Origin of the sequence: Actinophytocola xinjiangensis (assembly GCF_001921215.1) — a bacterium.
Taxonomy (GTDB): Bacteria; Actinomycetota; Actinomycetes; order Mycobacteriales; family Pseudonocardiaceae; genus Actinophytocola; species Actinophytocola xinjiangensis.
Genome location: NZ_MSIF01000005.1, coordinates 398,821 through 442,288, shown reverse-complemented (window position 1 = coordinate 442,288; position 43,468 = coordinate 398,821). Strand labels below are relative to the sequence as shown.

Annotated in this window: 33 protein-coding genes and 2 pseudogenes (1 of these 35 cut by a window edge); 16 read left to right on the top strand and 19 right to left on the bottom strand. The window is 72.8% G+C overall.

The annotated features are described in order from the left end of the window. The 3 genes and pseudogenes from BLA60_RS14595 to eccCa form a co-directional block, all read right to left on the bottom strand. Positions 1–1,084: pseudogene (locus BLA60_RS14595) on the bottom strand (hypothetical protein); the annotation flags it as partial. Beyond that, a complete protein-coding gene (locus BLA60_RS14590) occupies positions 1,084–1,467 on the bottom strand; it encodes a hypothetical protein (protein ID WP_075133359.1) in 384 nt (127 codons plus the stop codon). The gene BLA60_RS14590 and the pseudogene BLA60_RS14595, both read right to left, overlap by 1 nt. A gap of 64 nt (positions 1,468–1,531) precedes the next feature. Then, entirely contained in the window at positions 1,532–5,503 is a 3,972-nt protein-coding gene (eccCa, locus tag BLA60_RS14585; protein WP_075133422.1) for a type VII secretion protein EccCa, read from the bottom strand. Positions 5,504–5,633: 130 nt separating this feature from the next. Here eccCa and BLA60_RS14580 point away from each other — a divergent pair, with 130 nt between their 5' ends. Together BLA60_RS14580 and BLA60_RS14575 are read left to right on the top strand one after the other, a co-directional pair. Beyond that, complete coding sequence (locus tag BLA60_RS14580) at positions 5,634–5,963, top strand: hypothetical protein (protein ID WP_075133358.1); 330 nt, start codon at positions 5,634–5,636, stop codon at positions 5,961–5,963. Between the two features lie 12 nt (positions 5,964–5,975). After that, complete coding sequence (locus tag BLA60_RS14575; RefSeq protein WP_075133357.1) at positions 5,976–6,287, top strand: hypothetical protein; 312 nt, start codon at positions 5,976–5,978, stop codon at positions 6,285–6,287. A 124-nt stretch (positions 6,288–6,411) separates the two neighbouring features. On the opposite strand, the gene BLA60_RS14570 is transcribed toward BLA60_RS14575, so the two are convergent. The 7 genes from BLA60_RS14570 to mycP form a co-directional block, all read right to left on the bottom strand. After that, positions 6,412–6,744, bottom strand: a complete 333-nt coding sequence (locus tag BLA60_RS14570; protein ID WP_075133356.1) for a hypothetical protein — start codon at positions 6,742–6,744, stop codon at positions 6,412–6,414. Further along, entirely contained in the window at positions 6,731–7,300 is a 570-nt protein-coding gene (locus BLA60_RS14565) for a hypothetical protein (protein WP_075133355.1), read from the bottom strand. Before BLA60_RS14565 ends, BLA60_RS14570 begins: the two co-directional genes overlap by 14 nt. A gap of 94 nt (positions 7,301–7,394) precedes the next feature. Further along, positions 7,395–8,297, bottom strand: a complete 903-nt coding sequence (locus BLA60_RS14560; RefSeq protein ID WP_075133354.1) for a phosphotransferase family protein — start codon at positions 8,295–8,297, stop codon at positions 7,395–7,397. Between the two features lie 64 nt (positions 8,298–8,361). Next, positions 8,362–8,979, bottom strand: coding sequence for a hypothetical protein (locus BLA60_RS14555; RefSeq protein WP_075133421.1), 618 nt, complete (start codon positions 8,977–8,979; stop codon positions 8,362–8,364). 71 nt (positions 8,980–9,050) lie between these two features. Continuing rightward, positions 9,051–10,031: a helix-turn-helix domain-containing protein gene (locus BLA60_RS14550; protein ID WP_075133353.1), complete on the bottom strand. Its 981-nt coding sequence runs from the start codon at positions 10,029–10,031 to the stop codon at positions 9,051–9,053. A 61-nt stretch (positions 10,032–10,092) separates the two neighbouring features. Continuing rightward, positions 10,093–10,869: a DUF3626 domain-containing protein gene (locus BLA60_RS14545; RefSeq protein WP_075133420.1), complete on the bottom strand. Its 777-nt coding sequence runs from the start codon at positions 10,867–10,869 to the stop codon at positions 10,093–10,095. Between the two features lie 186 nt (positions 10,870–11,055). Continuing rightward, positions 11,056–12,312, bottom strand: coding sequence for a type VII secretion-associated serine protease mycosin (mycP, locus tag BLA60_RS14540; protein WP_075133352.1), 1,257 nt, complete (start codon positions 12,310–12,312; stop codon positions 11,056–11,058). Positions 12,313–12,409: 97 nt separating this feature from the next. Between mycP and BLA60_RS14535 the strand changes: the two genes are divergently transcribed. Genes BLA60_RS14535 through BLA60_RS14520 form a run of 4 tightly spaced genes read left to right on the top strand, consistent with a single transcriptional unit; the run spans position 12,410 to position 19,676 of the window. Continuing rightward, positions 12,410–12,772, top strand: a complete 363-nt coding sequence (locus tag BLA60_RS14535; RefSeq protein WP_075133351.1) for a YbaB/EbfC family nucleoid-associated protein — start codon at positions 12,410–12,412, stop codon at positions 12,770–12,772. 2 nt (positions 12,773–12,774) lie between these two features. Further along, entirely contained in the window at positions 12,775–13,185 is a 411-nt protein-coding gene (locus BLA60_RS14530; protein WP_075133350.1) for a hypothetical protein, read from the top strand. Between the two features lie 4 nt (positions 13,186–13,189). After that, positions 13,190–19,210: a WXG100-like domain-containing protein gene (locus tag BLA60_RS43200; protein WP_075133349.1), complete on the top strand. Its 6,021-nt coding sequence runs from the start codon at positions 13,190–13,192 to the stop codon at positions 19,208–19,210. A gap of 52 nt (positions 19,211–19,262) precedes the next feature. Then, positions 19,263–19,676 carry a hypothetical protein gene (locus tag BLA60_RS14520; RefSeq protein WP_075133348.1) on the top strand — a complete coding sequence of 138 codons (414 nt, stop codon included), beginning with the start codon at positions 19,263–19,265 and terminating at the stop codon, positions 19,674–19,676. On the opposite strand, the gene BLA60_RS14515 is transcribed toward BLA60_RS14520, so the two are convergent. Together BLA60_RS14515 and BLA60_RS14510 are read right to left on the bottom strand one after the other, a co-directional pair. After that, the gene (locus tag BLA60_RS14515) at positions 19,663–20,925 is read right to left on the bottom strand and encodes a sensor histidine kinase (protein ID WP_245811978.1); all 1,263 of its coding nucleotides are present in this window, start codon (positions 20,923–20,925) and stop codon (positions 19,663–19,665) included. The genes BLA60_RS14520 and BLA60_RS14515 overlap by 14 nt on opposite strands. Then, on the bottom strand, positions 20,922–21,584 hold the full coding sequence (locus BLA60_RS14510; RefSeq protein ID WP_211288723.1) for a response regulator transcription factor: 663 nt from the start codon (positions 21,582–21,584) through the stop codon (positions 20,922–20,924). The genes BLA60_RS14515 and BLA60_RS14510 overlap by 4 nt, the downstream gene beginning before the upstream one ends. Before the next feature lie 34 nt (positions 21,585–21,618). Between BLA60_RS14510 and BLA60_RS42080 the strand changes: the two genes are divergently transcribed. From BLA60_RS42080 to BLA60_RS14485, 3 genes are read left to right on the top strand one after another with little or no spacing between them, the layout of a single operon-like run. Further along, a complete protein-coding gene (locus BLA60_RS42080; RefSeq protein WP_162292961.1) occupies positions 21,619–23,004 on the top strand; it encodes a BTAD domain-containing putative transcriptional regulator in 1,386 nt (461 codons plus the stop codon). Further along, a complete protein-coding gene (locus tag BLA60_RS14490; protein WP_075133347.1) occupies positions 23,004–24,632 on the top strand; it encodes a right-handed parallel beta-helix repeat-containing protein in 1,629 nt (542 codons plus the stop codon). Before BLA60_RS42080 ends, BLA60_RS14490 begins: the two co-directional genes overlap by 1 nt. 13 nt (positions 24,633–24,645) lie before the next feature. Then, positions 24,646–25,305, top strand: a complete 660-nt coding sequence (locus BLA60_RS14485; RefSeq protein ID WP_075133346.1) for a response regulator transcription factor — start codon at positions 24,646–24,648, stop codon at positions 25,303–25,305. Positions 25,306–25,375: 70 nt separating this feature from the next. On the opposite strand, the gene BLA60_RS43195 is transcribed toward BLA60_RS14485, so the two are convergent. The 3 genes from BLA60_RS43195 to BLA60_RS14475 form a co-directional block, all read right to left on the bottom strand. Beyond that, the gene (locus tag BLA60_RS43195) at positions 25,376–25,963 is read right to left on the bottom strand and encodes a DUF6461 domain-containing protein (RefSeq protein ID WP_154814345.1); all 588 of its coding nucleotides are present in this window, start codon (positions 25,961–25,963) and stop codon (positions 25,376–25,378) included. A gap of 44 nt (positions 25,964–26,007) precedes the next feature. Then, entirely contained in the window at positions 26,008–26,586 is a 579-nt protein-coding gene (locus BLA60_RS44230; protein WP_075133345.1) for a NucA/NucB deoxyribonuclease domain-containing protein, read from the bottom strand. A gap of 248 nt (positions 26,587–26,834) precedes the next feature. Next, positions 26,835–27,992 carry a type VII secretion protein EccE gene (locus BLA60_RS14475; RefSeq protein ID WP_154814343.1) on the bottom strand — a complete coding sequence of 386 codons (1,158 nt, stop codon included), beginning with the start codon at positions 27,990–27,992 and terminating at the stop codon, positions 26,835–26,837. 555 nt (positions 27,993–28,547) lie between these two features. Between BLA60_RS14475 and BLA60_RS14470 the strand changes: the two genes are divergently transcribed. From BLA60_RS14470 to BLA60_RS14455, 4 genes are all read left to right on the top strand, one after another. Beyond that, the gene (locus tag BLA60_RS14470) at positions 28,548–30,782 is read left to right on the top strand and encodes a fibronectin type III domain-containing protein (protein WP_075133344.1); all 2,235 of its coding nucleotides are present in this window, start codon (positions 28,548–28,550) and stop codon (positions 30,780–30,782) included. Further along, positions 30,779–31,732: an AAA family ATPase gene (locus BLA60_RS14465; RefSeq protein ID WP_075133343.1), complete on the top strand. Its 954-nt coding sequence runs from the start codon at positions 30,779–30,781 to the stop codon at positions 31,730–31,732. Before BLA60_RS14470 ends, BLA60_RS14465 begins: the two co-directional genes overlap by 4 nt. 4 nt (positions 31,733–31,736) lie before the next feature. Then, positions 31,737–32,873 (top strand): DUF58 domain-containing protein, encoded by a 1,137-nt coding sequence (locus tag BLA60_RS14460; protein WP_245811977.1) that lies wholly within the window; start codon positions 31,737–31,739, stop codon positions 32,871–32,873. Positions 32,874–33,120: 247 nt separating this feature from the next. Continuing rightward, entirely contained in the window at positions 33,121–35,292 is a 2,172-nt protein-coding gene (locus BLA60_RS14455) for a transglutaminase domain-containing protein (RefSeq protein ID WP_245811976.1), read from the top strand. A gap of 138 nt (positions 35,293–35,430) precedes the next feature. On the opposite strand, the gene BLA60_RS45500 is transcribed toward BLA60_RS14455, so the two are convergent. Further along, a complete protein-coding gene (locus BLA60_RS45500; RefSeq protein WP_162292951.1) occupies positions 35,431–35,982 on the bottom strand; it encodes a hypothetical protein in 552 nt (183 codons plus the stop codon). A gap of 488 nt (positions 35,983–36,470) precedes the next feature. On the opposite strand from BLA60_RS45500, the gene BLA60_RS45495 reads away from it, so the two are divergent. Then, positions 36,471–36,764, top strand: a complete 294-nt coding sequence (locus BLA60_RS45495) for a hypothetical protein (protein ID WP_162292950.1) — start codon at positions 36,471–36,473, stop codon at positions 36,762–36,764. A 700-nt stretch (positions 36,765–37,464) separates the two neighbouring features. On the opposite strand, the pseudogene BLA60_RS45490 reads toward BLA60_RS45495, so the two are convergent. Further along, a pseudogene (locus BLA60_RS45490) lies at positions 37,465–38,175 on the bottom strand (protein kinase domain-containing protein); the annotation flags it as partial. Between the two features lie 94 nt (positions 38,176–38,269). Between BLA60_RS45490 and eccD the strand changes: the two are divergent. Continuing rightward, on the top strand, positions 38,270–39,649 hold the full coding sequence (gene eccD, locus BLA60_RS14445) for a type VII secretion integral membrane protein EccD (RefSeq protein ID WP_075133340.1): 1,380 nt from the start codon (positions 38,270–38,272) through the stop codon (positions 39,647–39,649). Positions 39,650–39,652: 3 nt separating this feature from the next. Further along, positions 39,653–41,086 carry a type VII secretion protein EccB gene (gene eccB / locus BLA60_RS14440; protein WP_075133339.1) on the top strand — a complete coding sequence of 478 codons (1,434 nt, stop codon included), beginning with the start codon at positions 39,653–39,655 and terminating at the stop codon, positions 41,084–41,086. Positions 41,087–41,506: 420 nt separating this feature from the next. Here eccB and BLA60_RS14435 read toward each other — a convergent pair whose 3' ends face one another. Then, positions 41,507–42,196, bottom strand: a complete 690-nt coding sequence (locus tag BLA60_RS14435) for a hypothetical protein (protein ID WP_075133338.1) — start codon at positions 42,194–42,196, stop codon at positions 41,507–41,509. Between the two features lie 65 nt (positions 42,197–42,261). Next, positions 42,262–43,468, bottom strand: the 3' portion of a protein-coding gene (locus tag BLA60_RS14430; RefSeq protein ID WP_075133337.1) for a hypothetical protein. It continues 308 nt past the right edge of the window; only the last 1,207 of its 1,515 coding nucleotides appear in the window; the start codon falls outside the window, past its right edge — the gene reads right to left on this strand; it ends in the stop codon at positions 42,262–42,264.

Genomic DNA, 43,468 nt, shown 5'->3' with positions numbered 1-43,468 from the left:
TGGCGGCCGCCGCGCCGGCACCGGACTGCGGCGGCATCATCGGCGGCGACGACCGGGCCGCGCCGGCGGCGGTGGCACTCGCGGCGGCACCGGTCAGACCGGCCGACGGCAGCGGCGCGGTGCCCGGCCCGGGAAGGGTGCCGGCGCCGGGACCGAACGCCGCCGCGCCCCCGACGGTCGCGGCACCGCCGATCCCGCCGATCCCGCTCGACGCGGTGGCCGGGACACCGCCGAGACCGGCCAGGCCCGGCTGCCCGCCGTGGTCGAGGGTGGCCGCCCGGGGAACGTCACCGAACTCGAAGCCCGGCGCGGACAGCACCGGCGGCACCTGGTTCCCGGCGCCGCCGAGCAGCCCCTGCGCCGCCTGCAACGCACTGGCCGCCGCCGCGAGCGGGTCCCCGGTCTGCGGCTGGGTTTCCTGCGGCTGCCCGGGATCGACCGGGGCGGGCGCCTCCACCGGCGCCTCCTGTGGCGCGGCGGCGGGTGCGGCGGCCGACGGGGAAGTGGCCGACGGGGAGGCGGCCGACGGTGCGGCGGCCGGCGCGGACGGCGTGTCGGGGCCGGTCAGCGCCGCCCTCGGCTCGCCCCAGTTCGGGCCGGACGCCAGTCCGAGCTGGATCCAGTACGCCGCCCAGTAGTAGTTGTCCAGCCGCGCCAGCTGCGCGGCGGCCTCCTCCTGGAACGGCCTGTCGTCGGGCGTCTTGCCGGTGTTGAGGTCGGCGGTCGCCTGCCGCACGCAGTTGTCGCGGATGATCGTCACGTTGCGGACGATCTGCGGGTAGTCCAAGCCCAGCGTGTGCAGCAGCGTGGAGAACCGGTGGAACTGGGTGTCGAACGAGTCGCACCACGTGTTCAGCACGGTGACGCTCTTGTCCACCCTGGCCTTGAAGTCCGCGCCGGCCTCGTCGGTCCACACGTTGGTCACCAGGCTGTGGGTGAAGTCGCGCAGCTGGTCGCGGGCGGTGACGACGATGTCGGCGGCGGCGGCCCACTGGCGGTAGACCTCGCCGAGCCGGTCCACGTGCGCGGCCTCGGCCCGCACCCGCCGCAGCTGGGTGTCGACGTGCTCGTCGGCGTAGTTCATCAGGGCGCCGCCGGGGCGGGCCGGTCGAAGCCGGGCGCGTACTCGGGCAGGTTCTGCCGGAGGTCGTAGCCGCTTGCCGCGCCGATCTGGGCCTTGACCTGGTCGGTCAGCTCCTTGCGGCTGCGGTCGGCGCAGTCGGCGTAGGCCTGCGCGGCGGTCGAGACCATCTGCCGGTAGGCGGTGATGCCCTGGGCGAGGTGGGTGAGGAACCGGTGCAGCTTGTCGGTGGCCGCCTTCTCGACGTCGAACAGCATGCGGCAGTTCGCCACGCCGTCCACACAGCCGCGGTCCGGCGCGACCCGGGTGACGTCGCCGCTGAAGGTCGGGATCTCGACCCGGAAGATGGCGAGCATCTGGCCGGCGTCTCCCTTGAGGTGGCTCATCGGGCGCTCCAATCTGGCGTGGTAGAGCCAAACACGTGGCTCGGGGGCAACCGGGGCACTGGCCTCAAACGGCCACCGGCGGCTGCCAGGCCAGCTGCACGAACTCCTTGCCGCCGCGCCGGTCCACCAGCCAGCCCCGCCCGGGGGGCAGCACCTGGGCGCGCATCCCGCCCAGCAGCGGGCCCTCGTCGCGGTCGCCGGACATCATCAGCCCGGCGGTGCCGACCTCCCGCAGCCGCGACAGGAACGGCTCGAACAGGCCCCGGCCGGCGCCGCCGGTGCGGCGGGTCAGCACGACGTGCAGGCCGATGTCGGCGCCCTGGGCGACCAGCGGCAGCAACGCCATCAGCGGGTGCTCCTTGTGGGTGGCGACCATGTCGTAGTCGTCGACCAGCACGAAGATCCGCGGGCCCTGCCACCAGTTGCGGGCGCGCAGCTGCTCGGGGGTGACGTCCTGGCCGGGCAGCCGCTTGGTCAGCGCGTCGGCGACCTCGGCCAGCAGGCCCCGGCTGTGCGCGTCGTTGGTGCCGTTGCCCAGCAGGTGGGTTTCGGGGATCTCGCCGAGCAGCCCGCGCCGGTGGTCGATCAGCACGATCCTGGCCTGCTCGGGGGTATACGCCCGGCATATCCGCCCGGCCAGCTGCCGCAGGAACGCGGTCTTGCCGCACTGGGTGTCGGCCAGCACGAAGAAGTGCGGGTCCTCGGCGAGGTTGAGCCGCACCGGGGTCAGGTCCTTCTCGTGGATGCCGACGGCGAACCCGGCGGCCGGCCCGGTGACCTCGTCGGTCGCCGGCAGTTCCTCGGCCGACACCAGACCGGGCAGCAGCCGCACCCTGGGCGCCCGCGTGCCCGGCCACGCCGAGGTGATGGCGTCGACGAGGGCGGCGAGACCGTCGGTGAGGTCGTCGGGCTCGGCGCGGCCGTCGATCCTGGGCAGCGCGACGAGCACCTGGTGCCCGGACATGGCCAGCCCCCGGCCGGGGGTGCCGGTCGGCACGCTCATCGCCGCCTTGCGGTCGATCAGCGAGTCGATCGGGTCGCCGATGCGCAGCTCGACCTTGCTGGTGAACAGGTCACGCACGTTCATCCGCAGGTCGAACGCGCGGGTGCAGCCGGCGACGACGTGCACGCCGTAGGACAGGCCGCGCGCGGCGATGTCGCTGACGATCTCCTCCAGGCCCTCGAACTCGTTGCGCAGCGTCTGCCAGCCGTCGATCACCAGGAACACGTCGCCGTGCGGCTGGTCGGCGAAGCGGCCGGCGGCCCGCATCCGGCGGTAGGTGACGATGCTGTCGATGCCGTGTTCGGCGAACAGCCGTTCCCGCTCGGCCAACACGGTCGCCACCTCGGCGACCGTGCGGCGCACCGCGCCGGTCGCCAGCCGCCCGGCGACCCCGCTGACGTGCGGCAGGCCGTCGAGCGCGGCGAGCGTGCCGCCGCCGAAGTCCAGGCAGTAGAACTGCACCTCGCGCGGGGTGTGGCCCAGGGCGAGGCTGGTGACCAGGGTGCGGATCGCGGTGCTCTTGCCCGACTGGGGGCCGCCGAGGATCAGCACGTGCCCGGCGGCGCCGGCCAGGTCGAGCACCAGCGGGTCGCGGCGCTGCTCGAAGGGCCGGTCGACCAGGCCGATCACCGGGCGCAGCGCACCGGTCTCGCCGGCCGGCACGGTGGTCAGCCCGAGGTCGGGGTCGGGGCGCGGGTCGCCGGTCAGCGCGTCGAGGGTGACCGCGTCGTCCAGCGGCGGCAGCCACACCTGGTGGGCGGGGGTGCCCCGGCCGGTGAGCCGGTCGACCAGGATGTCCAGCAGGGTCTCGCCGACCTTGTCCTCGTCCTCGGCGGTGTCCGGCTCGTCCTCGGCGGCCTCGACCTCGCCGGCGACGTAGGCGGTGGTGTACTCGTGGAGTACCAGCTGGTCGGTGGCGGTGACGTCGCCGCGCTCGCCGGTGTGCTGCTCGTGCACGCCGGAGACGTAGGCGGCGCGGAAGCGGTCGAGCTGGGTGTTGTCGGTCTTGAGGAAGCCGTGGCCGGGGGCGCGGGGCAGCGAGAACGCGTCGGACACGCCGAGCACGGCGCGGCTCTCCAGCTCGGAGAACGTGCGCAGGCCGATCCGGTAGGACAGGTGGCTCTCCAGGCCGCGCAGCCGGCCCTCGTCCAGACGCTGGCTGGCCAGCAGCAGATGCACGCCGAGCGAGCGGCCGACCCGTCCTATTTGGACGAACAGGTCGATGAAGTCGGGCTTGGCGGAGAGCAGTTCGGAGAACTCGTCGCAGATCACCAGCAGGGTCGGCACCTCGGGCAGCGGCGCGCCGGCCGCCCTGGCCTTCTCGTAGTCGCGCAGCGAGGCGAAGTTGCCGGCGGCGCGCAGCAGTTCCTGGCGGCGGATCAGCTCGCCGTTGATGGCGTCGGTCATCCGGTCGACCAGGTGCAGCTCGTCGGCCAGGTTGGTGATCACGGCGCTGGTGTGCGGGAGGCGGTCCAGGCGGGTGAACGTGGCGCCGCCCTTGAAGTCGACGAGCGCGAAGTTCAGCGAGCTGGGTGGGTGGGTGGCGGCCAGGGCCAGCACGAGTGTGCGCAGCAGCTCGGACTTGCCGGAGCCGGTGGCGCCGATCAGCAGGCCGTGCGGGCCCATGCCGTCCTGGGCGGACTCCTTGAGGTCCAGCTCGATCGGCGTGCCGTCCGGGCGGATACCGATCCGCACCCGCAGCCGGTCACGCGGCGGGCGCGGGATCCAGGTGTCGCGCGGGTCGAAGGTGAACGGGTCGCCGAGTTCCAGCAGCTCGGACAGGCCGAGCTCGGTGGTCATCGGGGCGTCGCCGCGCATGCCGGCGGTCAGCCGCAGCGGCGCCAGCTGGCGGGCCAGGCCCTCGGCGGAGGGCTCGTCGAGCTCGTCGGCGGCACCCAGCTCGGTCTCGCCGTCGGTGGACTCGCTGATCAGCGTGCCGGCGGCGTCCACGGCCAGCACCACCGACGTGCGGTCCAGTGTCTTGGGCGGTGCGGTCGTCAGGTCCACGACGGTGACGCCCTCGACGCCGCCGCCGGTCATCAGCAGCCCGGAGCCGGCGACCGACCCGCCGTCGACCACGACCACCAGGTGCGGCCCGGCGACCCGCACCTCGGCCTCCGGGTCGAACCGGGGCCGCTTGGCCAGCTCCTCCTCCATCACCGACTCCAGCGCCGGGATGGTGGCGGTGACCAGCCGCAACGGGCCCAGCGCGTCGGAGCGGTCGGGGTGCAGGGCGTGCGGCAGCCACTTGACCCACTCCCACGACGCCCGCTGCCCCGCGCCGACACACACGGCGACCCGCAGGTCGTCGGGCGCGTGCAGGGTGGCCAGCTGGGAGAGCAGCGCGCGGGCAAGGCCGAGGGTGGCGTCCCGGTCGCCGCGCAGGTAGATGCGGTTGAACCCGGTGACGGCCACGGCGATCGGCAGCCGCCCGACGGTCGAGTAGGTGACCAGGAACCGCCGCAGCGCCAGCGCCGAGAGCGGCTCCAGGTCCTCCAGCGGTTTGGTGTCCGGCGCGACGAGCGTGGTGGCCGGGGCGAGTGCGCCGCTGCCGATCCGCGCGACCCCGAAGTCGGGGTCCTCGCGGCGGCGTTCCCACAGCCGGAAGCTCGACGCCAGCCACCACAGCTGGGTCGGCTCGGGGTGCAGGTAGGCCATGACCGAGCGTTGGGCGCGGACCGCGCGGCGCAGCCGCAGGCGCTGTTGGGCCAGGTCACGCAGGTACTTGCGGCGGGCGTGGCCCATCTCGCGTTTGCTGGGGCCGCCGCCCTGCAGCAGGCCCATGACGACCATGCCGAGCATGCCGACGCCCATCAGGCCGTAGATGACGAAGCGGATGGACCCGGACATGCTGCCGGAGAACATCAGCATCATCGCCGCCATCATCGCCACCATCGGCAGCACCATCAGCAGCTGGGCCCACTGCCGCGCGGGCGGCGGCGGGATCTCCGGCGGCGCGGCCAGGATCAGTTCGCCGCTGGGCATGTCCGGCGCCGGTCGCCGGGTCGGTCGTCTCACCACGAGTGTCGCCACGTCCACGATGGTGCGCGACGGAAGGCCAGTACTTCGGCGATGGCAGCAAGGTGCCGCGCGGCGAATCCGGGCCCGGTCGTGTTTAGCGTTCCACAGTGGAAACTACCGACCACACCTGGAGGAGGTGGCGATGCAGATCAATGTCGGCCTCGACGCGCTGCAGAGCCTGACGAACTTCACCGAACACAGCCAGAGCGAGCAGAACGACTTCAACAAGGCGCACAGCGTCCGCAACACCGAGAGCGCGACCAGCGGTCTCGCCGGTTCGGTGCAGAACGCCGCCTTCGCCGTCGGCCAGGACCGCGACGCGCACTGGAACTCGCGGGTGCTGCCCCAGATCCAGCAGCTGGTGGAGAACAACAACCTGGCGACGTCGGCCTACTACGAGGGCCAGGCCACCAGCACGACCACGATGCAGCAGCACACCTACGGAGTCGGCTCCGTCATCAACGGGGCCTAGAGGAGGATCGACATGATCGGTGGGGATCCCTTCAAGATCGTTTTCGACACGATGGAGACGGCCAAGTCCGACCTCCACAACACCGCGAACCAGCACGCGCAGGCCGCCGGTGACCAGCTCAACCGCATGATGGCCACCCGCGACGGCGACTGGTTCGACTCGGCCGCCGACGACGCGGCCGAGGCCTACGCCTACGCCCAGAAGCAGTCGGGGGACTACGCCGACCAGCTGACCGCCGAAGGCATCCGCTGGGGGCACGTCGGCGACGACGGCCGCAACACCCTGGGTGCCGTCAAGGGGTACATCCGCCAGATCGGCCTGTGACGGACCGGCGGGACACCGGCGTCAACGACGACGCCGGTGTCCCGCCGTGTTCTCCGGTTGGGACCCCGGTGGGCCAGGGTGTCCGGTGCCGCTGACCCACCCGGGGGGCTCGGGTTCGGTTCTCTCAGACCGAGAGCAGCTGGTCGAGGGTCGAGCGGTAGTGCCGCAGGGCGACGCGCAGGCCTTCGGTGTCGCCCTGCGGTGCCGGGTGGTGCTCGTTGACGGCGTTGGTCAGGGCCGTCATCGCCTCGCCGAGCAGGGCTCTGGCCTCCTCGACGGCCCGCTCGGGCGCGTCGACGAAGTCGGCCTGCAGGTCGCGCAGTCGCGCGCGGAAGCGTTCCACGTCGTGACCGTTGAGCAGGGTCGTCGGGGCGGGCGGCCGCCTGTTCCCACCGTGCCCGGTGGCCTGTGCGGGGGCCGGTGTGGGGGCCGGTGCCGGGGCCTCAACGGGTCGCATCGTGGTACCTCCGGTCCGCGGTCTCGGCGGGTCCCATGAGGTCGGCGAGGATCTCGCGGTAGCCGACCATCGCCCGTCGAAGGTCCTCTGTGGACGCTTCGGAGTGCTGGTGCCTGGTCAGGATGTCGTGGCCCTCGCGGTACTGGCCGACCGTGCGGCCGTGCTCCACCGACAGGTCCTCTGCCTGGCGGCCGAACTCGCCGACGGGGTAGCCGCGCTCGTTCATCACGGCCTGGACCAGCCGTTCGGCGTCGGCGACCGCCTCGCCCGGCCGGTCGACGAACCGTTCCTGGGTCTGGATCCACTGCTCGGTGAACCTCGCCCGGGCGAGGTCGGAGAGCGGACGTAGGTCGAACTCGGTGTGCCGCCGACGCAGGTCGGCGAGTTCACGCTCGGCCGCCCGGCGGTTGCCCGCCCGGTCGATCCGGCGGTCGTACTCCGGCCCGAACCGCTCACGCAGCCCACGACCACGCAGCCGTTCGGCGACGAACCACCCCACCGCGAGTACCGCGGCGAGCAGGACGACGACCAGAACGATGGTTGCTTCCGTCGACATCTCACGCTCCTTTCGGGTCGCCGCAGACGTGCCCGTACTCGCCTCGGGGAAACCCCGATTGCGGCAAATGGCCCAGCGGAAGCGTCTGTTCGGGTTACGTGAGCAGCTCCGCGAGGTCCGGAAGCCGGCCGAACAGGTCGGGCAGGCCGCGCACACCGTCGCGCACGGACTCGTGCGAGAGCGCCAGGTCGGGTCCGGTGCGCGGCCGGCCGCCGGCGAGGCAGCGCAGGATGTTCCACCGCGTGTGCCCCAGCCAGCCGCCGACCAGGTACACGAACCAACTCGGACCCGGCGGCGGCAGCACACCGCCCCCCGCGACATAGCCGTCGAGCACGTCGCGGAAGACGGTGGGTCGCAGGTCGTCGAAGCCAGGCCCTTTCGCCAGGCCCAGCGCGGTCGAGCCGAGCTCACCGGACAGGTCGAGCCTCCCCGACAGCTCCCAGTCCAACACCACCGGCCGGCCGTGGTGACTCAACAGGTTCCACGGCTGGATGTCCCGGTGGGTCAGCACGACGGGCCCGGGCCGATCGCAGGAGTCGACGAACTCCGCGATCGCCAGGAACGTCTCGACGCGCGAGGCGAGTTCCTCGGCCCACGGCTGCCCGGTCGCCACCGCCCGCGCCGCGAGCTCCGGCCAGTCCCGTGCCGGCGGCCCCTCGACCGGGGCCAGCGGCCAGGAGACGTCGAGCGCGTGGAGGCGCGCCAGGATCTCACCGACCTCGAACGCGTAGTCCGCCGACACCGGCGCCTCCGGCACCTTCTCGCCATCGACCCACCGGTGAACCACCACGTCCCGGCCGGCCAGAATCGGCTCCGGCATCGGAACACCGGCCGCGAACACCGCCCGCTCGAACGCGAACACGCCCTCCGCGCGACGACTCAACTCCTTCACCGCGAACGACCCCTGGTCGGTGTCGAGCCGGTACATCCGGTTGGCGAACCCACCGTGCACCCGCACCATCGGCCCGACCGGCACGCCAAGCATCGACAGGTCCACCCGTCGATGCTAGGGGCTGGCGGTCACCCGCCTCCCGGCCGCGCCCGACGTGAGAGAGAGGTGCTCACCCACAGATCTCGTCGAGGTCGAGGATCGTGCAGTCGCTGACGCGGCGGACCAGGTTGGCGGCGCGGATCCACGGGATCGTCGGGTCGTCCAACGCCACGGTCACGTCCCCGACGAACCGTGGACCGGCGGCGTACTGTGCCCCTCTGATGCCCGCGACCGGAAACCGACGAGCCCGGAACGCGACGGCGCCCCTGCGCAGGGCTGGGCACAGACGCATCGACAGGCGTACGCACGGTAGACAGACAGGGGGTTCGTTCTCGCCCATGCCGTTCGGCCAGTCCGGCCAGTCGTCGCGCCAGTCGCGGGCGAGCCACAGGACTCCGTTGTCGTCGTGGTCGGCCGACCCGCCGCAGACCTGGCACAACAGGCGCGACATCGCACGGCGTTGTCGCAGCGGGTGCACTTTTCCGAAGACCGGTCGGCCGATGCCCGGCCGGTACGGCGTTCGCAGCCACAACACACCTCGCTGGTCCCGATCGGTCACCGTCTCGTCGGCGTAGGCGATACCACGCCCCGGGATCTCCACCAACCGACAGGGCGGATCGACCTCCTCGCTCCAGGAGGTGATGTAGGGCGACACGAACGGCGGACGTGTGGACTTCTGTCGAGCCATGATCACAGAATCGACCGGCCGTGGATCACGGTGAAGGGGTTGCGGGCTATGCGCATACGCCTCGCATGACCTCAGGTGGGTTGCACGAACTCGAGTGCGCGTCGGTAGTCGCCGAGCCACTCGGCGGATTGCTGGTCGTGGGGGAGCGCCGCGATGCCTGAACGCAGCAGTTCGGCGGCCGACTCGTGGCGGGTGGGGAAGTAGCGGTGAACCAGACCTTGTTGGAGGGTCCAGAACGCGGGGGCGTAGAAGTAGCTCCACGCGGGTGGATTCCCCGCGTCGGGTACCTGCGCGGCCAGGTCGGTCGCGAGGCCGAGAGTTCGGTCGGCGGCGGCGAGGTCGCCGGCCATGGCGTGGCCCCTGGCCTCTTGCATGGCGTCGAACGCGCGCTGGCTGACGTGTGTGTCGGGGTTGCGTCGCGCCGCGTGGGAAAGTCCGATCATCGGACCGGTTCGGCCCGTCATCCAGGCCAGATGACCCTTGTAGGACAGGGCGTTCGCGGTCAGGGTGGGATTGTTCGACTCGGCCGACCATTCGAGTGTCCGGTCGAACCAGTGCGCGGCGCGTGAACCCTGGTCGGTGGCCGCGTGCAGCCAGCCGGTGAACTGGGCCCACTGTGCCGCCAGGTCGACGACCTCGGACCGTAGTGGGCCTCGCGCTTCGGACGTCAGACGTTCGAGGAGGCGCACGTATCCGACTGCCGGTCCCACCATGAGCCAGGGACCGAACCGGTCCTCCAGGCGTCGTGACTCGGCCAGGAGTCTGGCGAGGGACGCCAACGCTTCCGGGTCGACCGAACGCGGGTGCGTCACGACGTGCTGGAGTCGTTCGGGATCGTCGGGCTGTGCCGGCCGGTGAGCCAGTGCGCTGAGCGCTCCGTTCCCGTCGAGCAGCTCTTCGAGGCGGTCGATCGTCGCCTGGTCGGCGGCCTGTCTTCCGGTTTCGTACCGGGACAGGCTGGACTGCGAGATCGGCACGAGCTTCGCGAGCTGAGGTTGGGACAACCCCGCTGCTTTCCGGAGACGACGCAGTGCGGCACCGAACGAGTCCATCGGCCATCCGTTCGCCGGGGTGTCCAGGATATCGCTGGGTCAGCGCGTGTGCGGTTGGCGGTCACTGTCGTCGACGGTCCTCTGGCGGGTGTGCCAGTTCGGGGGTGCCGAAGCGGGCGACGTAGTGCCAGACCCGTTTGAGGGCTTGGAGATCGCCGGTTCGGGCGGCCAGGCCGACGATGCGGGGGTCGAGCCGGCCGGCGTCGGCGATCGACACGCCGAGGTCGACGAACTCCTGGCCCCGGTAGTCGGGGTGGCGGCGCAGTTCGGTGGTCGTGAGGGTGAAACCACCGTGCCACTCGATCGGGCAGGGCAGGGTGTGGGCCACCGTGTCGACCGGCGTTCCCCGGTAGCTCGGGTCCAGCACCACCGCCTCGACGTCGGTCGCCAGGTCGAGGGGGCCGTGGACCTGGGCCTCGATGTAGTCGTCGAGGGGGTCGTGGGTGTCGGTGTCGGCCAGGGTGACCAGTGTGGACAGTCGGGACGCGACACCGAAATGGGTGGGTTCGAAGACGCTGTCGGGGTAGCAGAACGTCGTTCTGGCCAGGGTGTGGGCGGCCAGGCGCAGGTGGGCCGAGCCGAAGCGGGGGGCCGCGCCGACCCTGCGGCGGCGGAAGTTCAGTGCCCCGTACTTGGGGCGCCCGGCCGGCGGCGAGTCGTCGTAGGCGCCGGTGAAGATGCGGCTCTCCCAGCGCCAGCGGTCGCCGCCGGGGTGGGCGGTGAGGCCGCCGTTGCTGGTGCCGGTCTCGAACTGGGAGCGGTACACACCGTCGTGGGCCAGCCGTTCGAGGACGGTCTCACCGGCGAGTAGCCGGTCGGGGTGGAAGTGGACGGTCACCCGCCACGACGGGTCGGCCGGCTCACCGGTGGCGAGCGCGGCGACGTGGGCGATGGCCCGGTCGGCGGGAGCGGTCACCGACACAGTCTGTCACCGCCCACCGGGCCTCACCGCTCGCCGTGTGCCACCGGCGTCGGATGTCACCGCCGTCGGATGTCACCGCGGCTGTGTGTCACTTCGGCTGTGTCACCGGTCGACCAGGAACATCTGTTCCGGCGGCTCCACGACCTCCGGCCGGGCGGGCAGCGGCGCGGCCAGCGCGGGGCGCCAGCGGCGGCGCCGGCCGCGCGGCACGACCACCGCCACGACGACGGCCAGCACGATCGCGCCCAGGATCGCCGCGGTGGTCCAGCCGGCGACGGTGCCGGCGCGGTCGTGCCAGGCGGCGTCGGCCAGGGCCGCGCGGTCCGGCGGCGACGGGACGTGGGCGGGCAGCGCGGCCGGGTCGGACAGGTCCAGGCCGTCGGTGACCGCGCGGTACGGGTTGACCAGGCCGGCGCCGTAGGCGTGGCCGTCCCCGCGCGCCGGGCTCGCGGTGGCGATCAGGCGCTGGGCGACCTCGGGGGCCTTCAGGTCCGGTCGGGCCGCGCGGACCAGCGCCGCGGTGGCCGACACGAACGGGGCGGCGTAGCTGGTGCCGGTGGCGTAGGCGTGCCCGGCGACCCGCGTCGTGGTCAGCACCCCGTCGCCGGGGGCCACCAGGTCGACGTACGGGCCGACCTGGGAGCTGGTGGTGCGGGCGCCGTCGATGTCGACCGCGCCGACGCCCAGGACACCGTCGTAGGCCGCCGGGAACGACGGCAGCTCGCCGCCGCCCTCGCTCTGGCCGTTGCCGACGGCCGCGACCACCAGCACGTCCTTGGACACCGCGTAGCCCACGGCCGAGCGGATCGCCGGGAAGTCGGCGTAGCCGGCGATCGACAGGTTCATGACCTTCGCGCCGGAGTCGGCGGCGTAGCGGATGCCGTGGGCCAGCACGTCCAGGTCGATCCGCAGCGACTGGCCGTTCTCGGCGATGTCCTGGGCGCTGATCCGCACCGGCAGGATCCGCGCGTCCGGTGCCAGCCCGTGGAATCCCACGCCCGTGGCGGGCCTGGCGGCGATGATGCCGGCCACCCCGGTGCCGTGGGACACGCAGTCGAAGTTCCCCGGCAGGTTCGACTGCTCGAAGAAGTCCTTGCCGCGCAACACCTTCCCGCGCAGCTGCGGGTGGTCGCCGTCGACGCCGGAGTCGACGACGGCGACGGTCACGCCCGCACCCCGGCTGTGCTGCCACACCAGCGCGGGGTCGAGCAGCAGCTGCGCCCACGGCTGTTCGGCCACCGCCGGACGCCCCGGGTCGGGGTCGTGGCACACGCCGGCCGGGGGCGCGGCCCACGCCGGGGCGGCGCCAAGGGCCGCGCCGACCAGAAGTGTCGTCACCAGTGCCAGGTAGCGGTTCATCGCCACCGATCCTGCGCCGGCATATCGCCCGCCCCGGCCCGGTGGCCACATGTGGCCACCGCCGCGCGAGCCAGCCTGTACCCGCTTCACTGGCCGCGTGGACGAGACAACGCGCCGGGTTGGGGTCCTCGCCGAGTACGAGCGGCTCGCCGAGGAGGTGGAGAGCCTGCGGCGGGCCATCGCCGACACCGAGGAGACGGCCGACTCGGCCGACGGGCTGGTCAGCGCCACCGTCGGCGGCAACGGCGAGCTGGTCGAGCTGTGGCTCGACCCCCGGATCTACCGCTCGCCGGACTCCTCGGCGCTGGCCGCCACGATCACCGAGACCATCCACCGCGCGGCCAGACAGGTCGAGGCGCGGGTGTTCGCCGAGGCCGCGAAGTTCCTGCCGGCCGACGCGACCCCGGAGACGACCGACCTGCGGTTCGACCCGTTCCTGCACTCACTCGACCGGAGGTAGCCATGGGCAACATCGACACCAACGGCGACGGTCTCGTCGACATGCGCATCGAGGACACCGCCCACGGCATGGCCGAGCTGCGCGGGCACTCCACCGGCCTGCACGGGCTGCTCGACGCCGCGTTCGCCGAGATCAACGACCTGACCAGCCGGTTGGGCAAGGGCGGCAAGATGAGCGACGAGTTCATGAAGCAGTACGAGTGGTGGCGTGCTGGCACCGGCGGCGTCCCGCTGTGCGTGGTCGACCCGCCGGAGGGCGGCGACCCCACCACGTCGGTGCGCAACGAGTCCGGCCTGGACAAGTCGCTGCGGGACGTCGCGGTCAACTACGGCAAGCTCGCCGACTCCGGGGACGAGGCCGTCAACGCCTACCGCGAGGCCGAGCGCAACGCCGTCGGCCTGCTGGCGCCCTGAGCCCATGGGCATCGATCTCGCCGGCGCGGCCAAGGACCTGTTCGACGAGGTCTGCAAGCTCATCGGTCAGGACAACGGCTGGCCGCCCGACGAGCCGGCCGACATCCGCGCGCTCGCCGCCGCCTGGAACCGGATGGCGACGATCATCGACGGGGCCGTCGACAACACCAACCGCACGGCCGACACGATCTTCGGCAACTGGCCGGACGGCGCGGGCTACGAGTTCCACAAGGTGGTCAAGGGTTTCAACGGCGACCTCGGGGCGATCACCGGCTCGTGCCGTGAGCTGGCCGCGTTCTGCGAGCAGTACGCCCAGGACGTCGAGCAGCAGCGGATGGCCACCCGCATCGAGATGATCATCAACGCGGCGTCGTTCGCGCTGGCGCTGACCGGGGCCGGCGGCGTGGCGAGCATGTTCGTCCGCACGGTCGCCAACCAGGTGCTCAAGCGGACCCTGCTGGCCGTCGGGCGCACCGCGGTGACCGCCCAGACGAGGTCGCGGGCGGCGACGATCGCGCTGAACACCGGCAAGATCGCGCTCAACCTGACCAAGGAGGTGTCGGTCGAGGCCCTGGAGGAGACGGTCATCTCGGCCGGCTCGCAGCTCACGACCCACGGCAACCTGGACCTCGGCCAGGTCGGCACGGACGCGCTCGCCGGCGGGATCGGCGGGGCGCTGGGCTACGCGCCGGGCAAGGTCATCGGGATGGCCAAGCCGAAGACCTTCGTCGGCCAGCACACCTCGGCGCTGGTCGGCGGGGCCGGACTGAACGCGGTGACCTCACCGGTGTCCAGCCAGGCCGCGCAGGACATCGTGAACGGCGAGTTCAGCGGGCTGGACGCCTACGGCACGGCGATCTCGGAGAACGCGGGCGACGCGGCCCGGATGGGCGCGGTGCGCGCGAACGGGACGGTGCTGGCCGGTCAGGTCGGGCAGGCGACGGGCATCCAGATGAACCCGGACTCGGTGAACCTCGGCACGCCGCCGACAGGCCCGGACATCTCGCCGACCGGTCCGGACGGGCCGCCGAACACCGACGTTCCGGCCTCGTCCGGCGCGACGGCGGGGGAGGGGGGCACGTCGGGCGTGCAGGGGACGTCCGAGGTGCAGAACAGCGGGAACCAGAACCAGACCGGCACCCAGACCGGCACCCAGACCGGCACCGAGGGCGGCACCCGGGGTGGGACCCAGACCGGCACCGAGGGCGGGACCAGGGGCGGTACGCAGACCGGGACCGAGGGTGGGACCCGGACGGGGAGTGAGTCCGGTTCCAGGGGCGGCCCTCCGACTGAGAGCGGTTCCCGGACGGGGTCACTGCAGGGCGGTCTCCAGTCGGAGACCGAGGCGGGCGCTCAGACAGGTCATGAGAGCGGCTCCCGGACAGGCACCGAAAGCGGTACCCAGCAGGGAAGCGAGAGCGGTTCCCAGCAGGGAACTGAGAGTGGTTCGCAGCAGGGAAGCGAGAGCGGTTCGCAGCAGGGAAGCGAAGGCGGTACCCAGACCGGGAACGAGGGCAGTGCCCAGCAGGGAAGCCAACAGGGTGCCGGTGCGAACGCGCCGGGAGGTGTGTCGCAGGAGTCGGTGACCTCGACGGGCACCGAGCAGACGGGGTCCGGGGCCGCCATCCTGCCGGGCACGACCGCCGGCACCACCACTCCGGGCGCGCGTGCGCAAACGCCTGCGGCACCAGGGAAAGCCGCCACCGAGAACCGGCAGGAGCCCGTCGGGGAGGCGAGGACCGAGGCCACCGAACAGGCCGAGGCCGCCCCGGACCGCCCCGCCGAGATCAACGAGACGATCTGGGCGGAGCTGGCCAGGCCGGTGCGGGACGCGGTCGCCGCCCTGTTCACGCCCAGCACGTCCCAGGCGACGAAGAACGCCCTGGCGAAGCTGCTGGCGGTGGGCCTGCCCTCGACCGTCGAGCAGACCGTCGTCGAGCTGGCGGCGACGCTGCGGCCCACGATCGTCGAGACGCTGACCGGGATCGCCCAGCTGTCCCCGTCGCCCGAGGTGCTCGACGCGGCGATCGCCTTCGCCGCCGAGGGAACGCTGCGCGGCAACGACAACGTCCGCGCGATCCACTCCCTGCTGCGCAGCGGCCCCCCGACTCTCGACGCCGAACTCCGGGCGCTCGGCGTGCACCTCACCGGCGCCCCGGTCCAGGAGGCCGGCCCGGTCCGCCGCCCGCCGCCAACCCCGTCGATGCGGGTCTACGGCCAGCCGACGGACCCCGAATCCGGCGTGATCGCCCCGCTGGACGACACCCCGCCCGCAACCCCCGAACCGTCCGGTGTGGACGTCGAATCGGGAGTGATCGCACCCCCGGACGAGACCGCCGCCCAGGAGCCGGAGCGGTCCGAGCCGCAGGCGCCCGCGCCACCCCCGGACCAGCCCGGCGCCGACCAGCCTGGTGTGGCTGTCGAGTCGGGGGTCATCGGGGCGCCGGAGCGGACCAGCGCCCCGGAGCCGGACCAGCCTGGTGTGGCTGTCGGGTCCGGGGTGATCGCGCCGCAGGAGCAGACCAGTGCCCCGGAGCCCGAGCAGACTGCTGTCCCGGAGTCCGGGCAGACCGCTGTCCCGGAGCCGGATCAGTCCGGTGTGGATGTCGGGTCGGGGGTGATTGCCCCGCCGGACCAGACCAGTGCCCCGGAGCAGAACGGTGCCCCGGAGTCCGAAGAGTCCGTTGTGGACCCCGAATCCGGGGTCATCGGGGAACACGTCACCGAGCAGGCCCCGGAGTCCACCCCGCCGGGCCGGATCACGCAGCCGCTGGCCGACACCTACCACCGCGACAACGCCGCCCACGCCCAGGCCGTCGAGCAGATCGCCAACGCCGCCCTGCGCGAGGCCGACCACCGCGCCGGCATGGCCTCGGTCACCCCGCCGCCGCCCGGCGGCACGGTCCACCAGATCACCCCCCAGGGCGGCGTCGCCTTCGCCGCGAGTGTCCGGGTCGCCGACCTCGGGCCGACGGTGGCCGCCAGCTACACGGTCGAGGGCGACACCGTGCGGGTCACGGTGTCCAGCCGCGCGTCGGTGGACCAGGTGCCGTCGCTGGTGGCCGCCGCGCTCGGCGAGGCGGTCGCCCAACGGTCCGGTGTGGACGCCGACCTGGCCGACCGGCTCACCGAGGGCAGCAGCGGTGGCCCCACCCTGAGCCGCCGCGACCACGGCCGGGCCGCGCAGCTGCTCGACCACGCGCGGACCCTCGACCGGCGCCCGCACAGCCTGCGGACCCGCTCCCGGCTCAAGGCCCTGATCCGCGACATGGGTCTGGATCCCAGCCAGGACGGCGCCGCCGGCCGGCTCTCGGCCCTGCCGGACGAGCGGATGCGCGAGGTCGTGCGCCAGTACACCCGCGACCCGGACGGCCTGCTCGGCACCACGACCTACCTGGCCAAGAACGTCATCACCGCGCTGCCGGTGCCGGTGGCGCTGGGCGTGGTCGCGTTCGTGTTCGGCGCGATGCCGGTCCCGGGGCTGGTGGCGGTGACGTCGGTGGCGCTGGCCCGCGCGGTCGCCCAGGGGCTCTACGACCGGTCGCTGGCGCAGCGGGACCAGACCGCCGGCGACAACCAGCTCGCCGGGCGCAAACGGCAGCTGGCCGAGCAGTCCAAGACAGCGGTCGCGGAGGGGTTCCTGCAGGTCGTCGCCCAGCTGCGGTACACCGGTGAGGGGGTGCTGGCGCGCGCGGACACGCCGGGCGCCGACCCGGTCGGGCCGGACGCGGTGACCATGCAGGTGGAGCGGGTGCTGGGGCTGCGCCGGGGCGCCGGCGCGATCGCCGCGACCACCGCGCTCGGCGTGGTGCTGGCCGTCAGCGCGCTGACCCCGCTGGGCGCGGTCGGTGGGCTGGCGACCGCCGGGATCCTGGTGGGCACGCTGGCGCCGACGGTGGTCGGCACGATCGCCGACTCGATCAAGAAGCGGTACACGCTGGCGTGGAAGGCGGACCGGACCAACGCGGTGCTGACCACGGTCGACGCCCAGGTCCGCGCCGACCGCGACGAGATCTTCGACCTGACCGGCACCGTCCTCGACAGGGTCACCTACCACCTGCCCAGCGGCGCCACCCGCACCGGCGCCCCGGCGACCGCCGACAACAAGCAGTTCGCCTACAGCGACGACGCCCCCAACCACCTCGCCAGGGCGGCGCTGCCGCAGTCGGCGGAGGCCACGCGCAAGGACCGTGACCCCACGGCGCTGGCGCAAGCGCTGTCCCTGGAGCAGGAGCAGGCCGTGTTCCGGGTGGCGAGCGCGGTGGTGGCGGTGGCGGTGAACCTGGCGACCGGCGGGCGCAAGGCCGTCGCCGACCAGCGGGCCGGCGAGGCGCGCAGGACCTACGACGAGCAGCGCAAGGGCGACCGGGAGATCGCCTCGATCGCCGAGGCGCTCGCCGCCGTCCTGAGCACCACCGCCCCCGCCCTGGCCGAGATGGACCCCACGGCCGACACCCCGCTGGCCGACGACCCGAACCGGCCCTCGCCCCGCTCGTCACGGAAATGGCTGGCGGTGGGCGTGGCGTCCGGGCTGCTGATGGTCGGGATCGCCGCCGGGCTCGAACTGACCCTGGGCCTGTCCTACCTGGCCGCGATGACCGCCGCCGGGTCGGTCGGCGCGCCGGTCGACGGCATCGCCGAGCGGGTGATGTCCAGGAAGGAGGAGAAACCGGCCGACCTGAAGGCCGAACTCGCCCGCACGCTCGCCCAGTCCACCCGCGACGACTTCGTCGCGGCGATGACCGACTTCGCCGCGCACCTGTTGGGGCACCGCAACCCGCCGCAGCCCCGGCAGCCGACCGGCGACGTCGACGCCGACCGGATCCTCGCCGCCCGCGACGCCGCCTTCGGGGCGCTCGTCGAGCAGGCCACCGAGCTCACCGGCGACCTCGACGCGTCCCACACCGAGTTGGCGACCACCCTCGTCGACCGCGTGGTGCGGTTGCGTGAGGTGGCCAGCCAGGCCGAGAAGCTCGCCGCCCTGCGCACCGGGCAGCCCCGGGCGGAGGTCGCCACCCGCAACGCGCTGATCGCCGCCATCCAGTCCTACAACAGGACTCCCGGCGTCGCCCCGCTGCCGCTGGCCGAGCTGTTCGACGGCGTGCACGCGGGCAGCGGCGCCTCCCCCGTCCCGCCGCTGCCGCCGCTGCCCCGCGACGTCAACGGGCAGGCCGCCGCCGTGCTCGCCGACCGGCACCTGGCCGACCCGACGACGGCGACCAGGGTGCCGGCCGGGCTGGTCGGCCGGGCCGGCACCGAGGGCTGGGGAGCCAGGATCGCCGCCGCCGCCGGTGTTCCCGGGCAGCGGTTCCGCCCGGTCTCGGCGATCAACGACGTCGTCGCGCGGCTCACACAGCTGGGGGAGGGCAGCCGGGCGATCGTGCACGCCGCCCGCAAGGACGCCGACGGCGTCGTCGAGTCCGGTGACCTGATCAACGCCGTCAACATCGGCGGGACGGTGTACCTGATCAACCCGGTCACCGGCCGGCTGGCCGACGTCACCGCCTACGGCGACGGGCTGACGATGCTGGTCACCGACGACCGGGGGGAGCGGGCCGCCCAGCAGTCCCCGGCGGCCGCCGCCGCGCGCGCGGTCGCCGCGCGGGTGCGCGACGGCTACGTCGACCAGGTCCACGGCCGGCTGCTCACCGACCCGGCGGCCCCCGGCCTCGCCACACCGTCGGACCCGATCGGCCTGCCGGACACCGTGGTGCGGATCGCGTCGGTGATCAACCCGACGCCCGGCGGTGAGATGGCGAACTACCACGCCTTCTCCGACCAGTGGGACCACCACGGCGAGCCGCCGCCCGTTCCGGGCACCGACCCGGTCGCCGGGATCGCCACCGCCAGGGCGGTCGCCGCGCTGGCCGCCGCCGTGATCACGACCTTCGGCGACGACGAGCTGACCGGCCTGCCCGAGTACCGCAACCTGGAAACCCTGCTGCGACAGGAGGATGTCCCCACCGCCGCGCTGTTCGACGCGATGACCGAGCTGATGGAGGCGCTGGGATCCAGTGCCCCGTGACCCCCGACCCCACCAGCGCCACTACCCTCCCCCGGGTGGGAGGAGGTCCGCTGTGCGTCCACTGTGGATCGTGGGGGTGGCGGTCGTGGTGGCGGCCTCGGCGGTGGTCGTCGTCCGCGAGCTGGGCGAGCCGGACCTGGTGCCGGTCGTCGCGCCGGCCGGCGAGGTGACGATCGTCGGCGAGCTGACCATCGACCAGGGCCTGGGGGACACGGTCCTCGCGCGAGCCACGATCAGCGCTGACCGGGAACTGGTGGTGCCGGCGCTGGCGGTGCGGGTGCGCGACGACACCGGCCGGGGCCACGACTTCCCGCAGCGCACTGACATCGCCCTGGGCACCACGCCCACCGAGGTCACCTTCGAGCGCGCGTTCGACCAGCCAGGCACCTACCGCTACAGCCTGGCCTACCGCCTGGACCGCGACTGGGTGGACCTGCCGCCCTGGCAGAGCGTCACGATCCGCTGACCGGCAGGCTCAGCTCGAAGATCGCGCCGCCCTCGTCGGCGTTGTAGACCGACAGCCGCCCGCCGTGCGCCTGCGCGACCCACCGCACGATCGACAGGCCCAGGCCCGACGAGCCGCCGGTACTGGTGAACCGGTCGAACGTCTCCGCCGCGTACGCGGCGTCGATCCCCGGCCCGTGGTCGGCCACCGTCACCGTGCCGCCGGCGACCGTCACGTGCACGACCGCGCCGGTGCCCGGCTGGTGGCCGTACTTGATCGCGTTGTCCACCAGGTTGGTGATCGCCCGCGCCAAGAGCCCGGGGTCGGCGTGCACCATCGTCGGCGCCGCCACCACCGTCACCCGCGCACCGTGCGCGGGCGTCTCGTCGATCACCGTGGTCACCAGCTGGTCGAGCCACACCGGCTGGATCGCCAGCCGCTCCACCCCGGCCGCCAGCCGGGCCCGCACCAACAGCCCGTCGATGATCCCGCCCATCCGCGCGGCCAGCCCGACCACGCGCGGCACCAGCGCCGGCGCCTGCGCCGGGTTGGCCTGCGCGCCCTCGGCCAGCGACCGCAGCGCCGCCACCGGGGTCCGCAGGTCGTGCGCGGTCTCGGCGAGCAGCACCTCCTGCTGGCCCAACGCGTCGGCCGACGGCCGGATGATCCGCCCGGACAGCACGTGCGCCGCCGCGCCCAGCACCCCGACCAGCACCACCAGCGACCCGACGACGAACCACACCAGCCGGGTATGCGCGCCCTGCTGCTCACCCAGTCCGGCGACGGCCACGATCGCGCCGATCGCCGTCTGGTCCGAGGAGTACAGCGGCTCGACCCGCACCCGGACCAGGTCGCCGGCCGCGTCCCGCTGGTAGCCGGTGACCGTGTCGGCCGCGCTGACCGACGCGGCGGCCAGCCCGCTGAGCACCGAGGTGTCCATCGTGACGCACGCCCGGCGCGACAGGTGCGAGCGGAACGCGGGCGCGCCGCCCGGCATGATCGCGAACTGCGGGCAGTCGTCGTTGAGCTCGTCCGGGTTGACCAGTCCGAAGTCGACGGCCCCGTCGAAGGCCACCAGCCGGCTCACCCCGGTGGTCACCCGGTGCAGCTCGGCGTCGACCGTGGCCACGCCCTGCTCGGCGTCGTTCGCGATCAGGTACCAGGCGAACCCGATGAGCCCCACCATGTTCGCCGTGGTGACCACCGCCGTCAGCATCCAGCGCAGCCGCCGCAGTCTGGCCGCCGCCGAACCGGTGGCGGGGGCGTTCACCGGGCGCCCAGCTGGAAACCCCGGCCGTGCACGGTGTGGATCAGCTCGGGCCCACCGAGCTTGCGGCGCAACCGTTTCACCACCGCGTCGACCACGTTGGACATCGGGTCGGCCTCGCTCTCCCAGCAGTGTTCGAGCAGATCGGTCCTGGTCACCAGCTGCTCGGCCTGGGTCAACAGGTACTCCAGGACCGCGAACTCCTTGCCGGTCAACGAGAGCAGGATCTCGGCGCGGCGCACCTCGCGGCGCGCGCAGTCCATCTCCAGGTCTCCGTAGCGCAGCACCGAGGGCCGCCCGCCGGGCCGGCGGCACAGGTTGAGCACCCGCGCGGTCAGCTCCGCCGACGAGAACGGCTTGACCAGGTAGTCGTCGCCGCCGTGCTCGAACCCGGCGACCCGGTCGGCCGGCGCGTCCCGCGCGGTGAGGAACAACACCGGTGTGCCCCAGCCCTCGCGGCGTCGCAGGTGGACGTAGCCGATGGCGTCGCCGTCGGGCAGCATCCGGTCGAACACCACACAGTCCTGCCCGCCGGTGGCCAGCGCGTCGTGCGCGGCGGCGATGCTCGTCGCCGTCTGCACCTCCAGCCCGGCGGCCTGCAACGTGGCCGCCACCCCGACCAGCAGGTTCTCGTCGTCCTCCACCACCATCACGCGGGTCATAAATACCTCATGTTGTCAGTTCAGAGTTGGGGTCATGCGGTTCCACGTACTCGGACCACTTGAGGTCACCACGGCGGCGGGCACACCGGTCGAGCTGAGCGCCGGAAAGCCCAGCACGCTGCTCGGTGTGCTGCTGCTGCACGCTAACAGCTGGCTGTCCACCGCCGAACTGATCGACGCGATCTGGCAGGAGAAGGCCGCGCCGGCCTCGGCGCTGCGCAACCTGCGCAGCTACGTGTGGCGGCTGCGCCAGCTGCTCGGTGAGCGCGTGGAGAGCCGCTCCGGCGCCTACCGGATCGTCGTCGGCCCCGGCGAGCTGGACACCGACCTGGTCGACGGGTCGGCCGCCGCCGCCCGCGCGGCCATCGACCGCGGCGAGCACGCCGAGGCCGCCGCCCGGCTCACCGAGGCACTGGCCTGCTGGCGCGGCACCCCGTTCGACGGTCTGACCGCGCCGGCCGCCCTCGCGCAGGCCCGCCGCCGCGCCGAGCAGCGCCGCGAACTGCGCACGCTGCTCGCCGGCTGCTGGCGTTCGCTGTCCCGCCACGCCGAGGCGGTCACCGTGCTGCGCGAACTGCTCGACGACGACCCGTTCTGCGAGCGCACCTGGGCCTGCCTGGTCCGCGTGCTGCACGCCGCCGGCCGCCCCGCCCAGGCCCTGGCCGCGTTCCAACGCGCCCGGCACATCGTGGTCTCCGAACTGGGCGTGGAACCCGGCCCCGAGCTGGTCGCCGCGCAGCGCGAGGTCCTCGGCCCGGCCAGCAACCCGGCCCCGGCCAGGCCCGCGCCGGCCGACCGGCCGGCCGACGGCCGGGTGAGCATCGAGTCGGTGATCGCCTCGGCCAGGCACGAGGTGCTGATCGTCAGCTCGGGTGTCAACACCGGCCCTGTCGGCGCGTTCCGCCGGCTGCACCGGGAGAACGTCGACCGGGGCGTGCGCTACCGCGCGGTGTTCCCGGACGCCGAACGGCTCTCCGGCAAGGTCACCAGCCTGGCGCTGGCCGGCGCGCAGGTGCGCACCGACACGACCGTGCCGATGGACTTCGTGGTGATCGACGGCGAGATCGCGCTGCTGCCGGTCGACCAGTCCGGCGACGGTGTCGCGGTGCTGCGGCTGGCCAGCGCGGTCGGCGCGACCGCCGAGCTGTTCGAGCGGATGTGGGCGGCGGCCGTGGTGCTCAACCCGGTCGAGCTGGACGAGGAGGAGCCGGAGCACGGCGGCCTGACCACCCGCGAACGTGACCTGCTGGCCCTGCTGTGGGCCGGCTACACCGACGGGTCGGCCGGTGCGAAGCTGGGCATCTCGGTGCGCACCGTGCGCCGCACGGTCGCCGACATCATGAACCGGTTGGGCGCGCGCAGCCGCTTCCAGGCCGGCGCGAAGGCCGTGGACCGCGGCTGGCTGCTGGTGGCCAGCTGATGGCCGCCCGCACGGTGCAGGTCGGGTCCCGCCCGGGCGCCTACCCGACCATCGCCCACGCGCTGGCCGACGCCGGCGACGGCGCGGTGATCGCGATCGCCGGCGGCCGCTACCCGGAGACCGTCGAGCTGACCGGCCGCCGCGTGTCGCTGGTCGCGGCCGACGCCGACCCGGTGGTGCTCGACGGCCGGGGCACCGACCGGCCGGTGGTGGTCGCCAGCCGGGGCGCGCTGACCCTGCGCGGCATCGAGGTCAGCGCGTCGGCCGGCGCGGTCGAGGCCACCGACGTCGAGCTGACCCTGGACCGCTGCACGTTCACCGGCGGGCGGGGGCCGGCGGTCAGCGTGCGCGGCACCGCCGAGTTCACCATGACCGGCTGCGTGGTCAGCGACGCCGAACAGGGCGTGGTCGTCGAGGGCGCGCCCGGTCTGCTGGCCGACACCCGGATCCAGGAGATCACCGGCGACGGCGTCATCGTCGGCGTCGGCGCGTCCCCGACGATCCGCGACTGCGTGGTCGACGCGTGTGGTCTGCGCGGCATCTACGTCTACCAGTACGCCCGCCCGGTCATCGAGGGCTGCGAGGTGGCCAACACGGGTGCCGAGGGCATCGCCGTCGCCCACCACGCCACCCCCGACCTGCGACGCTGTGTGGTGCACGACGTGCGCGGGGTCGGGATCGCGTTCGGTCCCGGCTGCGGGGGGACGGTCACCGGGCACAGCGTGACCGACACCGCCGAGCCAGGCCTGTCGATCGCCGGGACCGCCGAGGTGACGGTCGTCGAGCAGGCCGGTGACGCGCCGGTCGACAGCCGCCTGGAGGAGCTGCTCGGCGACCTCGACGCGATGATCGGCCTGCCCAGCGCGAAGGCCGAGGTCCGTGCGCTGGTCGACGAGTTGCAGGTCAACGACTGGCGCCGCCGCGCCGGTCTGCCGGTGGGCGGGGCGAGCCACCACCTGGTGTTCACCGGCGCTCCCGGCACCGGCAAGACGACGGTCGCCCGCCTCTACGGCCGGTTGCTCAAGGCGCTGGGCGTGCTGCCCAAGGGCGAGTTCCTGGAGGTGTCGCGCCGCGACCTGGTGGGCCAGTACATCGGGCACACCGCGGAGAAGACCGCGCAGGTCTTCGAGAAGGCGATGGGCGGGGTGCTGTTCATCGACGAGGCGTACACCCTGTCCCGGGGTGGTGGCGACGGCGACTTCGGCCAGGAAGCCATCGACATGCTGGTGAAGCTGATGGAGGACCACCGCGACGAGGTCGCGGTGATCGTCGCCGGCTACACGGCCGAGATCGCCGAGTTCATGTCCGTCAACCCCGGCCTGGCGTCGCGTTTCGGCAAGACCATCGAGTTCGAGAACTATCTGCCCGACGAGCTGGTCAGAATCCTCGCCCTGATGGCCGACGGCGGCGGCTACGACCTGGACCGCACCTCGGACCCGGTGCTGGCCACCCACTTCGCCCGCATCGCCGACGACCCCGGCTTCGGCAACGCCCGCGACGCCCGCCGCCTGTTCGAGTACATGCGCAAGGCCCAGTCCCAACGCCTGCGCGGCACCGGCCGGATGCCGTCGGTGGCCGAACTGCGCTCGCTGGATCCCGACGATGTGCTGGCGGCGATCGCCAGGTAGCTACCGTTGTCCCATGCGGGTGCTGGTCGTCGAGGACGACGTGAACGTGCGGGACGGGGTGGTGGCGGTGCTGCGCGCCGCCGGTTTCGCGGTGGACACCGCCCCCGACCTGCCGGCCGCCGACGAGGCGCTGTGGATCAACCGCTACGACTGCGTGGTGTTCGACCGCATGCTGCCCGCCGGTGACTCGCTGCACTACGTGGCCCACCAACGCGCCAAGGGCTGGCCCGTCCCGGTCCTGTTCCTCACCGCCAGGGACAGCGAAGCCGACCGCCTCGCCGGCCTGCGCCAGGGCGGCGACGACTACCTCGTGAAACCCTTCGCCGCCGCGGAACTGGTGGCCAGGGTCCGCAGCCTCTGTCGACGCGTGCCCACCGGCCGCGCCCCCGTCCTGCGCTGCGCGGACGTCGAACTGGACGTCGACGGCAACCGCGTGACCCGGGCCGGCGTGCTCCTCACCCTGACCCGCAAGGAACTCCTGGTCCTGCAACGGCTGATGAGCACCGCCGGGCGCCCGGTGAGCCGACGGGAGCTGATCGCGCACGCGTGGGACCGCAACGCGGAGCTGGAATCCAACGCACTGGACCAGACCGTTCGCGGACTGCGACGGAAACTGCGCGAACCACCGTTGATCCACACGGTGCGCGGCGTGGGCTACCTGATCACGCGGTAGCCGCTGGGTGGGGCGGAGACCCGTCGTCACATGTCCTTCGATCCTGGAAACCACGGACTTTCGGGTTGGGTCATGGTTCTTCGTTCAACTTGTCCGCGTTCTCGACATCCCGATACAGTGCATGAGGATCGGGAACCCGGTACGTGGGGAATTGTTGAACCAGCCAGGCTGGATCGAATACGACACCGGTCTGTTGTTCCAGGAGTGCGAAACAGGTTTGGCGAACAACTGCCGTGTCCGGCTCGGGTCCGATTGCCCATGGAGGCCGGATCTCGCCTGATTCCTGATGTGGCGCGACAGGGTAGAGCGATTCAAATCGGGCGGTGATCGTGCCATCTATTGATTCGGTGACGAACCCGAATGCGTTGACGTTCCAGTACACGCTGAAAAAATGCCCACCCTTGGCTGAACATCGCCGAGCTATCTCCGGATGACTCCCGCTCCATCCGTTGTTTTCAAGGGCAATGACATGTCGATCGTGCTCGAAAATCTGCACGTGGTGCCGGAGTTCGAGCGGGTCCGGACCTTGTAGGTCGCCCAGTTGGCCGAAGGTGTGATCACCGACCAGGCTTTCCTCGTTGGCGCCATATGCGGTCGCGACGTGGGTAGCGGTCGTGTCGGCAATGACCGCGGCGGTCCACGCCTCGATCTCGCTCACCCAAGCGTACTTGTGCGCCCGATCGCCAACTGGGAAGCTTCCTTCTAGCATAGGCCCTGATCCTTCGCGATATCCACCCCTGAGAAGACTCCCGTTGCTATCTGGTCAGGATGGATAATGGCAACGAGGAATTGTTCCCCATCTTTGGGATACTGTGCTCCGTACATGCCACCTTGGCAGCTGTTCTCTCGGCCAGGTACCTCCTCGGTGCGTGCGCCCGCTCCGCCTTCCTCCGTTGATGCCATGGGGTATTCATCACATTGCCCGCCGTATTTCTTCGGGAAGCTGCGTGGGCACGCGGCGCGACGATTCCCGTCCTGTTTGGCTCTGTTCATGGTAAGGACGCCTGGTCTGCCCGATTCCCACGCGAGTGTGGTGTTCCGGGCGATAAAAGGAATCTTGTTCGCATCGACAAGGAGAATGTGTAGGTCGCCGCACCGCTTGTCGGCCACCAGTTGGGGAGCTCCGCATTGCTTGGCGTCCGACTCGGCCTCGCTGGCGATCATGACCCGCGAGTCACCCTCACCCAGGACCGCCGTGCCGCCGCCGGTGAACAGGCCGGCCACGGTGTCCATCACCTTCTCGCCACCGGCCACCGCAACTGCCGCCACGATGATGACCACGGGTAGCAGTACGCCGACCTTGCTTCGTGTCGCCACCCGACGCCCCCTCGTGCCGTGTTCGCCCGAAGGCGTCCACGAGCCAAGCACAAGCCGCCGCCGGTCGCTGCGAGTGTAACGGACGGTACCGACACGATTACCCAGTTCCGGTCCTGACCTGTCGCGGCACCGCGCGGCCGGCAGTGACCAGACCGTGGGGTCATGGTCCCTGCGACACCTAACCCTGAGCTGGAAGCCGGCTCGGACTCGTGTCAGGACGGTTCCACGATTCCGACCGGCAGGGTGGCGGCCAGGCCGTGGACGTGTTGCCCGTCGAGCCGGTTGAGTGTCACTCCGACCTCGTTGGCCAGGCGTTCCATGTCGGTGACCGCGGCGGTGAGGGCTTCGGGGCGGCTGGTCGCGATGCGCAGGACGGCCGACACGACCGGTTCGGCACCCGGCGCGGTCGGGCTGTGGTGGGCGGTGCGGCTGACGGTCACCGCCGTGTCCGGGGCGGCGGCCAGCAGCCAGCGGACCAGCCGCGCGCCGGCCTGGCGGCTCAGCGCCGGCCATCCGTCCAGACGGAACGTGGCGTGTCGGATCGGGCCGCTCTGCCAGTGCCACCAGTCCTCCCGGACGCGGCCGCGGCCGGCGTTGACGTGCGCGAGCGCGGCGTACGAGCCGAGGGTTTCCTGGTCGGACAGTGTGCGGAACGGCATCCCCGCCCGCCGCAGCTTGCGCCGGACCCGGCGCACCACGTTGGCCAGCGCCGCGCACACGTCCTCGTCGGCGTGGATCTCGGCGGTGCGCAGGGCCTGCAGCGTCAGCCACACGCGCGGCGGCTGCGAACGATCGACCCCGGCGTGGTGCACGACCTGCACGGCGTAGGCGACGGCCTGGTCGTCGGAGGACTCGGGCAGCAGGTCACGCGGGGTCAGCAGCGGCGGACCCGGTTCACGCCGGCCGGGTTCGGGTCGCAGGACCGCCCCGACCCCGGCCACGTCGCTGACGAGGAACGCCTGCGCGTCGCCGATCATCGTGTGGGTGCAGTGCGCGTGCGGGCGGACCAGCGCGAGCAGCGCGGCTCCCTGGTCCTCGGCCGGCAGGTCGGTGCCGCGCTCACGCAGCAGGAACCGGCAGCCCAACATGATCCACTGACACACCAGCCGGCCCCGCACCCGCAGCGCGACGACCGCACCGAGCAGCACCCCGCAGGCGGCGACCACCGCGACGGTCGGCCACGACCGGTCCAGCACCACCAGCACCATCACCAGCACGAGTTCGGCGACCACCAGCGGCAACACCAGTTCCCGGGTGACCCGCGGCCGTCGGGCCGTCACCGCCGCCGGTGGCCCGCCCTCCGGCTGGGCGGGCACGACCGGCACGACCGTCCGCGCCCGAAGCCCGCCCGACCGAGGCTCGGCCGCCACACCTCCACCGCGACCCGCTGCCAGACCGACCGACAACCCACCGGCCTGCCCAACACTCTGACCCACCGCCTGACCCGTTACCTGGCCGGTCGGCAGTCCACTCGACAGACCAGCCGGTGGCCCACCCGCCTGGCCTCCCGGCGAACCACTCGCCGAACCGTGCGGCAGGACGGCCGCCTGACCCACCGACCGGGCGATCGGCGGCGACGCCACGGCCCACGGGCCGACGTCGGCCACCGACCCCGGGAACGATCCCGACGGGTCGGCCTGACGGGGTGGAAGACCGTTCACCTGGCACCTCCTGTGGCAGCTCCACGGACCGTTCCACGGACACGGGCCCGCCGTCCGAGGTTGTCACGGGCGGTCGTCGACATGCATGGCACGTATATCTCCGATGTACCCACGGTGGGTACCGTGTGAGTCGGTCGGCGACGTCGGTGTTCCCTGTTTTCGCAGGTCACGGCGGGCGGCCACAAACGGCCGCCCGCATGGCCTTGCCACGGTCCCGAGTTGTGGTGTGTGTTGGTCGCGCGGACATCTGGAGGGTGGCTCAAATTGGGTGAGGATCGGCGTGCCGGGGCGAGGGGTCCCCGGCGGCTGACGGTCACGGCCGTCCTGGTGGCCTGTCTCGGACTGATCGGCGTCGCGGTGTTCCAGCAGGCGCCGGCGTCGCAGGCGGTCGAGTTCATCCCGGTCGGACACTGGATCTACCGGGTCGCCGACGAGTCGGCCTATCACGTCGACGGTTCGACGGGGCAGGTGGACGCGCGGGTGGGTGTGCCGGGGGGCGAGCGCGGAAGCCAGGTCGCCCAGGGCAACGGCGCGGGTTACGTCGTGGAACGTAAGCGCATCACCATTTTCGACGAGTCCACGTTGCGGGTGGAGGACGCGGTCGAGCCGCCGTCGACGGAACGTCCGGTGGTGCTGGAGGTCGCCGGCGGCCCCTACCTCGTGTACCGCAACGCCGGTCAGATCGTGCGCCTGGGCGATCCGATGGCGACGGTGTCCGCCGGTGGCCCGCTGACCGATCCGGTCGCGCTGGCCGACGGAACGGTGTGGCTGCACCGGATCGACACCGGCGCGGTGTGTGCGTTGCCGCGCGGCGCCACCCGGCTGTCGTGTCCGATGCGGATGCCCGAGCAGCACCAGGGCCTGTTGACGGTCGTCGGTGGCCGGGCGGCGATGGTGGACACCACGGCCGACACCCTGAGCCTGGTGCACGACGACGGGTTCGGCACCGCCCGCCCGGTCGGTGTGGATCTGCCGTCGACGGCGCGGGTGGCGGCGGCGTCGGCCGGCGGGCGGCTGGCCGTGCTGGATCCCGATGCCCGCAGTATGCATCTGGTGGACACCGCCGGTCTGGACGGGCGGCCGGAGTCGGCGCCGGTGGAGGTGGAGCTGCCGGGGGAGGGCGAGTACGTCGGCCCGGTGGCGGCGTCCAATGTGGTCGCGGTGGTGGACACGGCGAAGAACGAGCTGCACACCTACGACAGTTCCGGTGAACGCCGGGAGACGATGAGGTTGCCGTCCGAGGACGGCGCGCCCCGCCTGGTCCCTGGCGAGGACGACCGGATCTATGTGGACAGTCCGGACGGGTCGCACGTGCTGGTGGTCGACGGCCGTGACGGTTCGGTGCTCGACGTGCCGATCGTCGTGTCCGACCCGGACGCCGACGAGCCGGCGTCCACTCCGGACCCCGACTCGACCGCCGAGAACCCCGACCTGGCCGGCGAAACCCCCCAGAACCGCCCGGACGAGGACGAACCGGACGAGCGCCCGCGTCGTGAGGACCGTGGCGAGCAGCGCCGCGCCGACCCGCCGGCCCGGGAACGCCAGGTCGTCCCGCCGGTCGCCTCGGCCACGCCGCCGGGCGCGCCGGGCGCGGTCCGCGCGGTCGCCGGCCACCAGTCGGCGACGGTGAGCTGGCGCCCGGCGCCGGACAACGGCGCCCCGGTCACCGCCTACCACCTGCTGTGGCCGGGCGGGTCGGCCAGGGTCGACGGTTCGGCCGGGCAGACCACCGTCAACGGCCTGACCAACGGCACCGCGTACGCGATCGCCGTGGTCGCCGAGAACTCCGCCGGCCGGGGCCCGGCCGCGAGCGCGGCGTCGGTGATCCCGCTGAAGGTCGCCGCCGCGCCGACGCTCACCGTGCCGGCCCGGTTCAGCATCGACCCGCTGACCTGGAACCAGCCCGAGCTCTACGGCGGAACGCTGGTGCACTACCTGGTGAGCGTGACCGGCCAGGCCGACCAGACCACCACCGCCCCCAGCCTGCGGCTCGACTTCTTCAACAGCGAGCCGATCACGGTCACCGTGCGTGCGGTGACCCGCTTCGGCCCGGACGGCGCGGCGACGGTGACCGGCGAACCGGGCAGCGCCCAGATCACCTCGCCGATCGAGTTCCCCTCGGCGACGGTGACCCAGGTGGCCTGGTCGGGTCCCGGTCAGCTGGCGGTCACGGTCGACGTCACCGCGCAGGCCACCGCGACCTGTGAGGTGACCGTCACCGGCGGCCCGTCGGCCAGCGCGCCGTGCCAGGGCCCGACCACGATCACCGTGGACGGGGTCGAGGCGGGCGCCATGGATACAGTCCAACTGGGGGTCAACGTGACCTCCGCGAGCGGCAGCATCGGGGGACCGGCCTACTGGCAGGGCGTCCCGGACGGCGCGCCGTCCGGCGGCGGGTTCGTGCTGTGGCTGGGGCCGGCGGCGCTGGCCGCGTCACAGTGGTGGACCAACCGCCGCCGTCACCGCCGCCCCCATGGTCGAAAGGAACTCGTGCAGTGACCCCCACCCCAGGTGCGGCCTACAAACGCATCTCGGACAACGTGCAGTCCGTCGTGCGCGGCAAGCCGGAGCTGGTGCGGCTCGCGGTGGCCGCGCTGTTCGCCGAGGGACACCTGCTGATCGAGGACGTGCCGGGCGTGGGCAAGACCACGCTGGCGCGGTGCGTCGCGGCGAGCATCGGCGGCCGGTGGAGCCGGATCCAGTTCACGCCCGACCTGCTGCCCGGGGACATCACCGGGGTCATGGTGTACCACCAGAACACCGGCGAGTTCCGGTTCCACCCTGGCGGGATCTTCGCCAACGTGGTGCTGGCCGACGAGATCAACCGGGGCACGCCCAAGACGCAGGCCGCGCTGCTGGAGGTGATGGCCGAGCGGCGGGTGACCGTCGACTCGACGCCGCATCCGGTGCCCCGGCCGTTCCTGGTGGTCGCCACGCAGAACCCGATCGAGCTGGAGGGGACCTACCGGCTGCCGGAGGCCCAGCTCGACCGGTTCCTGATGCGCCTGCGCGTCGGCTACCCCGACCACGACGCCGAGCTGATGGTCGTGATGTCCGACTGCGCCGACGTGAACCCCGACGACCTGCCGACGGTGCTGTCCATCGAGGACCTCCAGCAGGTGATCCGCGAGGTGCGGGCGTTCCGGGTGGCGACCGAGATCGCCTCGTACGCGGTGCGGCTGACGGCGGCGACCCGCGCGCACCAGGCGGTGCGTTACGGCGCGAGCCCGCGCGGCACGATCGCGTTGATCCGCGCGGCCCAGGGCCTGGCCGCGACCCACGGCCGCGACTACGTGATCCCCGACGACGTCAAGGACGTCGCCCAGCCGGTGCTCGGTCACCGGCTGGTGCTCACGCCGGAGGCGGAGCTGAACCGGCGGCAGGTCAGCCAGGTCGTCGCCGAACTGCTCGGCGAGGTCCCGGCGCCGACCGCGGTCGCGGGAGGCTAGCCGAGTGGCCGGTTCGAGTCGGGGACTGACCCGCCGAGGGCTGCTGGTGCTGATCGGTGCGGCCGGTTGCTACGTGCTCGGCGAACTGGCCGACTACGCCATGTTCCGCGCCCTGGCGGGGTTCGCCTTCGGCGCGGTCGTCGCGGCGGTGGTGACCGCGATGTCGCGTCCGCGCGCCGAGGTCACCAGAACCGTGCACCCCGACCGGGTGGAGCGCGGCACCCCGGCGCTGGCGACGCTGGTGGTGCGCAACACCACGACCCGCCGGCACGGCGGTTTCTCCGCGCGGGACCGCGCCGGCACGACCGAGCACCGTGTCCAGGTCCGTCCGCTGGCGACCGGCGCCGAGGCCACCTACCACTACGAGCTGCCGACGGATCGCCGTGGCCGCCTGAACATCGGCCCGCTGGTCCTCAACCGCTCCGACCCGTTCCGCCTGGTACGCACCAACCGGACGATCGGCACGACCACGACGGTGTTGATCTACCCGCGTCGTCACACCGTGCGCCCGGCGGCGGTCGCCTTCCCCCGCCACCACTACGACGGCCCCACCACCGACCCGCCCCTGCGCGGCTCCAACGACCTGGTCGCCGTCCGCGAGTACGTCCGGGGCGACGAGGTCCGCCTGCTGCATTGGCGTTCCACGGCCAAAACCGGTGTGTTGATGGTCCGCGAGTACACCGATCCGGCCCTGGCCGGTGTCACCGTGGTCCTGGACACCCGGGCCGGGGCGCTTCCCGCGTTCGAGGACGCCGTGGAGGTGGCGACGTCGCTGCTCTACGCCGGCGCGCAGGCGGGCCAACGCTGCCGCCTGATCACCTCCACCGGCGCGAACGTCGCCACCGACAGCGGTCTTCCCGGAGCCCAACACATGCTCGACGAACTGTGCCTGGTGACCCAGGACGCCGATCCGCGGGCGGGCCTGGTTCCGCCGGAACTGGCGACGCGGCGGCCGTCCGGTTCGCTGATCGTCCTGACCGGGCCCGAGGCGGACCTGGGCAGGGCGGCGATCTGGCGTCCCGACACGGTGTTCCGGCTGGGAGTTGCGGGTGGCCGGGCGCTGGGCAACGTCATCGCCGCCGACACGGCCGAGCGGGCGGTGGCCCTGTGGAACACCCTGCGCACGGAACCGGCCCGATGACCGTCCGCGCCAGGGTGCGGCGGCGCGCCGCTGCTGGCGTTGAGCCGGGGCGGGATCACCCTGGCTTCCGCGTACACCGTGCCGGTGGACGTGCCGAACCGGGACCTGCCGCTGTTCCGCGCGTACGGGGTGTCGGGCCGCTGGCGGTCCTGTCCGTCGGTCACGGCGCTGGTGTTCGGTTCCGGTTTGTCGGCGGTGGTGTGGTGGCCGGTGGTCCTGCCGTCCATGGATGTGGGGAGGGTGGGCGGTGAACCGGGTCGCGGTGGTGGGGTTGCTCGCGGCGACGGCGGTGGCCGGGTTCCTGTTCGCGCCGGTGTTCGGGGTGGCGGCGTTGGTGGTGCCGGTGCTCGCGGTGGTGGTCGGGGGGTATCTGTGTGTCGAGGTGACGGCGCGGTGGGCGCGGCTGGCGCCGGTGCGGCCGTTGCTGGTGGGGCTGGTGGGGCTGGTCGCGGTGGTGGAGACCGTGCTGTTCCCGACCACGCTCGGCGGCCTGCCGACCGGTGAGACCCTGCGGATGCTCTGGTACGGCGTCACCGACAGCTGGCTGGTCACCCTCCAGTCGACCTGGCCGGCGCGGCCCGACCCCGAGCAGCTGCTGTTCGTGCCGTTGGCCGTGGTTCTGGCGACTGTCGTTGGCATTGAACTGCTTCCGGGTGCACGCGGAGGCGGTGCGCGCCCGTTGTTGGCACTGTTGCCAAGCCTGGTGCTCGCCGGGATCTCCCAGGCGTACCAGGCGTTCGACGGGATGGCGGCGGTCCTCGCCGCCGCCGCGTTCGGCGCCCCGGCGGCCGTGCTCGTGTGGGCGTGCACGCGGGGTGTCGGCGCCCGGCGCACCGACGCCTGGCCGGTACTGCTGACGGTCGTTGCCACGGCACTGGGCACAGTCGCGGTGGCCGGCATCGACCCGCTGGACCGGGGTGCCTACAGCCTCAAGGACGGCCAGCTCGCCCCGCTGAACGAGACCAGGACGACCAGCCCGCTCCAGCAGATCGCCGACCGACTGTCCACACCGGACACCGAGGTGTTCCGTTACCGCGCCGACCAGCCGGTCGCGCTGTGGCGGCTGGCGGTGCTCGACGGGTTCGACGGCGCCGGCTGGTCGGCCGACGTGCGCCCCAGCCGGCTCGGCAGCGAGATCGACGGGCCGGCCGGCGCCACGACGGCCTCCGCCCGGGTCGTTCTCGGTGACCTGCCGGGGCCGTGGCTGCCCAGCCAGGCGATCCCGCTGGACGTGGACGGCCTCGCCCCGCTGGTCGACGAGAACACCGGCGTGCTGCTGCGCGGCGAGTCCGCTCCGGCCGGCGAGTACCAGCTGACCTGGGCCGAACCGTCGGTCGACGCGGCGACGCTGGGTGCCGCGCCGGTCGACACCCGGGTCCACGGTGGACTCGGCACGCTCGGCGTCGTCCCGGACGAGATCGACGAGCTGGCCAGGAAGTCGGTGGCGGAGCTACGCCCTACTTTCCAGTCAGCCCTACAACTTGACAGGTTCCTCCGCAACAACTATCTCCTGGCCGAGGGCGACGATCTCCCCACCGGCCACGGTTGGCAACAGCTGCGCCGGTTCCTGGTGGACACCAAACGCGGCACCAGCGAACAGTGGGCCGCCGCCTATGTGGTCCTGGCCAGGATGAACGGTATTCCCGCGCGCCTGGCCGTCGGTTTCCGCGGCGGCACACCGGCCGGGGACGGCGAACACGTCGTGCGCAACGGCGACGTGCTCGCCTGGCCGGAGGTCGCGGTGCGCGGCGTCGGCTGGATCCCGCTCGACCCGACCCGTTCGGCCGAGTCGGCCGGCGCCGCCGCGCCGAGCAAGGGCCTGGCCGCCGCCGTCGACCAGGCAAGGGAACAACTCCCGCCCGAACGCGACCTGCGCCAACCCGAACTCCCCGAGTCCGAACGCACCGCCGCGGCGGCCGAGCCGTCCACCTCCGCCGGCGTCAACTGGCTGCTGGTGTCGGCCCTGGTCGTGGCGGCGCTGCTGATCATCTGGCTGGCCGGCGTTCCCCTGGCGGTGGCCGTGCGGGCGAGGCGCCGCCGCAACCGCACCGGCGCCGCCGGTGTCCTCGGCGCCTGGTCGGAGGTCTGCGACCGCCTCCGGGGCCACGGCGTCGCCTACCGGATAGGCATGACGCCACGAGACCTGGCAACCGTCACGACCGGGGTGGCCGGCGACCGCACCGGCCTGGCGATCCGCGAACTGGGCCGGGTCGTGGACATGGTGCTGTGGTCGGGGGTCGACGTCGCCGACGGCCACGCCCGCCAGGCCTGGCGACACGTCGCCGAGATCCGCCGAGGCATGAAAACCCGCCCCCGCCCAACCCGCCTACGCGCTGCGGTCGACCCCAGGGTGCTGTTCCCACCCCGTTCCCGCCACAACACCCGACTTCCCCGAACGGAAGCGGGTTCGGTCGGGTAGCTGTGGTCCGCAGTCGATCCGGGACGTTGTTCGCGGCACAGCGTGGGGAGGGCCTCGGACGGAGGCGGGTGCGGATGTTGTTGCCGTGCTTCGTACTTCACGCGCGCCGGCTGTCTCACCGGTCGGGACGTTCGCGTGTCACAGGGTGCAGCGGGCGCCTCGGACGGGGACGGGTTCGCTGGTGTAGATGTTGCGGCTGTCGGTCGCCCGGACCTGGAAGCAGTACTTGCGTCCCTGGTCGACCGGCACGCTCAGTTCTCGCTGGCGGTTCGCCACCAACACCATGGTGTCGATGTTCTCCCCGGCGACGACCACCGAGAAGTCGAGGTCCCCCTCCGCGCTCCACTTGAGCTCGACCCGGTTCCCGAGGTCGTTCACCGCCGTTACCGACAGTTCGATGTCCGGTGCCGCGCTGGTCTCGGCGGGTGCGGCCGGGGACGTCGCCGCCGGCTTCTGCGGGGCACCCTGGTTCCCGCCCTCACCCCCGGACACGATGACCGCCGCCGCGACCCCCGCGACAACCACCGCCACCCCGATCCCGGCGAACACCTTCCACCGCCCGGACTTCACCGTCGTCTCGGCCGTCGCCCCACCGACGGTGTAGAGCAACGTCCGTCCCTCCGGAACAGTCACCGACGGGGAAGACCCGGCGAAGGCCTCGGCACTCCGCCCCGAGAAGTGGCCCGGCATCGCGGGAACGGTGGACTGCCCCGGAGCCGCGCCCCGCAGCGCCCCGGACTCGGTCGACGGCGCGGGTGTTGTTGCCGGCGGCGCCCCGGATTCGGTTGACGGCGCCGGCGTTGTCGCCGACGACACCACGGACTCCGTTGCTACGGCCGCCGCCGAAGGCGACGAAACCCGTTGCGACCCTTCAGATCCCGGAGAAAGCGCCTGCGAGAGCCCAGACGGCGGCGACTGCGGCGGCGCTACCTGCGGTGAACTCTCCTGCCCTGAATCGGACAGCGGTGACGTCGGCTGAGGTGCGGCGGGCGTGGCCGGGCGCGGTGGGTCCGACTCCGGTGACCCGGACCGCACCGGGTCCGACCGCGGTGGGACCGGCTGTGCCGTGTCCGCCGGAACGGGCCGCGGTCGCGGCGACGCCACGGCCTGGTCACCTGACCCCGGCTGATCCGACCACGGCAGGGCCGCGCGCGGCGGCACCGGCGGCGGGGTGGGTTGTGGCGGAGTTGGTTGGAGTGGAGTGGCTTGTGGCGGGGTGGGTTGTGGCGGAGTTGGTTGGAGTGGAGTGGCTTGTGGCGGGGTGGGTTGTGGCGGAGTTGGTTGGAGTGGAGTGGGTTGTGGCGGGGTGGGTTGTGGCGGAGTTGGTTGGAGTGGAGTGGCTTGTGGCGGGGTGGGTTGTGGCGGAGTTGGTTGGAGTGGAGTGGCTTGTGGCGGGGTGGGTTGTGGCGGAGTTGGTTGGAGTGGAGTGGCTTGTAGCGGAGTCGATTGGGGCGGAGTGGCTTGTGGCGTGACGGAGCCTGGTGGCGTTGTCGCCTGTGGGCGGGATTGGTCCGTCGGTGCGAGCGGCGGTGGCGATACCGGTGGCGGTACCACCGGGGCTGGCACGTTCGCCGGCGGTGCCGGCGACTGCCGCGGGCCTGATTGCGGTGGATCCGGCCGCGGTGATCCTGGCTGCGGTGTCACCGTGCCCGGTGAGCTCACCGGCGCTGATGGTCGCGAGGGATGCGGCGGAAGCGACCGCGGCGGTGCCGGTGCGTGCTGTGCGCCCGATGGTCGCTGAGGAGGTTCGGGGCGCGGTGGAACCGGCTGCGGCGGTGTCACCGGGCGTGTCGGGTGCGCCTGCGGCGACACCGGTTGCGAACAAAGGGACTGCGGGTCCACCCGCGGCGGAGCAGGCCGCGCTGGCCCCTGCCGAGGAGGCGCCGGCGGGAAAGGCGCCGGCCGCATCGGCTGCGCGTACTGCCCCGGCTGCCCGTACCAGGACGGCTGAACGGGCCCGGCCGGCGGCGGAACCTCCGGCCGCCGGGCGAACGAATCGAAGTTCACATCGGACTGCGCGGCCGGCGGCGCGAGCGGGTTCAACGCCGGCGGAACGGTCGTCGACCGCCCGCCGCGCACATGGTCGAACCACGCCGCGACCCTGGCCGCGTCGGCGGGGCGGTCGGCGGGATCCTTGGCCAGCAACAGGTTCACCAGGTCCGACAGTTCACCCGGGATCGCCTGGATCGGCGGCACGGGGTCGCGCAGCACCCGCAGGATCCGCTCCCCTGGCTCCTGCCCCGTCCGCCGGGGGAACGGTGGGGCGCCGGTCAGCATCGTGTACAGCACGGCGCCCAGTCCGTACAGGTCCGAACTCGGCGAACGGACGTCGTCGCGGAGGGTTTCGGGGGCGGTGTACTCGAGGGCGTGGGTGACGTCGCGGGCGTAGCGTTCGCGCAGGGCCAGGCCGAAGTCGGTGAGGACCGGGTCGCCGGTGCGGCGGAACAGGACGTTGTGCGGGGTCACACCGCCGTGGGTGACGCCAGCGTCGTGGGCGGCGGCCAGGGCGGTCGCGGTCGCGGAGCCGATCGCCAGGACCTCCGACACCGGCAGCGCGCCTCTGGTGAGCATGCCGGCCAGCGAACCGGCGCACAGCTGGGTGACCACACTGGACCGGTCGCGGGAGTACTCGATGACGGCGTCGACGCGCAGGATCGAGCCGACCGTCGACACCGTCGCCAGCGCGCGGCGCTCCCGTTCGACACGGCTCGCGGTGTCCCGGTCGAACTGGTCGGGGAAGACCTTGACGGCCACCTCGACCCCGGTCGCCGCCAGCCGGCCCGCGTACACGGTGGCCACCGGGCCGCGGCCGAGCACGGTCGCGGCGACCACCTCGCCGCCGCCGTCAACACCCAACGCCGACCCCCCTGCGGTTACCGTCATACCCGCAACCTACGAAAATCCACCGGCCGCGGCGGGTTTCGGCATCTTGCTGCCGGCGGCGCCCGGACCGCGCGATACCGGCGATGCTTCCACCATGCAGACTACCGGCCTCGTCAGAGTCACCGTGTCCGCTCCGCAGCGGCGAATCGACATGGCGCTGCCCGAGTACGCGGCGCTCGCCGAGGTCCTGCCCGGTGTGCTGGCCCGCGCCGGCGAGGACCTCGCCGACGACGGCGTCACCGACGGCGGCTGGGTCCTGCGCCGCGCCGACGGCTCGGAACTGGCGCTGGGCCGCACGCTGGCCGCCCACCGGGTGCGCGACGGCGAGATCCTGCACCTCACCCCCGGCCAGCTGGACTGGCCGGAGCTCGAGTACGACGACCTGGTCGACGCGATCGCCACCGGCTCCGGTCGGGTCCGCCGGCCGTGGGGGCCCCGGCACACCCGGGTCGCCGGGCTGTCGGCCGGGGTCGCCGCCCTGCTGCTGGGACTGCTCGGCGTGCTGCGCGCCGGCCCGCCGTGGGACGCCCCCGCGCTGTGGGCGCTCGGCGCGACCGTGGTGCTGCTGGCGGTCGCGGCCGTGCTGGCCAGGGCCGCCGGGGACGCCGGCGCCGGTGTCGTGGTGGCCAGCGCCGCCCTGCCGTTCGCCGCCGCCGGCGGCGGGCTCGTCCTGGCCGGCGACCGGGCGGTCGGGGACCTGTCGGCCGGGCATCTGCTGCTGGCCGGGGCGGTGCTGCTGCTGGCGGCGCTGGTCGGGATGCTGGCGGTGTCCACCGCGCAGGCCCTGTTCACCGGCGCGATCACCGTCGGGTTCGGCACCGTCGTGGCGGCCTGGCTGACGACCTGGGACTGGCGCCCGCACGAGTCGGCGGCGGTCGTCGGCGGCGGGCTGCTGATGCTCACCGCCGGCTACGCGTCACTGTCGCTGCGGCTGGGCCGGGTGCCGATGCCGGTGCTGCCGCGCTCCACCGCCGACCTGCTGCGCGACGACCCGCAGCCGCCGCTGTCGACCGTGCACGCCACCGTCGCCCGCGCGGACGCGCTGCTCACCGGGCTGCTGGTGGGCACCGGCATCGTCGTGTCCGGCTGCGCGATGGTCCTGTCGACCGGGGTCAGCGAGGCCGGGGTGGTGCTCGCCGGGCTGATCGCCGCCGGGTTCCTGCTGCGCGCGCGGGTGTATCCGGTGGCCCACCACCGGGTGCCGATGCTGGCGACCGGCGCGATCGTGGCCGCCACCCTCGTCGCCGGCCCGCTGATCAGCGACCGGGACACCCTGCTGGTGATCGCCGGCCCGGCGCTGTTCCTGGTCGCCGCCGGGGCGATGGCCGCCGGGATCGGCTACAGCACCCGCGCCGCCGGCCCCTACCTGGGGCGGCTCGCCGAGTACGCGGAGATCCTGGTGCTGGTGGCGGTCGTGCCGGTGACGTGTTCGGCGTTGGGCCTCTACGGCTACGTGCGGGGCCTGGGGGGCTGAGCGATGGCGAGCAAACGTGACCAGTTGCAGGCCCAGCAGTTCGTGGTGCAGCGGGCGACGTCGGCGCTGGTGGTGGGGGAGACCGACCCGGAGCACCCGCCGTTCCGCCGCCCGGTGAGCTCGTCGTTCATCGGGGTGGCGCTGGCGATCGTGGCGCTGGCCTGCGTCGGCGTCTACGGGATGATCGTGCCCGGCGGCAACGACGCCTGGCGCGACCCCAAGGCGGTGATCGTCGAGTCCGAGACCGGCACCCGGTTCGTGTACCTGGACGGGCGGCTGCACCCGGTCGCCAACTACGCCTCGGCGGTCCTGCTGGTCGGCCAGGGCGCCACGACGAAGAAGGTGTCCCGCGACTCGATGGTCGACGTGCCGCGCGGACCGCGCCTGGGCATCGCCGACGCGCCCGACGCGCTGCCCGGCACCGACCGCCTGCTGACCGACTCGTGGTCGCTGTGCTCCACCCCCGCCAACGACATGACCGGCGGCCGCGTCGAGGAGTCGGTGCTGCTGGTCGGCGCGACCGCCGACGGCGGCCACACCCTCGGCGACCAGGGCCTGCTCGTCCGCCTCGCCGAGACCGACGAGCGTTACCTGGTGTGGCGCGGGCACCGCCACCAGCTCGTCGACTACGCCGTGACCGGGACGGGCCTGGCGATGTCGGCCCAGCCGTGGGCCAGGGTCGGCCGCGCGTGGCTCGACGTCCTGCCAGAGGGCGACCCGATCAGCCCCATCCCGGTGCCCGACGCCGGCAGCCCGTCCACCGCCGTCCCCGGCCGTGAGGACCTGCGCACCGGCGCGATCGTCCAGGTCCTGACCTCCGGCGGCACCACCCAGTACTACCTGGTCGGCAAGGCGGAACTGCGCCCCATCACCGAACTCCAGTACGACGTGCAGCGCGCCTACGCCCCGACCCGCGCCGCCTACCCCGACGGCGATCCGGCCGCGCTGCCGCTGTCGGCGTCCCTGGCCACCGCCGCCCAGGCCCCCGACCCCAGCGCCCGCACCGACGGCGACGTCCCAGCGCAGCTGCCCGAGATCACCCCGCTGCGCGACGGCGGGTCGACGGTGTGCGCGATGTTCGCGCCGGAGGCGTCCGTGCCCCGGCTGCTCGTCGACGCCGTGCCACCGCCGGCCGACCCGCTGGCGGCCACCGCGGTCCGCACCCCGGACGGCACGCCGCTGGCCGACCGCGTCCACGTCCGCCCCGGCTGGGCGGCGGTCGTCGAGGCGATGCCGTCAGCGACCGCGCAGGTCGGGACGCTGGTCGTGGTGACCGACACCGGGCGGCGGTACTCGGTGCTCAACCCGGACGTGCTCGGGAGTCTCGGGTACGGCGGGGTGACGCCGGTTCGGCTGCCTGGCGGGTTGGTCGCGCGTCTCCCCGCCGGTCCGGCGCTGGATCCCAACGAGGCGGCCCGCCAGCCTCTGTCCGGCTGAGTCCCGGCGGGCACTGGCGGCTGCGAAAGGTACGACCGGCCGGGTGGGGCCTTGCACTGACTGTGCGGCGGACCTGGCTGGGGCAGTGCCCACACTCCTCGCTGTGGACAACTCCTCGCACGCCCCCGGTTGTGTCGGTGTCGATCGATATCCTTGAAAGAGGGGTCCCCCTGGCGAGGCGCGAGTCCACTTGGCGGCGAGATTCGCATTCGCACCCGGGGTGTACTCGGGGCGCTCCGGGCCGTGTCGCTGCGGTATTCGCACCGTGCGCTCCGGGTCTTAGTGCTTCGGTGTTCGGAGCTGCGGCGCTGCCCTGGGCGGATGGCGTCGGGTCGATCAGCTCGTCAGCTGCCTGGCCCTGGTGACCAACTCGCCGACCCTGTCCAGGCCCCGCACCCGGGTGCGGGGTTCGCGCCGCCCCTACCGCAGTGGCCCGCCGACCCCCGTCCGGTTGAGAGCGGCCGTGTCGAGCAGTTCGGCGACCGTCCGCCGGGAGCCGTCGGTACCCGCGGCCACCGCCAGCAGGACGTCGTCGACCCGCAGGAACCGGGCGAGTTCGCGCTGCGGTTCGGTGAGCTGGTCCAGCCCGGGCGGCACGGGCGGTTCGAGAATGTCCTCGGCGGCGGTGTCGAAGGCGTCCTCGTCGCGTTCCCAGGTGCCGTAGGCGGCGAGCCACGCCAGGTACAGCGGCCGAGGGTCGCCGGTGAGCAGTTCGGCGCGGACCCCGGCGATGACCGGCAGTGCCTCGTGCGGGTCGTAGTCCCAGTCGCCTTCGTCGTCCTCGCTGAGCAGGTCGAGCAGGACGTGGTCGTCGGTTTCCTCGACGGTGAACAGTTCGTCGACGGCGTACCGTCGGGCGCCTGTCAGCCCTTCGCGGGGCAGGCGCAGCAGGATCCGCCGCGTTCCCCAGTCCGCCAGGTAGAGGTGGGCGTCGTAGTAGCGGCGTACCAGTTCGGTGGGGTCGCCTCGGAACTCGCCCCACTCGTACTCGTTGACGAAGCCGGTGGCGGTGATCTCCGCGCGGGTGGACAACGTCCGCACCTCGGCCTGTTCCGGCTCGCTCAACGGCCGGTCGACCGCGAGGAACTCGTAGTACTGGTACTCACTCACCTCGGCGGCCTCCCGGGTCCACGCGTCGTCGACCCGTTATAGCGGGCGGGAAGGTGAAATTCGGGTCAGCTGGTGTTTCTGGCGGCGGTGAGGCTGCCGGTGAGTTCGCCGAGGCGGCCGGCGGTGGCGGTGGCGTGTTCGCTCAGCACGGTGAGGGCGCGGTCGAGGAACGGGTCGCCCGGCTGGTCGGTGTTCAGTGCGCGGGAGATGGTCTCGCCGGTCAGTTCCCGGTTGGTGGCGGCGATTCCGTAGACGATCGCGCCGACGAGGGTCTGGAGCACCAGGTGGACGGGCAGCGGGCTGGGCCGGGGGTCGGTGCCGGGCAGCCACGGGTCGAGGGTGTCGCCCCAGATCTCCCACAGGCGGGGGAAACGCGCGCCGATGCCGTGGCGGCCGACCCACAGGCGGAAGAAGGCGTCCGGGCGGGCGGTGAGCGCGGACTGGCCGGTCGACCGGAGCAGGTCGAGGGTGAGCCCGGAGGGGTCGTCGTAGAACTCGGTGCGCAGACCCATGCCGACCTGGTGGTGCCAGCGCACCGCCAGCGACGCCCGCCGCCACAGCCCGTCGACGGCGACGGGCGGCAGCAGCCACAGGCCGATGTTCATGAAGTACTGGGTGATCTCCCGGTAGGCCTGCCGGCCCGGTTCGGTCTGCGACGCGGCGAAACCCTTGAGGTTGATGCCGAAGAAGTGGTGCCAGGTGGCGTCGACGACGACGCGGCCGACGTCCTGCTGGTGCCCGTCGTAGGCGCAGACCGCGCCGAAGGTCGTGGCGTCCAGGATGCCCTTGTCGTCGCGGTCGGCCGGCCGGCTGCCGCTGGTGGACCACGCCACCACCTCGGGGACGGTTCTGGGCGGGTGTGTCGTCGGGTACTCGTCGTACTCCTGGCCGGAGATCAGGAACGTGCGGGTGAGGTTGGTCGGGACGTAGCAGTCGCCCTCGTGCGGGTGGTCCGGGAAGTGTGTGATCACCCCGGCGCCGCAGGTCAGCAGCGGGTGCACGGCGGAGCGGCCGTCGTCGCGGTAGTAGTGCGGCGAGATGATCTGGGGGATGTCGTCGGACTGGTCGTCCAGGGTGAACGGGCCGTCGCCGTAGCGCCGCTGCACGGTGTCGTGGCGTCCCGGCGCCTTCTCCGGCGGGGCGATCGGGTCGTTCGGGTCGGTGTCGTCGTCCCAGTTCCACTTGCGCATGCTGCGCACGCGGGGGATCTTCCCGCACAGCGCCCAGCCCATGTCCTCGTGGTCCCCGGTGGCGAACACCCCGCCGCCCTGC

What these genes read in the sequence shown, in the direction of transcription:
- BLA60_RS14590 (WP_075133359.1), bottom strand. Translation starts at nt 1,467, where the DNA reads ATGAGCCACCTCAAGGGAGACGCCGGCCAGATGCTCGCCATCTTCCGG.
- BLA60_RS14580 (WP_075133358.1), top strand. Translation starts at nt 5,634, where the DNA reads ATGCAGATCAATGTCGGCCTCGACGCGCTGCAGAGCCTGACGAACTTC.
- BLA60_RS14575 (WP_075133357.1), top strand. Translation starts at nt 5,976, where the DNA reads ATGATCGGTGGGGATCCCTTCAAGATCGTTTTCGACACGATGGAGACG.
- BLA60_RS14570 (WP_075133356.1), bottom strand. Translation starts at nt 6,744, where the DNA reads ATGCGACCCGTTGAGGCCCCGGCACCGGCCCCCACACCGGCCCCCGCA.
- BLA60_RS14565 (WP_075133355.1), bottom strand. Translation starts at nt 7,300, where the DNA reads ATGTCGACGGAAGCAACCATCGTTCTGGTCGTCGTCCTGCTCGCCGCG.
- BLA60_RS14555 (WP_075133421.1), bottom strand. Translation starts at nt 8,979, where the DNA reads ATGGCTCGACAGAAGTCCACACGTCCGCCGTTCGTGTCGCCCTACATC.
- BLA60_RS14550 (WP_075133353.1), bottom strand. Translation starts at nt 10,031, where the DNA reads ATGGACTCGTTCGGTGCCGCACTGCGTCGTCTCCGGAAAGCAGCGGGG.
- mycP (WP_075133352.1), bottom strand. Translation starts at nt 12,312, where the DNA reads ATGAACCGCTACCTGGCACTGGTGACGACACTTCTGGTCGGCGCGGCC.
- BLA60_RS14530 (WP_075133350.1), top strand. Translation starts at nt 12,775, where the DNA reads ATGGGCAACATCGACACCAACGGCGACGGTCTCGTCGACATGCGCATC.
- BLA60_RS43200 (WP_075133349.1), top strand. Translation starts at nt 13,190, where the DNA reads ATGGGCATCGATCTCGCCGGCGCGGCCAAGGACCTGTTCGACGAGGTC.
- BLA60_RS14510 (WP_211288723.1), bottom strand. Translation starts at nt 21,584, where the DNA reads ATGACCCGCGTGATGGTGGTGGAGGACGACGAGAACCTGCTGGTCGGG.
- BLA60_RS42080 (WP_162292961.1), top strand. Translation starts at nt 21,619, where the DNA reads ATGCGGTTCCACGTACTCGGACCACTTGAGGTCACCACGGCGGCGGGC.
- BLA60_RS14490 (WP_075133347.1), top strand. Translation starts at nt 23,004, where the DNA reads ATGGCCGCCCGCACGGTGCAGGTCGGGTCCCGCCCGGGCGCCTACCCG.
- BLA60_RS14485 (WP_075133346.1), top strand. Translation starts at nt 24,646, where the DNA reads ATGCGGGTGCTGGTCGTCGAGGACGACGTGAACGTGCGGGACGGGGTG.
- BLA60_RS45500 (WP_162292951.1), bottom strand. Translation starts at nt 35,982, where the DNA reads ATGCCGGGCCACTTCTCGGGGCGGAGTGCCGAGGCCTTCGCCGGGTCT.
- eccD (WP_075133340.1), top strand. Translation starts at nt 38,270, where the DNA reads ATGCAGACTACCGGCCTCGTCAGAGTCACCGTGTCCGCTCCGCAGCGG.
- eccB (WP_075133339.1), top strand. Translation starts at nt 39,653, where the DNA reads ATGGCGAGCAAACGTGACCAGTTGCAGGCCCAGCAGTTCGTGGTGCAG.